The following is a 57,671-nucleotide window of genomic DNA, read 5'->3' as shown; positions in this document are numbered from 1 at the left end:
TCTTCATCAATTTTATTTCTCCTCTCAATCTGTTTTAATACAGTTTATTTAAGTTACTGCTATTATATAACAGAATCTTTAGAAAGTTCCACCTATTTTATTGTTTTTTTCAAAAGAACTTTTCGACAAAACAAGCCCACCTAAGGGGGGGCTTGTTTTATTTTATAGTCGTAAAAACTCAGGCTCCGTCGTACCGGCACCATCGATGTAATAAATTGTGTCGGGATTGATTTTTATCAATACGTAATTAGGGTCTTCAGGACCGAGTAACCAACGTTTTAAGCTATTATTCCAAAACTTGTTTTTTAATGTCGAGTCTTCCTCGATTGAAGCTAACCCTTCAACTTCAATATAATCTTCATCTAATTTTTTTCCTTCTCGTCCGAGTAATACATGGACATTAGGATTGTTTTCAATATCTGTTATCTTTTTTGATTGTCGATCTGTTGCAACGTACAGTACAAAATCTTCATGGAAAAACATCATAAAGGCGCTATGAGGTTTCTCATTTCGTACTGTAGATAATACACCGGTACGTTGACCTTGAATAATAGTTGCGATTTTTTCTTTTAAGTGCATAATTTTAACCCCTTTTCACAATTTATAATTCTGTCTGTTTAAACAAGATAATTTAAATATCTTTCATACTGTTTTCTTCAATCCGATTTTTTAAACGTAATTGTGATGAAATCGGACAAGTTAGGAGAAGAATAATAATAATATTGTGGAGAAATACATACGATGGAAGGGTGAAAAGCATGTTTAATAAAATATTTCTTATAGTAGCACTTATAGGTGTACCACTATCTGTACTTGGAAAAACACTTCATTGGCCAGAAACAATTATGTTCGCTGTGTATTGTATTACGATTATCGCGTTAGCTGGTTTTATGGGGAGAGCAACAGAGAGTTTAGCAATTGTATCTGGTCCTAGAATAGGCGGATTATTAAATGCTACTTTCGGTAATGCTGTTGAACTTATCATTTCAATTTTTGCACTTCAAGCAGGGTTAATTGAAGTGGTGTTAGCTTCTTTAACGGGTTCTGTACTTGGAAATTTATTATTAGTAGGAGGACTATCCTTCTTTGTAGGTGGACTTAAATATAAAAGGCAAAGCTTTAACGTTTACGATGCAAGGCATAATTCAGCTTTATTAATATTTGCTGTTGTCGTGGCCTTTGTTATTCCAGAGATCTTTTCAATGAAGATGGACGTTGGCAAGACGTATCAATTAAGTATAGGTGTTTCTATTATTATGATTATCATGTACATTGCTGCATTACTATTTAAGTTAGTTACGCACCGTGGTGTATATCAACATAAAAGTGACGAAGTAGCGCATGAAGAAGAGCCAGAGTGGTCAAAAGGGAAGGCACTCCTTATTTTAGCGATAGCAACACTGGCGGTAGCTTATGTATCAGAGGCGCTCGTGCATACTTTTGAAACTGTTGCAAAATCATTTGGTTGGTCAGAATTATTTATAGGGGTTATTATCGTTGCAATTGTTGGAAATGCAGCGGAACATGCATCTGCAATTATTATGGCTTATAAAAATAAAGTAAATATTGCAGTCGAAATTGCAATAGGTTCTACATTACAAATCGCCATGTTTGTTGCTCCTGTACTAGTATTGCTATCTATGTTCTTCGCGCAGAGGATGCCTTTAGTATTTACCATACCAGAACTTGTATCTATGATTACAGCCGTTTTCTTAACGATTGCGATTTCAAATGATGGAGATACAAACTGGTTTGAAGGCGGCACTTTACTAGCGGCGTATGTCATTATGGGAATTGGTTTTTATTTATTATGAAAAATAGGCATAACAATTGTGCTCAGAGAAAACAATAAACAAAGTAGTATATATACCTTTACATAGGAAGGAGCCAGACAGGTGAAACGAGTATACAGCATATGTCTTTCAACTATGGTCTCGTTTATTTTATTATTTCCTAACATGAGTTTTGCAAAGACAACAGTAGGAACAAAAATGCCTTCATCTGTTTTAAATATTTCAAAAGACAATACATTTCCAAATGATGCGCAAGATTTGCCACGTTTACAGCCAAGTAAGTTTGCTCAAGAACTATTGAAAACAGCTAATATTAAAATTGAAAATCCAGACTTAATTCGGATGTTTAATGAAACGACAATTTCAAATGCGCCGCTTGCAGTAGGGTACCGGGCAAAAATTTATTTAGGTCAATGGGCTTTACATTATGAATCAGTAGACACATCGATTAATTGGGAATATAAACAAGTGAATCGAAATGTGTATGATAATCGCGGAGGAGACCGTTTATATCCACTTCGCTATAAGCAAGAAACACAAAAGACGGTTGAAGGCGATTTAACAGCAGATATGAAAGATGCTGCAGATGTGAAAAAAATGATGCTTCTCAAAGCGCTTGAAAAAGTACAATTGCCCCTTTCGTTTAAAACAACTATTGGTTATGGTACTGGACATGAGCGTGTGTATAATATTAGTCCGAGTCAACTCGGATATTTATACGCTTATACACCAGCAGTAAATGAAAAGGGAAAAGTAACATTTGGAGAAGTGTATCTTGTATTAAAGGGAAATCAAAAAAGACTTGTTGTGAAAAATATTACTTCTCAAGGAATTGGAGCGGCGATTCCAATTCATGATCATTTATTTTTTAAATTCATTTCTTCCTCCCACTCGCAATAACATAAAAAAACGTCAGCTTATAAGCTGACGTTTTTTATAATGTAATGTTTGCTGTTTTTGATAAGAAATCTTCTGTCGGATAGTAGCTGTTTTTTACAAGAACATTTGGTCCAAGACATTTTACTGCAGGACAGTGACAGCTTAATGATTTTGCTGTTTTTGAAGCACTCCATTTGTCATATGCTTCTTGTAATGTGTTTGTTTGTATGTTTCCTAGAAGTGGAACATCACCAAAGTCCGTCACAATAATATTTCCATCGAAAATATTTACATTTAAACGAGAACGGCCATCTGGATCATTACGAACAGTGACATTTTTGCTCTCTTGTAATTTTTTAAATGTGGCAATGTCTCGCTCGTCATCGCTACAAGCATAGAAAGGTAACGTTCCAAATAACATCCATACATTTTCATCACGAATTTCTAGTAAATGCTCAATAGCATCACGAATTTCAGCTTTTGTTAAAATCTCTAGATTACTCGCGAAGTCACTTGGATACATTGGGTGAACTTCATGACGTTTACAGCCCATCTCTTCGACGATTTGACGGTGAATATGTTCAATATGTGGTAGAGTTCTTTTGTTTAACATTGTTTCGGCCGATACAAGTACACCTGCATCTGATAGAGCCTTACTATTTGTAATCATTCTTTCGAATAATTTTGCACGTTGTTCGTAAGTAGGTTTACGCTCCATCATTGCAAATCCGCCTTCAACGAAGTCATCAATTGTTCCCCAGTTATGAGAGATATGCAACACGTCTAAATAAGGAATAATTTGTTCGTAACGTGCTAAATCTATAGTTAAGTTAGAGTTGATTTGAGTGCGAACGCCTCGTTCATGGGCGTATTTTAAGAGTGGTGTTACATAGTTGTCGACGGATTTTTTTGAAAGCATAGGTTCTCCGCCAGTAATACTTAAAGAACGTAAATGAGGAATCTCATCTAATCGTTTTAATAAAAGATCCATCGGAAGCGGATTTGGGTCTTTCGGCTGTAACGTGTAACCAACAGCGCAATGCTCACAGCGCATATTGCATAACGTCGTCGTTGTAAATTCAACATTTGTTAATAGTAGTTTGCCGTACTCTTCAAGGTCCATATACGCTTCCCATGGATCGTAAGAAGGAGTAATCGGCTTCATTTTTTGTGATATCGTCATATGAAATACTCCTTTGACTATTGAAATAACAATTTGTCCATTCTCTATAATAGAAGAATATGTGCTTTTTATAAAGTGAAACTTTTTAGCGTGAAAAGAGAGAGGGCTTACATTATAGTGGATGACTGTGACAAAATTGATGAAATTTCATGCCCATAGCAATCATTTTTGCGGTATAATAAAAGCAACTCGAATTAAAAGGAGAGTGCCTTCATGGGAAAAGCAATTCAAGATAAAGATACACAATTAGTATATTTAAAAGAGCGTTTAAATATGTTCATTGAAGTAATTGATACAATTGAACCTGAAGAAGTAGAATTAGAAGATGTAGATCGTCTTCTTGCAATGTTAGATGAATTAGAATTAAAATGTGAGCAATTTAAAAAAGACGAATAATATATTAAAAAGGCTGCCAATTCCAATTTGGTAGCCTTTTTCTGTGCGGATAATAGAAGGACGATAGAAAAAGAGGTATAATCAAGTTGTGAAAAATTTCATTTATGCTTTAATAGCGTGAAACAAATAAAAAGCTAAAGAGCATAACAATGGAATTTTCAGCTCATAACGTTTTGGTAGCGTTCACAATTGAGGGGGAAGTAACAATGGAAAAGCTTCAAGAAAGCATGTATCAACTAATTGTTGAAACGTCAACGAACTTACCGAAAGATGTTCGTCGTGCGATTCAACAAGCGAAAGAGCGAGAAAATGCAGGGACTCGTTCTGCGATGGCACTTGGCACAATTACAAATAATATTAAAATGGCTGATGATAACATCTCACCGATTTGCCAAGATACAGGGATGCCAACGTTTAAAATTTATACACCAGTTGGTGTGAATCAATTAAAGTTGAAGGAAGCTATCTATAATGCGCTTGAGCGGGCGACAAAAGATGGTAAACTTCGTCCAAATTCTGTTGACTCTCTTTTTGGAGACAATAGTGGAAATAATTTAGGACCAGGTACACCGGTTATTAAGTTTGAACAATGGGAAAAAGATTATATTGATGCACGTTTAATCCTAAAAGGTGGTGGCTGTGAGAATAAAAATATTCAATATAGCTTACCGTGTGAACTAGAAGGACTTGGACGAGCTGGCCGTGATTTAGAAGGAATTCGTAAATGCCTTCTTCATGCAGTATACCAGGCACAAGGTCAAGGATGTAGTGCTGGTGTAATTGGTGTTGGTATCGGGGGAGACCGCACATCAGGTTATGAATTAGCAAAAAATCAATTATTCCGTACATTAGATGATGTCAATCCAGTACCAGAGTTACAACAACTTGAAGAGTACGTATTAGAAAATGCGAATAAGCTTGGCATTGGTACAATGGGATTTGGTGGAGAAACAACTTTACTGGGCTGTAAAATTGGCGTGTATAACCGCCTGCCGGCTAGCTTCTACGTATCTGTGGCGTATAATTGCTGGGCATATCGCCGCCTAGGTGTAACAATCCATCCTGAAACAGGTGAAATTATGGATTGGTTATATCAAGAAGGTGAAGATACACTTCAGCATGAAGCACAAGAAAAAACAGAGCAACGTGAGATTGTATTACAAGCACCAATTACAGAAGAGCAAATTCGTGGACTTCGCGTTGGTGATGTTGTAACAATTAATGGCATGATGTATACAGGTCGTGACGCAATCCATAAGCATTTAATGGATAATGATTGTCCAGTAGATTTAAATGGACAAATTATTTACCACTGTGGTCCAGTTGTTGTGAAAGATGAAAATGACAATTGGCAAATTAAAGCGGCAGGTCCAACGACAAGTATTCGTGAAGAACCGTACCAAGGCGATATTATGAAGAAATTCGGTATTCGCGCTGTCATTGGAAAAGGCGGTATGGGTGCGAAAACATTAGCGGCTTTAGAAGAACACGGCGGTGTATATTTAAACGCAATCGGTGGTGCAGCGCAATATTATGCTGAATGTATTAAAGAAGTGAAAGATGTTGATTTCTTACAATTTGGTATTCCAGAAGCAATGTGGCATTTACGTATCGACGGGTTTAAAGCAGTTGTAACGATGGACTCTCATGGTAATAGCTTACATGCAGATGTTGATAAAACATCACTTGAAAAATTAGCTAGCTTTAAAGAGCCGGTATTTAAGTAAATAAAAAATGCATCTCGAATGATTCGAGATGCATTTTTTTGGTATATATAGAAAAACATGTTCAGCATGAAAGAATGCGTAGCAACAGAAACTACAAGTACGATTATATATGGAAAGGAGACTATTTATGAAATATAAATGGTTATATATCGGTCTCATTTTTTCAATTATGATGGCACTTGTTCCAGTTTCAACACTGGCTTATACAAATACTCCACATAACTGGGGAATCCCGCGTCCTAAAAATGAAACAGTACCAGATGCAGGAAAGTTATATACAGATTTACTACAAAAAAATGGCGGGTTTTATTTAGGAGATACGAAGAAAAAAGATATTTATTTAACATTTGATAATGGATATGAGAATGGATACACAGGGAAAATATTAGATGTATTAAAAGAGAAAAAAGTACCAGCAACTTTCTTTGTAACGGGGCATTACATTAAAACGCAAAAAGATTTATTGTTAAGAATGAAGGATGAAGGACATATTATTGGAAACCATTCTTGGAGTCATCCTGATTTTACAGCGGTAAATGATGAGAAACTTCGTGAAGAATTAACGAGTGTAACGGAAGAAATTAAAAAAGTAACTGGGCAAAAAGAAGTGAAATATGTACGTCCTCCGCGCGGTGTATTTAGTGAAAGAACGTTAGCTCTTACGAAAGAAATGGGCTATTATAATGTATTTTGGTCACTTGCATTTTTGGATTGGAAAGTGGATCAGCAAAGAGGATGGCAATATGCGCATAATAATGTAATGACGATGATTCATCCAGGATCTATTTTATTACTTCATGCAATATCAAAAGATAATGCAGAAGCACTTGCGAAAATCATTGATGATTTGCGCGAGAAAGGGTATCATTTTAAAAGTCTAGATGACTTAGTAAAAGGCAATCAACCGTAAGCATGTATGCTTACGGTTTTCTCATGCTATAATGATGTGTAAAAAGGATGGGGAAACGTATGTGGAGCGAACATGTTACGTTAGAGTATCCGTATCATTTTGAAGAAGTATTAAAACGTTTATCTTTTGATCCTCTTAACGTCATTCAATTAGATGAGAAAGTTATTTATATCCCGCTTTGTATAGACGAGGAACAGGTTGTTGTTCGCTTACAAGGGATTGGTACTGTTCAAAATCCACAGTTTTGGATTTCTAGTCAGACAGGAGATCCAGAGAAAGTCATGAAACGAATGAGGGCCATTTTTCATTGGAATGAACCGTTTCAAGATATACAAAATCATTTTTTAAACACATCATTACGTCCACTATTTGAAACATATGCTTATACTCCAATTATTTTAGAATTTGATTATTTTGCTTGTCTGCTTCGCTGTATCATTCACCAACAAATAAATTTGAAATTTGCTACTGTGTTAACAGAACAATTTGTGAAACGTTATGGAACAGAGAAGAACGGTGTATTCTTTTTCCCCACTCCGGAAATAGTAGCAAATATTTCAATAGAAGAATTGAGAGAGCAGAAGTTTAGTCAGCGAAAGGCTGAATATATAGTAGGATTAGGTCGAAGTATTGTCAGTGGTACATTAAATTTAGCGAGTATAGAAAATGGGACGGAAGAAGACATTTCAGCACAATTGTTGCCAATTAGGGGAATTGGTGCATGGACAGTGCAAAACTTTTTAATGTTTGGGCTTGGACGGAAAAATATGTTCCCGAAAGCGGACATTGGGATTCAGCGTGCAGTGCAAGGTATATTTCAATTAGATGATAAACCTGATGATGCATTTTTAGAAAAAGTGAAACAAGAGTGTGAACCATACTGCAGTTATGCAGCGTTATATTTATGGAAAAGTATAGAGTAGAGGTGTAATAATGATACAAAAGCAACATGAGAGTAAGTTGGAAGTTGGTCAAACGTTTCCTGTGACAATTAAACGTCTTGGGATTAACGGAGAAGGCGTTGGTTATTTTAAGAGACAAGTTGTTTTTATTCCAGGGGCATTACCAGGAGAAGAAGTTGTTGCAGAAACAACGAAAATTCAGCGTGGCTTCGCTGAAGCGAAAGTGAAAAAAGTTCGTAAAGCTTCACCGCATCGTGTGAAAGCACCGTGTCCAGTATATGAGGAGTGTGGTGGTTGTCAGCTGCAACATTTAGATTATAAAGAACAATTGAATCAAAAGCGTGATATCGTTGTACAAGCATTTGAGAAGTACATGAAAAATAGTATGGAAGAGAAAATTCGCCCAACGCTTGGCATGGAAAATCCATGGCATTATCGTAATAAGAGTCAATTACAAGTGGGGCGTAAAGACGAAAAGGTTATTACAGGGCTATATAAACAAAACTCACATCAGTTAATTGATATCGCTCACTGTATGATTCAACATAAAGCAACGAATGAAGCGACAAAAGTTGTAAGACGTATTTTAGAAAAATTAAATGTTTCTATTTACAATGAGAAAAAACAAAAAGGTTTAGTACGCACAATTGTAACACGTACTGCAGTTCAAACAGGGGAAGTACAAGTTACACTTATTACAACAAAAGAAGAATTACCAAATAAAGAACAATTTATTGCAGAAGTACAAAAACAGATGCCAGCGGTTAAATCAATTATGCAAAATGTAAACTGGCGTAAAACATCTGTTATTTTTGGCGACAAAACATTTAAATTAGCTGGAAAAGAAGTCATTCAAGAAACACTTGGCGATTTATCATTTGAATTATCAGCACGTGCATTCTTCCAGTTGAATCCAGAGCAAACAGTTGTTTTGTATAATGAAGCGAAAAAAGCAGCTGCGTTAACAGGAAACGAGAAGATTGTGGATGCGTACTGTGGTGTTGGTACAATCGGTCTTTGGCTTGCAAATGATGCAGCGGAAGTACGTGGTATGGATGTAATTCCAGAAGCAATTGCAGATGCAAGAAAAAATGCAAAGCGTCACGGATTTACAAATACGAAATATGAAGCAGGTAAAGCTGAACAATGGTTACCGAAATGGGTAAAAGAAGGATGGCGTCCAGATGTAATTGTTGTCGACCCACCACGTACAGGTTGCGATGATAAATTACTGGAAACAATTTTAAAAGTGAAGCCGAAACAAGTTGTGTACGTGTCTTGTAATCCTTCTTCATTAGCACGTGATGTACAAGCATTAATGAAGAGCTATGAAGTGGAGTATGTGCAACCAGTTGATATGTTCCCGCATACTGCGCATGTTGAGAATGTAGTGAAGCTTGTTAGAAAGTAAAGTTTATTAATATTCCCTCATGGTATGAGGGAATATTTTCTATGAAGGAGAATATTATGCATAATTATAAATTAACGATTCAGTACGACGGCGCACGTTTTAAAGGATGGCAACGTCTCGGTAATAACGATAATACAATTCAAGGAAAAATCGAAAGTGTCATATCTGAAATGGTCGGAAAAGAAATTGAAATTATCGGTTGTAGTAGAACAGACGCTGGTGTACATGCTTTGAATCAAGTTGCTAACTTTCAAAGTGATGAGAAGTTAGTGGAACATAAAGTGAAAAAATATTTAAATCAATATTTACCTAACGATATTAGCATTACGAATGTGGAAGAAGTACATGATCGTTTCCATGCTCGTTACAATTCTAAAGCAAAAACATATCTGTATAAAATTTGGAATGAAGAGCATACAAATCCATTTATGCGTAAATACAGCATGCATGTGAATAAAAAATTAAATGTGAAAAGCATGAAAGCAGCTGCAAAACATTTAGTTGGTTCACATGACTTTACTGCTTTTTCAAATGCGAAATCAAAGAAAAAATCCATGGTTCGAGAAGTATATACACTTGATGTGATGGAAGAGGCAGGGTTTGTACAAATTAGAGTAAGTGGTAACGGCTTCCTTCATAATATGGTAAGAAAAATTGTCGGGGCATTAATTGAAGTTGGATTAGGACAATTAGATGTTGAAGCAATTCCAAACATTTTAGAGGAAAAGCAGCGCAATCAAATTAATTGTCTTGCTGAGGCAAGTGGGTTGTATTTAGAGAATGTTGAGTTTTAATGGCAAATAAAAAAATCGGGCTAAGTAGCTCGATTTTTTTAGTATTAAGAAGATTTTTCGTTTTTTATACGTATCTTCAAATTCCAAAAAGCAGCAAGCATAATAGCTGCAAAGGAGCCAAAAATTGTTCCTAATAGCTTTGCATAAGGAGAGCTGCTTACATCGGCATTAATGAATAACATCATACAGAGCATGGCAGGGAAAAAGTATAAGTATTGTAATAACTTTAATTTTTTATCATTACTCATATATATAGCCCCTTTCTAGCATGTTATATGTTTATTATAACATATTTTACCAAGTTATTTTTGCACTTGGAGACATGTTTATTTCATATGTGTAAATGCAGTTTTTTAATTCGATATTGTAAGTTTTGCCTACTTAATCCTAAAAATTTTGCAGCTTGTGAGATGTTGCCATGATTCTCTTTAAGAATTTGGTTAATGTAGTTCTTTTCCATTTTTTCTATTGTGTGTTTTAAAGTTTTAGGTGCATCAGTATTGTGATTAGTTAGTGCATGTTGCATATTGAATTCTGTTTTTATTCGTTCGCGAAAGCGAGTAGGAAGATGAAACGCTGTAATGATGGTTTCATCTTCTATCAAGTTCATGGAACCTTCAATTATATGTTCCAACTCCCGTACGTTTCCAGGCCAATCGTATGCATAGAAAAATTCTCTTACATTTACATCTACATCGGTTACGTTGAGCCCGAATTGAGTATTATATTTTTCAATAAAGTGCTGAACAAGAGCTGGAATATCTTCTTTTCTTTCACGTAAAGGCGGAAGACATAAAGTAACGACGCTTAATCGGTAATATAAGTCTTCTCTTAATCGATTATGTGCGATGGCTTCAAAGGGATCTTCATTGATAGTTGCTATAATGCGAACATCAATTTCTTTTTCGTGTGTACCTCCGATTCTTCGTATTGTTTTTTCTTGTATAGCCCGCAGCAACTTAGCTTGAAGTATTGGGCTTAATGAATTGATTTCATCTAATAACAAAGTTCCTCCGTTTGCTTCTTCGAATAAGCCTGATTTATCTATTGCTCCTGTAAAGGCACCTCGATTTGTGCCAAATAGTAGGCTTTCCATTAAGGTATCAGGTATAGCGGCACAGTTTTGTGAAATAAAGGGTTTTGTTGAACGCTGACTTTCATTATGGATGCTTTGTGCAAATAGTTCTTTACCAGTGCCTGTTTCTCCTACTAGAAGTATGGAGGAAGATGTACGAATTACTCTTTTTCCTTCTGTAATGATTGATTGAATGGCTTCAGAATCACCAATTATGTGATCAAAGGTAAATTTAGTGCTTTGTTTTCGAGAAGGCCCTATTTTTATCGTTTGCTTTAAGTTACTAATTTCTTTTGATATTTCAATAGCGCCTTTAATTTTTCCATTTTCTATTATAGGGAAAGTATCGTTAATCGTTGTAATTTCTTGTCCTTTATTGTTAAAATACGTTTGTTTTATATTTTTCTTTGTTTTTCCAAATTTTAATGCCTCTATAAGAGTACTATTTTTATTTTCCTCAAATGCGAATACTTCTAAAGGACTTTTATATAGCACATCTGAGCGCTCCATTGATTCAATTTCCATCATTTTGCGGTTATAGATAATCGTCTTACTTTCCTCATTAATAATATGAATTCCGATGTCGAGTTCATTGAGTAAAGTTTCATATAGCATATTCATTTCAATGATCTGTTTTAAATTAATTTCTTCTGTACGCATAGATTATCTTCTCCTCATTCCACCCTATGAAGACTGACTTTTTATAATTTTATTAAAATTCTTATAAAATCGCAAAAATTTTTTGCTATTTTCCTTTTAAAATCTCTGAAATGATAGAAAAATTTTGCGGTTATGAAGTTTTTTTTTTGAGAAACCTTCATTTTAAATAGGAATTGGAGATTGGTACGCATTTTGCATAAATAATAATTGATATATCTAAAGGAGGGATATGCAACGTTTCAGTACCAACTAATAAGAAGGAGGAGTGTATAAAGTGAAGACGGTTATAGAATGCGTGTATAGTCCTTGTTACGGGAAAGTAGAGAAGTTATTTGTTACGGAAAGTTCTTACGTATACGAGTGGGAGAAATTAGCATTAATTGAAACAATAGATAAACAGAAAGTAGAAATTAAGATAGGGATCAGTGGTTATATTGAATCATTAGAAGTAGTAGAAGGACAAGCTATTGCTGATCAAAAGTTATTAATAACAGTAAGGGATGACCTTTTAGTAACAGGCAGTGATTAATGTAAGTGACGTGTATTTTTGCTCTTTTAAATCATTATTTTTACGGTGAATAATTTTAAAAACGCTTACATTAAATGGGTTTACAAAGTGAAAAGGGGGGATTTATATGATGAATCAAAATCAAGGATTAAAAAGAGAATTGAAAAGCAGGCACATATTTATGATTGCACTTGGAGGCGTTATTGGTACCGGTCTTTTTTTAGGATCTGGGTATACAATTCATGAAGCTGGGCCTGGAGGAGCGATTGTAGCATATCTTGTTGGAGGATTTGTTATGTATTTAACGATGCTCTGTCTTGGAGAGTTAGCTGTTGCAATGCCTGACGCAGGATCTTATCAAACGTATGCTACGAAGCATATTTCCCCTGCAGCGGGTTATGTAGTTGGATGGATGTCATGGTTAAACTGGTCAGCTACGATAGGGATTGAACTAATTGCAGTTAGTATTTTAATGAAGCGATGGTTTCCAGATGTACCTTCATGGATTTGGTGCGTAGTGTTTGCGTTACTCCTCTTTGCTATTAATGCGTTATCTTCAAGAAGTTTTGCGGAAGTTGAATTTTGGTTTGCAAGTATTAAAGTAATTACGATCATTGCATTTATTATTTTGGGCGGGGCAGCAATGTTTGGTTTTCTAGATATGAAAGGAAATGAACCAGCACCGATGTTCTCTAGTTTTACTGATTATGGTGGATTGTTCCCAAATGGATTATCAGCTATTTTAATTACGATGATTGCAGTTAATTTTTCTTTCCAAGGAACGGAACTAGTCGGTATTGCAGCAGGTGAGAGTGAAAATCCAGAGAAAACAATCCCGAAGGCAATTAACAATACAGTTTGGCGTATACTTGTTTTCTTTGTACTATCTATTTTTATTCTTGCTGGACTATTCCCTTGGCAACAAGCAGGAGTAATAGAAAGTCCATTTGTAGTTGTATTTGATAAAATTGGTATTCCTTATGCAGCAGATATTATAAATTTTGTTATCATTACAGCGGTTCTATCCGTTGCGAATTCAGGATTATATGCAACTTCTCGTATGCTATGGTCTATGTCTAATCAAGGAATGATTAGTCCGATTTTTGGTAAGTTATCTAAAAACGGTGTTCCTATTTATGCATTGATTGTAAGTACAATTGTAGGTTGCCTTTCATTACTATCAGGTATTTATGCGGAAGATACAGTTTATTTATGGCTACTTTCTATTGCTGGGTTCGGGGCGATATTAGTTTGGGCATCTATTGCTCTATCTAACTTATTAGCTAGGAGGTCATACATAAAGCAGGGCGGGGATGTGAAAGAATTGAAATTTAAAACACCTCTGTATCCATTCGTACCACTGCTTGCACTAGTATTAAATGTAACAGTAATTATTGGTATGGCCTTTATTCCAGAGCAAAGAATGGCATTGTATTGCGGAATTCCATTTATGATTGTTTGTTTACTGTTTTACCGTGCGACAAGAAATAAGGCACGTAAAGTAGAACATATTGAAAAGACAAATACGACGGAAGTAGAGAGCTTCTAATATGAATTAATTTGGAGACTGTAAGATTTGTAAACAGTCTCTTTTTTTGTGAAAATAAAGTTGGAAACATACTACGTATGTAAAGGGGAATTAGCGATGAATAAAAAAGTTTCACAGCTATTAGAGCAGATTGATTTACGAAAAGATGAGTTACTAGAGCTTACAAAGAATTTAATTCGTTTTGAAACACCAGCACCGCCGGCGAGAAATACAAATGAGGCACAACAATTTGTTGCAGAGTTTCTAAGAGAACAAAATTTTAGTGTTGATAAATGGGATGTATATCCTAATGATCCGAACGTTGTTGGTGTGAAAAAAGGGGCAAAAAGTGACTCATATAAAAGTCTTATTATTAATGGACATATGGATGTAGCTGAAGTATCGGCAGATGAGGCGTGGGAAACAAATCCGTTTGAGCCATTTATAAAAGATGGTTGGTTAGTTGGACGTGGTGCAGCTGATATGAAAGGGGGACTAGCTGGAGCGCTATTTGCTATTCAGCTATTACAAGAAGCTGGTATTGAATTACCTGGAGATTTAATCTTTCAATCCGTAATTGGAGAAGAAGTTGGAGAAGCTGGTACACTTCAATGCTGCAAAAGAGGTTATGATGCTGATTTTGCAGTCGTAGTGGATACGAGTAATTTACATATGCAAGGACAGGGCGGCGTAATTACTGGCTGGATTACTGTGAAAAGCCCTCAAACGTTTCATGATGCAACGCGTAGGCAAATGATTCATGCTGGAGGACGTTTATTTGGAGCGAGTGCAATTGAAAAAATGATGAAAATTGTGCAAAGTTTACAAGAATTAGAGCGTCATTGGGCAGTTATGAAAACATATGAAGGCTATCCGTCTGGAACAACAACAATTAATCCAGCTGTTATTGAGGGTGGAAGACATGCAGCTTTTATTGCGGATGAGTGCCGGTTATGGATAACAGTGCACTTTTATCCGAATGAAACACATGAACAAATAATAAAAGAAATTGAAGAGTATATCGGTAAAGTAGCAGCTGCCGATCCATGGCTAAGTGAAAATCCACCACAATTTAAGTGGGGCGGAGAATCAATGATTGTGGATCGTGGCGAAATTTTCCCTTCTTTAGAAATAGATAGTGAACATACAGCTGTAAAAACGCTTAGCTCAGTACATGAATCAATTCTTTCTAAAAACGCAATTTTAGATATGTCTGCAACGGTAACGGATGGTGGTTGGTTTAGTGAATTTCATATTCCGGCTGTTATTTACGGACCAGGCACATTAGAGGAAGCTCATTCAATAAATGAGAAAGTAGAAGTAGAGCAGTTAATTGAATTTACAAAAGTAATAACAGCATTTATATATGAATGGTGTCATATGAAAAAATAGATTAGTATGTTGAAATCGTACAGGTATGTATACTTGTACGATTTTTTAGTGAACTATTTCAGAGTTAAATAGAAACAACTGAAATAGTTCTTTATTTTTCTATGTCTTTCGTTTTAGTTCCATTAATTTCTCTTTTGCTAATTCAACAGCAATCGCATCATCTAAATAGCCAATTGGAAAGAGATAGTCGGGAATAATATCTGTCGATAAAATGAAATACAGTAATGCGCCACCAAGAACTGCACGCTCTTCTTTTGGAATCGTTTCATTGCAAAATTGTTGATACATATCTGTTAATTGTTCAATGAAAGGGCCAGCACTATCAATTTGTTCTAACTTGCTCGCGAAACTTTCATGAATGCGCTTTTCACCTTCTGTTGTTTGAGCATATCGTTCATAGTTTTCAAGTTCTTGTTTTACGCGGGTTGTTGTGTAGTCGAAATCGAATAAGTTAGAGGATTGCAGAGTTTGCTGAATTGTATCAAGAGATGTGTACATATCCGTCTTTTCTTTATTAATGTGAGGAGAATCAGGATACATTTCATCAAATAACAATTGGGGTGGAACTTGCAGACATTCTGCGAATTTTTGTAGGTGTTTTTGTTTTGGCGGTTGTTTACCATTCATAATTCTTGAGATTGTTGCGGGATCAATATTTGTAAGCATTCCGAGTTGGCGCATAGATAAGGCACGTTCTTTTAAAAGTTTTTTTATTAATCTACTAAGCCGCTCATTTGGATTTTCTTTAGGCATAGCGAAGGCACTCCTTTTTATTGTTGAAAAAATGTTGAGCATTTATTACATGTATATGAAACAGACAGGCACAGTTGCTCAACATTTTCATAAGATGCATGGAAAAGTGAGGAAAAGGGGTGGCTATTTATGAGTACGGCAGGTCTATTTTCAATTTTTTTAATCGGGATTGCTTCTAATTTAGATAATGCAGGTGTTGGGATTGCATATGGCATTCGTAAAATTAGAATTTCGTGGTTCAACAATTTTATCATCGCATTTTTTGGGTTTTTATTTACTTTATTAGCTGGATTTTTTGGGAACTGGATCGCGTTATTTATTTCAGAGTTTACAGCAAACCTGATTGGAGCAATCGTTTTAGGGATAATCGGGGTGTTTATTTTGTGCCAGCCTTTCTTGGGGCAAAGAAATACCGTAGGCTCTAAAGATGGTAATGTACTTATAGGAATTTTACGTGATCCAGAAAAAGCAGATTTTGATGGTTCTAAAACAATTAGTTTTTCAGAAGCAATTGTATTAGGGATTGCGTTGTCTATTAATAATATTGCAGGTGGATTTGATGCTGGGATAACAAATTTGAACCTTTGGCTTACAGCAACTATTTCAGGGGTGTTTAGTTTTATTTGTATTAGTGGCTTTGCGTATGTAGGGAAACGATTTTTAGCAGAATACTTAGGAAAGTGGGCGACAGTTATCGCAGGAGTGTTATTAATTCTTATTGGGATTGATCAGTTGTTGTAAGGAGAGTAGAAAACAAGGTTCGAGTATTTCCTTGGAAATACAGCAAGGGATTGCATATATCGACGTACTTTTCTCCATACTAATACGGATTTCTTTTAAGAAAGGGGGATTTGTATGGGACGCGGGAAAGCATTTGATCATAAGAAAAAAGGGCATGATCATCAACCACCTAAAGGTGCGTTCATTCATAAAGATGTAAATGAACATACTTTGGAAGAGGAAGAGCTACCAGTAAATATTGAGGCGTATAAAAATAGTTAAAAAAAACATTAAAAGCACCTACATAGGTGCTTTTTTACCGTATATCTTCAATTAATTGTTCCGATTCTTCATGCATACTGTACTCACTTAATACTTGAATGCAAAGCCATTTTAATTCCTCAATCGTATGCTCAAGTTCTTCAGGAAGCACGTGATAAATGTCTTCAAGTCCCATCCCGAAATGAATAAGTTCAAGTACTTGATCATCGATGTTCCGATCCATTAATAATTCAAGTACTTCTAAATTGAATATGTATCGGTGAGCTTCGTCGAGTGAAACAACTTTTAACTTCAAGCTTTCTACAATACTCAATATAAAAAGAAGGATTGTTTTTTCAAGAACAGGTTGTTTTCCCATTTGAAATATTAGTTTCATCTTTCACACCTCCACATATAGCGCTAGGTTGTACTATATTATTCAGGAGGGGGGAACAAATATGCATGATATAGAGAAACTTTCAGCACTGTTTTTATAAGAAGATTGATAACTGACAAAATTGAGGTTTTGGCGAAATAAAAAATCCTGCTAGTATAGCAGGATAACTCGCGATTAAAAAATGCTCCAACCTTCTTGAGCAGAAAGAAGTTCAAGAATTTTAAAACCAGCAATACTATTTCCGTTTGCATCTAAAGCTGGTCCGAAAATACCGATTCCCATGTCTCCTTTTACGCAGCCAAAAATACCACCGGCTACACCGCTTTTTGCAGGAATACCAACACGAATTGCAAATTCACCAGATTCGTTATACATACCACATGTGACCATAAATGTTTTGCAAATTTTTGTAATATGTTTAGGGATGATTTGTTTCTTTTTATATGGATCATATCCATCCATTGCAAAAATTAAGCCGATACGTGCTAAATCGATGCAGTTTACTTCAACTGCGCATTGACGAGTATATAAATCCATAAGTTCTTCAATATCACAATCGATAATTCCGTTTTGTTTCATATAATAACAAAGTGAACGGTTTAGATAAGCTGTCTCTAGTTCTGAATCGGCAACTTTAGAGGAATAATTAATAGTAGGATTATCTGTTATTTCACGTACAAAGTGAAGAATACGTTCCATTTTTTCCTCGTTATCTTTTCCTGCTAACATGCTTGTAATAGCTAATGCTCCTGCATTTATCATTGGATTAAGGGGTTTGGACGGACTTGTCGTTTCTAACTTAATAATAGAATTAAATGGGTCACCCGTTGGTTCCATTCCAACTTTAGAAAATACATATTCTTCACCACGGTCTAAAAGGGCAAGGGCAAGTGTAATTACTTTGGAAATACTTTGAAGAGTAAATAGTGTTTGTGAGTTGCCTGCATGGATATATTCTGTTTCTTTATGGAAAATGGCAATCCCTAAATCGTCTGGATTTGCATTTCCTAGTTCGGGGATATAAGTAGCAAGTTTGCCTTTTTTCGTATATGGTTTTACTTGTTCTAACAACTGTTGTAAGTTGTTTGTTTCAATGCACTGCATAGTACCAACGCTCCTATTTTGAATTAACTAAGTTTACTTTTCCCGATATGCTCGGAAATAAATAATAACATGAAAAAGTGGAATGATAAAACGAAAGTTCAATGTGATATAATAGGTCTTTCGTTTCGAGTATTCTGTATTTTAAAAAGGAGAATTTTCCTTTTATATAACAGTTTGGAAATAGGAGATTTATCCATAAAAAGTTCAGAAATAAAAACTACACATCTATACAACTATATGTTATTATGGTTATGTAATAGAAAGCGTTTTCTAAAGCGTACTTATAATGATAACGATTTCATAAATTTAATTAGGGGGAATTAAAATGTTGCAGTTTTTACAACGTATTGGTAAAGCGTTAATGCTTCCGATCGCAGTACTACCAGCAGCAGGATTATTGCTTCGTTTAGGGCAACCAGATGTATTTGATATTCCTGTTATGGCACAGGCCGGCGCAGCAGTTTTTGATAACTTAGCACTTATTTTTGCAATTGGTATTGCAATCGGTCTTTCAGTGGATGGTAGTGGTGCAGCAGGTCTTGCAGGTGCAATTGGTTATCTTGTTATGAAAAATAGTATTGATGCACTTAGCAAAGGGTATTCAACTGCTGAATTACAAGGTAAATTAGGTAAAGTCCAAGATTTAATAGGTAATAGCGCAAATGTAGATCCATCTAAGCTTGCAGATACAATGACACAAGTATCTAAGGCTGCTGAATTATCGACTAAAGTAGATATGAAAGTTTTAGGTGGTATTATTGTTGGTGTTATAGCAGGACTTCTTTATAATAAATTCCATAAGATTAAACTTCCAGAATGGTTAGGTTTCTTTGCTGGAAAACGTTTCGTTCCAATTGTTACATCAGTTGTGATGCTGATATTAGGAATTCTATTTGCACAAATTTGGCCAACAATTCAAAATGGTATTGATGCATTAGCTCATGGAATTGTTAATTTAGGTGCAATTGGTTCAGGATTATTTGGTTTATTAAACCGTTTATTAATCCCAATTGGTTTACACCACGTAATGAACACATACTTCTGGTTTGTATTTGGGGACTTTACAAATGCAGCAGGTAATGTTGTTAATGGTGATATTGCTCGTTTCCTTGCAGGTGACAAAACAGCAGGTATGTTTATGACTGGTTTCTTCCCAGTTATGATGTTCGGTTTACCAGCAGCATGTTTCGCAATGATTGCAGCTGCTAAACCAGAAAAGCGTAAAGCAGTTACTGGTATGTTAGCTGGTCTAGCATTAACTTCATTCTTAACTGGTATTACAGAGCCTATTGAATTCTCATTCATGTTCTTATCACCAGTATTATATGGTATTCATGCTGTACTAACAGGTCTTTCTTTATTCATTACAACATCACTTGGCATTCATGATGGTTTCTCATTTAGTGCCGGTGCAATCGATTATGCTTTAAACTTCGGTATTGCAACAAAACCAGTCTTACTAGCAGGTATCGGTTTAATTTACGCAGCAATTTATTTCATAGTATTCTACTTCTTAATTAAGAAGTTCGATTTAAAAACTCCTGGTCGTGAAGATGACGATGAGTTAGTTGAAGATGGTGATGCACCAGTTGCAGGTTCAATTGGTGAAACTTACGTAGCAGCTTTAGGCGGAAAAGAAAACTTAACAGTTATTGATAACTGTGCAACACGTCTACGCTTACAAGTAAAAGATGCTGGTCAAGTAAATGAAGCAGCATTAAAACGTGCTGGTGCAAAAGGTGTTATGAAATTAAGTAATACAAGTGTACAAGTTATCGTAGGTACAAATGTTGAATCTGTTGCCGATGATATGAAAAAACACGTATAAATAATGAGATAAGAGGATGTCCAAAAAGATTGATAACATCAATTTTTTAGAGGATATCCTCTTTTTTTTTGTTAATAATTTAACGGGAATCTTACTTTTGTAAATTTTCTTTTTCTTTTTTGTACATATAGGTTGGTAATATGTGCAGTGCGTGATAAAGTAGGGATGATATAGAATGGATTATCCATAATCTACTAAAACGAATCTTTAGTAGAGGAATTAAATTATTGGTGAGTAAGGGGAAAAAAGCAATTATGGATCAGGAAAAAAATAATGCGAATGGGAAAGCACATCGGCCGATTGTATACATAAAAAGAACAATCATTCTCGTCTTACTATTATCACTTGTATATTTCATGTATACAAAAATTGTTGCGCATAATAAGAAAGAAGAAACTTTAAAAGCGGCAGCAGAAATGAAGAAACAAGAAGAGTTAAAAAAGAAAGAAGAAAAAAAGAAACAAGAAGTACAGAAGCAAAAACAAAAAGAGCAGGAAGAACAAATGAAGCAAGCGCAAGCAGCGGAGAAACCTGCTGAAGGACCACCTCAAGAAATTAATGAAAACGCTCAATTGGACCAGTATTTACAAAACGCAGGATTTAGCGGGACAGCTGTTATTGTGAAGAACGGAAAAGTTCTTCTGAATAAAGGGTATGGTATGGCAAATAAAGAGCAGCAAGTACCGAATAATTCAGAGACGACTTTTTATATTGGTTCTATTTCAAAGGCGTTTGTAGCAACTGCTATTATGCAATTGAAAGATCAAAATAAATTACAAGTAGAAGATACTGTTGCGAAGTATATTCCAGATTTTCCACAAGGTAATAATATTCAGCTAAAACATCTATTAACACATACATCAGGGATTCCCGAATATGAGCAGGGAAAAGAAGATATTTCTCATGAAGAACTGATAAAGCGGATAGGAAATCAAAAGCGTATTGGTGGTCCAGGAGAGAAGTGGAAGTATTCTGATTCGAACTACTCTATACTTGCTTATATTGCAGAGAAGGTAAGTGGGCAGTCACTCGAAGAATATATTAAACAACATATTTTTGCCACTGCCGGTATGAAACATTCTGGCTTTGGCACAGCGTTAGAACAAACAAGATTCCCATCAACGGGTTATAAAATAGTAAATAATAATATGACAACACCTAATATTCCAAGCATGTCACAACTATATGGTTGTGGTGATATATACACAAGTGCGCATGATTTATATTTATTTAACGAAGCACTATTCTCTGGAAAATTAATTTCAAAAGAGAGTTACGATCAAATGTTTACGGGTGGAAAAAAGGATTACGGGTTTGGATGGTACGTAGACCCAGGAAGCTATTCGAATCATGGTGTAATGCCAGGTTGGAATTGCTTAAACGGATTTAGTAAAAATGGTAGTGTATATGTTGTTTTATTATCTAACATTCAAAATAATATTAAATCATTTGGTAAAGTGAATAATGACATTTATTCGATATTGCGGAATATTGAAGTGTAAGAAACTATCCTGTTGGATAGTTTTTTTTATGCTCTGAAACAAATATTTCTTTTAGAAAATGTATGTCTTACCTATCACAAAAATATCCATTTTGTATACATTAAGATGTATGGATGTAAAATTTTATAATCTAAAAATAATAGGAGGAGAAGTGTATGTGTCTGTTCAGAAAATATTGGCATAAATTATCAAGATTGTTTAATAGACAATTAGATTATTTTTTAGATAATAAGTTATTGCCTGCTGTGGAAAGACTTTTATTTTCACAAAACTTCGCGAGATTTATTCAAAGAAACTCTAAGCAAGCTACGGAAGAAGTTATTGAATCAAGTAGATTTCAATCTATTATTTGTAACATTTTAAAAGAATGCAATACATCACCTTTTAAAGAAATTGCAAAGCAGTATTTAGGTAAAAACGTAGAAATTACGGTGACAGTTGGACAATTAACAGGTGTTATTGTAGCAGTTGGTGATGACTTCTTAACATTGCAAGAAGGAATAGGAACTGAAGTTTTATTACCATTTACAAGTATTATATCAATTAAAGAAGCGTAAGAAAGGAGAGTTATATATGTTATTTACTGATGAATTACGTAACCATGTTGGAGAACTAGTGCAAGTTGTGACAGCTGTAGAAATCATTGTAGGCGTTCTTTTATCTGTGACGGATGGGGCAGTAATTGTTCGTACTTCTCCTTCTTATGGACCACCAGAAGATGTAGTTGTGCGTATTCCTATTATTGCTTATGTTCGCTTGGAAGGGTAAGAGTGATACAAGTATGAGAGTGTCAGTTGTTATTCCAGTGCATAATGAAGCAAGTACTTTATCAAAAGTTTTAGTAGAGGTAAGCAAGCTCGAACCATATGAAGTTATCATAGTAGATAATGGATCGACAGATGGGACGAAGGAAATAGCATTACAGCATAATTGCCGTGTGATTTATTATAGATATTCTCTTGGTAATGATGTGGGACGGGCAATTGGTGCTAGAGAAGCAAAAGGCGAGATTGTTTTGTTTTTAGATGGTGATATCGTCATGAAAAGTGAAGAATTATACAATTTTATTAAAGGAATACGACAAGGACATGAGATTGTTTTAAATAATTTAACATGGTCCGTTTACTTGAAGATGAGACCGCATTATACGACGGTTGGAAAATATATGTTAAATCGTTATTTGAACAAGAAAGAGTTTGTTGTAGGATCTTTAATTGCAATACCACATGCGATAAGTCGTAAAGTGATTGAAAAACTGGGGTGGTGGAATTTAGCAGATCCAGCATTATTTCAAGCGATGGCGATGTCTAGAGGAGTAGATATTTCTGATATGGCTTCAGTTGATGTCATCTACACAAATAAAGTTCGTCCTGTGCATACTGGTACATCACCTGGCTCTCCTTATCCGAAAGCGACTAGTCGTATTATGGGTGATCATTTGCGAGCTTTACAATACGTAATCGAAACATATGGTAAACGCGGTGGTTTTTCAGAGGACAATAGAGATAGAGAGTTTGTAGGAAAGTATAAACCAGTTTTATTACAAAAGAATAAAGCGAAATATAGTGCCATTATCCCAGTATCAGAAGAGAAAATGACCATAAGGTCTGTTATAAAAGAAGTGAAAGAAGCAGGTGTAGATGAAATTATAGTTGTCGCGAATGGAGCAGATGTTGAGACTGTTAAACAGGCAAAGCTAGAGAATGTTATTGTTGTTGAATTTACGAAGGCGCTTGGACATAATGTAGCACGAGCAATAGGTGCCATGCATGCTACGGCAGATATTTGTTTATTCGTTGATAGTGATCTTGTTATTCCAGCAAAAAAACTCACTCTATTTTTACATGCTGTTGAAGATGGAAATGACGTGGTGTTAAATGATTTACAATGCTTATTAGATATGTTTCATCCAGCAGATCCAATTAGTATGGGAAAATACTTTGTGAATTTGATAGCGAAACGACCAGATTTATGGAATAACTCACTAACTGCTGTACCACATGCCATTCATAAGAAGGTAATAGAGAAAATAGGATATGATTCCCTTATCATTCCGCCATTAGCACAAGTGAAAGCTATTTTAGAAGGATTCTCTATTACAACAGTAGAGTTAGTAGATGTTATAAAAACAAATCGAGTACGTCCAGAGCAACACGAATTTGTAAATGGGCGTATTTCAGCGTTTGATCGTATTTTCGGTGATCAACTTGAAGCGGTTGCGTATTTATTACAATGTACGGACGAACGTGGTGGTTTTACAGATGGAGATAGAGATAGAGATGTAATTCAACAATTGAGAAGGGAAGAAGAGAATACAAATGAATAGTAGTAAAGTAGCTATTATTGGGCTAGGGTATGTTGGCCTTCCTTTAGCGGTACATTTTGCAGAAAGAGGGCATACAGTACTTGGATTAGATAAAGATATTAGAAAAATAGACTCAATTATAAAAGGAGAAAGTTATATTCCGGATGTTTCTTCTAAAGAGTTACAAAGTTTATTGACGAAAAAAAAATTAACAGTAAATACACCGGATCAAGGCATTGCTGATTTTCAAAATAGTGATTATGTTATTGTCACTGTCCCGACTCCAATTAATGAACAAAGAGAACCAGACTTAAGTGCCCTCATTTCAGCTTCGCATTATATACAACAAAACCTTCAAAAAGGACAAACCTTCATTTTTGAAAGCTCCACATATCCAGGCACACTTGAAGAAGTCATCCTACCTATTATTTCTCAAAATGGTAAAAAGGTAGGGGAAGATTTCTATATCGGATATTCCCCTGAGAGAATTGATCCAGCAAATAGTCAATATTCAGTTCAAGCTATTCCAAAAGTTATTAGTGGACAAACAGAAAAGTGTAAACAAAAGTTACAGGATTTATATAGTACCATTTTTGACGAAGTTGTACCTGTTAGCTCTCCGAAAGTAGCAGAGATGTGCAAGCTATTTGAAAATATTCAGCGCTTAGTTAACATTTCTTTAGTAAATGAACTAAACACACTATGTGAAAGTTTAGGCATTGATTTTTATGAGGCCATTGAAGCGGCATCTACAAAACCATTTGGGTTTACTCCGTATTGGCCAGGGCCAGGGATAGGGGGACACTGTATTCCCGTAGACCCTTTATATTTTCAATGGAGAATAAAAAAGAATGGAGCAATTAGTCAATTAATTGAGGCTGCACATATAATTAATGAAGAAATGCCAGAGAAAATGGTCCGGAAAGTAAAAAGTGTGGTGCAATTACCTGCAACGGTGTTAATTGTAGGGATTGCGTATAAAAAAGATGTAAATGATTTGAGAGAATCACCAGCGTTACCGATTATTCAATTATTAAGAAATCAAGGATACGAGATAGAATATCATGATCCTTATATTTCTTCCGCGGAAATTGGAGATAAGGTGTACCAATCTGTTTCTTTAGATGAAGAAAAAGTTAAAAAAGCGGATTGTATTTTAATTTTAACGGATCATTCTAATATTGATTGGAAGCTTTTTAAAGGAATAGACCGAGTAATAGATACACGCGGGATTGTAAAGAAGGTGAGTAAATGAGTAAGAAATGTTTAATTACAGGTGGAGCCGGATTTATCGGGTCACATTTAGCTGAAGAGTTGATGAGAAGAGGTTATGAGGTCACTGTTGTGGATAACTTTTATAAAGGTAAAAATAAGTACCATAAAGAGTTAATGAAAGAAATCCGTGTTATTCCAATAAGTGTTTTAGATAAAAATTCTATTTATGAATTAGTAGATCAGCATGATGTCGTGTTTCATTTAGCAGCAATTTTAGGTGTGAAAACAACAATGGAAAAAAGTATAGAGCTCATAGAAACGAATTTTGATGGGACGAGAAATATTTTACAAGCAGCGCTAAAAGGAAAGAAGAAAGTAGTTTTTGCTTCTACTTCAGAAGTATATGGTAAGGCCAAGCCGCCTTTCTCTGAAGAGGGAGATCGATTGTACGGGGCAACTTCTAAAATTCGTTGGAGTTATGCGGTTTGTAAAACGTTAGAAGAAACATTATGTTTAGGATACGCATTAGAAGGCTTACCGGTAACGATTGTTCGATATTTTAATATTTATGGTCCAAGAGCGAAAGATGGTCCGTATGCAGGAGTAATTCCGCGATTTATCCGTGCGGCATTGCAAGGAGAAGACATTCTCGTATATGGAGATGGAAAGCAGACACGTTGTTTTACGTATGTGAGTGATGCGGTAGAAGCAACAATTCGGGCAATGGATGAGAAGGTAAATGGTGAGATTATTAATATAGGTTCTGAGAATGAACAGAGTATAAAAGAAGTAGCAGAAGTAATTAAAAAATTAACGAATTCTTCTTCGAAGATTGTACAAGTGCCTTTTGAAGAAGTATATCCTCATGGTTTTGAAGAAATTCCAAATAGAAGACCAGATGTAACAAAATTAAAAGAGCTTGTTCAATTTCAGGCGAAAGTAACGTGGGAAAACGGATTGAAGGAAACAATTAAGTGGTTTCGTGAACAAAACAATGGCTAAGTCATTATCTGTTATTATTCCTGCATGTAATGAGGTCGATACGATTTCAGACGTTATTCAATCGGTAAGACCATTAAATCCAGTAGAAATCATTGTAGTAGCAAACGGTTGTAATGATGGAACAGAAGATGTTGCAGATCGTTTAGGGTGTAAAGTAATCAAGCATACAGAGCTACTAGGGAACGATGTTGGACGTGCAGTCGGCGCAAAACATGCGATAGGTGATGTATTACTATTTATAGATGGTGATTTTGCTATTCCAACTTCAAAATTAAAATTATTCCTTAATCCGATTTTATACGATCAGGCAGATGTAGTTTTAAATAATTTGGATGCATTATTTTTAAAAAGGCAAAAAACCACTTCTATTACAGTATGGCGCCAAATATTAAATGCAATGTTAGAGCGTGAAGAATTAAAAATGAATTCTTTATTAGATGTACCTCATGCGCTGACGAAAGAAGTCGTTCAAAGCATCGGATATGAATGTTTTGTTAATCCTATTGTGGCTCATTTACGCCTAGTTCAAAGTAAATGGAGAATTAGTCGTCATTGTGCTATTGACGTTATTACGCCGAATAAATTTCGTCCATTCCAGCATGCTGCATATGGGACAAATCTTTCCCAATCTGAAAAAAGAATGATAGGTGATCATATAGAAGCAGTAGCAGAACGGATATTAAGCAGTGATGAGCGCGGAGGATATTATGATGGAAATAGGAAAAGGGATAGTGTCTATCATACTTTAAGTTTTGAAGAGTTTTATCAAGGGTGGGGTGTTACATCTGATTTCTATAAAGGAAAGCAACTATCGGTTGTTATTCCCGTACAAGATGAAGAGAAAACAATTGGAAACGTTATAGAAGAGCTTCGCAAAATTGAACCCTTCGAAATTATCGTTGTCGTAAATGGTTCGTCAGATAAAACGAAAAAAATTGCAAAAGACAAAGGGGCAACGACAATTGTATATAAAGAAGCACTCGGAAATGATGTGGGGCGCTCACTTGGAACGTATTTTGCAAAAGGAGAAATTGTGTTATTTATAGATGGCGATTTTGTTATTCCAGCGAGTGAGCTATATCCTTTTGCGAAAGCTATTGCAGATGGAACAGATGTTGCATTAAATGATCTAAATCATTATTTAGATTTAAGAGTACCGCTTCATCTTGTAACTGCATTTAAATATGCATTAAATTTAGCTTGTGATAGAAAAGATCTAGGCGTAGGCTCTCTTATCGCTGTACCGAATGCGTTTAGCCGTAAGTGTTTGAAAGAAATTGGGTATAGATCTTTACTGGCGCCGTGTGTAGCCCAAGTGAAAGCTATTCTTTCAGGATTTGAAGTTGCATGTGTAAGTCGTGTTGAGGTCGATAAGATGAACCGTATTCGTCCCAGTGAACATTTTGCTAAAATAGGTCATCCACCAGCTGTACTTCGAATTATAGGTGATCATATAGAAGGACTAGATCAAATAATTGCATTAACAGACAATCGTGGCGGATTCTATGATGGCAATAGAAAAAGAGATGTTTTATAGAAGTAACAAAAAAAGTGTACAACATGTGTACACTTTTTTGTTCTGTTATAAAAACTATAACAGATTAGGAGATAAGAGTATTACAGCTCTACAATGGGTATTGTTCTTATATTACAAAATAGGACTCGTATATAAGGATACCAAAAAAATACAATTAAGGAAAGGGTTAATTTTAAAGACTTTTAAATGAAGTTAACACTATATATATAGTAGTTTGCTCAACATTTCACAAACATGTCACAACTATTTCGTTCACTTTCGTAAAAAAGTAGTATTCTAAGTGTGTAAGCTGTTATATAAAAAATCTTAGTCCTGTACTAATCAAAAATGGAGGAGATTAGGATGACTCAAGTATTAGAAAATGTTAAAAACGCATGGGAAAACTTTAAAGGTGAAAAATGGAAAGCAGAGATTGATGTTCGCGATTTCATTTTAAATAATGTAAACGTTTTCGAAGGGGACGAATCTTTCTTAGCAGAAGCAACTGAAGCAACGAAACAACTTTGGGATCAAGTAATGGATTTAACAACGAAAGAACGTGAAAACGGTGGCGTTCTTGATATGGATACAAAAATTGTTTCTTCTATTACATCACATGACCCAGGATACTTAAATAAAGATATTGAAAAAGTAGTTGGTTTCCAAACTGATAAACCATTTAAACGTTCTTTACAACCATATGGTGGTATTCGTATGGCAGAACAAGCTTGTGAATCTTATGGATACGAAATGGATAAAGAACTTAGTCGTATTTTTAGAGAGTGGAGAAAAACTCATAACCAAGGTGTATTTGATGCATACACACCAGAAATGAGAAATGCACGTAAATCAGGTGTTATTACTGGTCTTCCAGATGCATACGGACGTGGACGTATTATCGGTGACTATCGCCGAGTAGCGTTATATGGTATTGATCATTTAATTGAAGCGAAAAAAGCTGATTTGAATTTAACTGGTGGTGTAATGAGCGAAGATACAATGCGTTTACGCGAAGAGTTATCTGAGCAAATGCGTGCACTTCAAGAGTTAAAAGAAATGGCTGCTTCTCATGGCTTCGATATTTCTAAGCCAGCAACAAATGCACAAGAAGCATTCCAATGGTTATACTTCGCATACCTTGCAGCGATTAAAGAGCAAAACGGAGCTGCAATGAGTCTTGGACGTACTTCTACATTCTTAGATATTTACATTGAAAGAGATTTAGCAAATGGTACTTTAACAGAAGAAGAAGTACAAGAAATTGTAGATCACTTCATTATGAAATTACGTCTTGTGAAATTCGCAAGAACACCTGATTATAATGAATTATTCTCTGGTGACCCAACTTGGGTAACTGAATCTATCGGTGGTATGGCATTAGATGGTCGTCCATTAGTAACAAAGAACTCATTCCGTTTCTTGCATACATTAGATAATTTAGGACCAGCTCCAGAACCAAACTTAACTGTTCTTTGGTCTAAACAATTACCAGAGAACTTTAAAAACTACTGTGCGAAAATGTCTATTAAAACATCAGCAATTCAATATGAAAATGATGACATTATGCGTCCTGAATACGGCGATGATTACGGTATTGCATGTTGCGTATCTGCAATGAGAATCGGTAAACAAATGCAGTTCTTCGGAGCTCGTGCAAACTTAGCGAAAGCATTATTATATGCGATTAACGGTGGTAAAGATGAAAAGTCAAAAGCACAAGTTGGTCCTGAGTACGCACCAATTACTTCTGAAGTATTAAATTATGAAGAAGTTATGCATAAGTTTGATATGACAATGGAATGGTTAGCGGGTCTATATTTAAACACATTAAATGTTATCCATTACATGCATGATAAATATAGCTATGAACGTATTGAAATGGCACTTCATGATACAAACGTTCTTCGTACAATGGCAACAGGTATCGCTGGTCTATCTGTAGTAGCAGATTCATTAAGTGCAATTAAGTACGCAAAAGTAAAACCAATTCGTGATGAAAATGGTATTGCAGTTGACTTCGAGATTGAAGGAGATTTCCCTAAATACGGTAACAATGATGATCGTGTAGATGAGATTGCTGTAAATCTTGTAAAAACATTTATGAATAAACTTCGTAAACATAAAACATACAGAAACTCTGTTCATACAATGTCAATCTTAACAATCACATCTAACGTTGTTTACGGTAAGAAAACTGGTAATACTCCAGATGGCCGCCGTACTGGAGAACCATTTGCACCAGGTGCGAACCCAATGCATGGACGCGATACAAAAGGTGCATTAGCTTCATTATTATCTGTGGCTAAATTACCATATGAAGATGCACAAGATGGTATTTCTAATACATTCTCTATTATTCCGAAAGCACTTGGTAAAGAAGATGATGTACAAGTACGTAACTTAGTATCAATGCTTGATGGCTATGCAGTAAAAGAAGGGCACCACTTAAATATTAACGTATTTAACCGTGAAACATTAATGGATGCAATGGAACATCCTGAGAAGTATCCACAATTAACAATTCGTGTATCTGGTTATGCTGTAAACTTTATTAAATTAACTCGTGAACAACAAATTGATGTAATTAACCGTACAATGCATGAAAGCATGTAAATGAAAAAGGTTTCCCTTCGCTCTTAATATATAGCGAAGGGAGGCTGTTTCAATAAAGGAGGAAGTAACATGGTAAAAGGAAGAATACATTCTGTAGAGTCTTGTGGTACTGTTGATGGCCCGGGGATTCGTTATGTCATATTTACACAAGGGTGTTTATTACGTTGTCAATATTGTCATAATGCTGATACGTGGGAAATCGGTAAAGGTAAAGAAATAACAGTTGAAGAAGTGATGCAGGATGTGACATGTTACCTTCCATTTATTGAAGCTTCCGGAGGCGGTATAACAGTTAGCGGTGGAGAGCCATTATTACAGCTAGACTTTTTAATTGAGTTGTTTAAAAAGTGTAAAGCGGCTGGTATCCATACAACAATCGACTCTTCTGGTGGTTGTTATTCTGAGGAACCAGAATTCCAAAATAAGCTAGATATTTTAATGGATTATACAGATTTAGTTTTATTGGATCTGAAACATATCGATTCCAAAAAGCATCGTAAATTAACAGGGAAATCAAATGAACATATTTTACAATTTGCTCGTTATTTATCGGATAAGAATAAACCGATTTGGGTACGACACGTATTAGTTCCTGGTGTTACGGATAATGAAGAGGATCTACAAAAACTATCTAGCTTTATTCAAAGTCTGTCTAATGTTCAAAAAGTTGAAGTGTTACCATATCATAAGCTTGGTGTATATAAATGGGAGGCGCTTGGACACAAGTATCCACTCGCAAATGTAGAACCACCTACTGAGAAAAATGTAGAACATGCTAAATATATTTTACAAGCGGTCTAATCCAAATATTGGATTAGGCTTTTTGCTTTCTTTACAATAAAATCTAGAGTATATATTGATAAAAGAGTATACTGAAAGTAGAATATCCATAATTTTGTACGGAATAAATGGAGAAATTTACATAATTGTAAAGGGAAATCAAAATAGTAAAAAGAATTAAGAAGTAAAAGAGTGAGTATCATGGAATAGAGAACATTTGTAAGTTATTGCGAAAGCTCTTATAGGAAAGTATAATGTAAAGATATGAGCACAGATAGGATTAAGGGGTCAATCTTATATGCTTTGCATATCCACGACAAGTACATAGCTGAAAGGGAATTATTAGAATCTGTTTATGTAATTTTTAAGGAAAATGTTTTTCCTATTGTCGTATATGCAATATGGAGAAACAAAAAGCTAGGAGTGGATTTGTTTGATAAAAAACCCCAAGGTTTTAATATTAACTGCACATTACGGTAATGGTCATGTGCAAGTAGCAAAAACATTAGAACAAACATTTCGCCAAAAAGGAATTGAAGATGTTATTGTATGCGACTTGTTTGGAGAATCACATCCATTTATAACTGACATTACAAAATATCTATATTTAAAAAGTTATACAATAGGAAAAGAATTATATCGTTTGTTTTATTACGGGGTAGAAAAAATTTATGATAAGAAAATAGCATCTTGGTATGCGAACTTTGGAAGAAAACGTTTGAAAACACTATTACAGGTGGAGAAACCAGATATTGTAATTAATACATTTCCAATTATCGCTGTACCAGAATTGAAGAAACAAACAGGTATTTCAATTCCTGTCTATAACGTATTAACGGATTTTTGCGTGCACAAAATATGGATTCATCGAGAAGTAGATCGTTATTTTGTTGCAACGGATCATGTGAAAGAATTGATGGTTGATATCGGTGTACCTGCGGAACAAATTGTTGAAACAGGAATTCCAATTCGGAGTAGTTTTGAGTTAAAGGTAAATCCAGAAATCATATATACTAAATATCAGTTATGTAAGAATAAAAAGATTTTACTAATTGTAGCAGGTGCTCATGGGGTATTAGGAAATGTAAAAGAACTATGCCAATCATTTATGTCAGTGCCTAATTTACAAGTAGTTGTCGTTTGTGGGAAAAATGAAGCTTTAAAACAGGATTTATTAAGTTTACAGAAGCAAAATTCCGATGTATTAAAAGTGTTTGGGTATGTTGAAAATATTGATGAATTATTCCGTGTTACTTCTTGTATGATTACGAAGCCAGGCGGAATAACATTAAGTGAAGCAGCAGCGTTGCAAGTACCTGTCATTTTATATAAGCCTGTTCCAGGACAAGAAAATGAAAATGCGATGTACTTTGAAAGAAAGGGAGCAGCAGTTGTCATTCGCGATGATAGTGAGGTTTTTGCAAAAACAGAGGCATTATTACAAGATGATGTGAAGCTTCTTCAAATGAAAGAAGCAATGAAAAGCATCTATCTTCCAGAGCCAGCTGGTCATATTGTAGATGCAATTTTGGCAGAAAATCATGCAGAACCGCGTCATATACCTATTAAATCACCTGCTCTTGCACAATCTTTTACTTAATATGAAACCCTCTTTGTATATGTAAAGAGGGTTCTTTATTATTTTCAAAGAAAATTCAGCCAGTTATCCACAAAAGGATTGCGCTTTCATTAAACAGTAAAGTCGGAATATTAACAACTATATCCACATTGTCCACAATTTTTAGAAAAATATCCACAATTAAAACAGCTGATATATGCTTTAATATAGAAAAAAATTAAATGTTTTTGAAAATTACTAACAATTCTGTTGGTTTTGTGGATAAAGTTGTCCACAGCAAAAAAAGCCCCTTATGTATAAGGGGCTTTTTTGCTTACTTCTATCAATAGAGAAAATTATGTAATGAAAATGAATAATTAGGGGGGAAACTTCTAATTATTCATTTTCACTTTAAATGCTTTTCGAGCGATATCCTGCTGCACGATCTGCTTTTTGAAATTCGCGTTGATAGAGAACTTCTTGTGTACTAGATAATGTGTTTTTTGCTTTATCACGTTTCTTTTTATCCATTACAAATCACCTCGTGTCTTAAAGTTACTATTTATCGTTTCCAAAGACATGAGGGGATATACGCATATGGAAAATGTTAATGATTGATTATCATTTCAGAAAATTTAGATTATGCTTCTTTTAATTGATGAGCATCTTGGAAGGTTGTATCTCGCATTGTAGCAAGTGTGTATTGATCTTTTGGAATTTCATATAAGTTATATACTTCTTCGTTTGCGTTAATTTCATCATATACGGCTTTTCTTGTTTCGTTTGCTAGATTCACATATTGCAGTTTTTCTGCAGCTTTAATAGAACGAATATTTATTTTACGAATACGCATGAAAATTGTTTCAATATCTAATTCATAGAAAAGTTCACTAAAAAATGAATCTTTTGCCAATTTATTATAGCCTTTTCCATGATATGGTTTGCCAAGCCATGTCCCGAGAAATCCAGCTTTTTCTTGCACATCAAATAAAGTAATTGTTCCGATAGGGTTACCCCATTCATCTAAAATTGTGCGTGAAATTAATTCACCACGCTCTTCAGCTTCAATCGTTTGTTTTGTTAAGAATAAATATTCTTCATAAGAATAAGCCTTTTGACGCACAAAAGGGAAGACAGCTGGATCCACCATTAACTCGTATAGAACGTGGCTGTCGTGTAAGTCGCGTTTTTTCAACATACTAACTCCTCCTCACACGAGGGTAGCATGACGAAAAAACACCCCACCCTCGAAATTTTTATATCAATCTTTAAAAAATTTCGGGGTGGGAATCGAACCCACTAGAACCAGTTTCTAACGCTGGTGGCGCACCATTTGCCTTCCCCATTCATCAATTTGAAAATGATAATCACGACACAAATTGATTATGGTTTCATTCAGTTTATAATCGTATAATACTTTATCTAGTCAAAAAAATAAACTAGTTTTTTTTATTTTTTTTGTAAATTATTTTTCCATCAATCATAGTTAGTACAGGCTTGGCTAAATAATGGAAAGGATGATGAGTCCATAACACGAGATCGGCGTCTTTTCCAACCTCGATGCTTCCAATTCTATCCTCTAAACGCAAATTTCGCGCTGGGAATATGGTAATTCCTTCTAGTGCTGTTTTCTCGTCTAATCCTTCTCTTACTGCGACAGCGGCACAAATATTTAAATATTGAATGGGTGTATAAGGATGATCTGTTGTTATAGAAACTTCCACACCATTTTTAGATAATATATGGTAAGTATCCCATGTCTTGTTTTTTAGTTCGATTTTAGAACGACGTGTCAGAGTGGGACCAACTGAAACCTTCAAATTATGTTTCGAAAGCTCTTCAACAAGAAAGTGTCCTTCTGTACAATGTTCAATACGTAGATCGAGGTTGAATTCCGTTGCAAAGCGTAGCGCAGAACTAATATCATCTGCTCGGTGAGCGTGGATACGTACGGGTATTTCACGACGTAATGCTTTTAAAATAGGAAGCATTCGAAAATCAGCTTCGTGCCCGTAGTGTTGTGCTTCATAGAATGATTCCCGAAGTAACCCCATAATCCCCATACGTGTAATGGATTCTTTTGTTCCATTACTATGGACTTTTTTAGGATTTTCTCCAAAGGCAATCTTTAAACCAGCAGGTTCTTGAATAATCATATGATCAATACAAGTTCCAGCTGTTTTTATTACACAAGTAGTCCCCCCGATAATATTTTGACTGCCAGGCATAACGTGGACGGTTGTAATTCCGTTTTGTACAGCGTCTTGAAAGGCGATATCCAAAGGGTGGATTCCATCTAAAGAACGAATATGTGGTGTTGAAACTTCAGATGTTTCATTGGCATCATTTCCAGCCCAACCAGTGCCTTCATCATAGAGACCAAGGTGAGTATGGACATCAATAAAGCCAGGTAAGAGATGGAGTGCTCGTGCATCTATAACGGTCATATCTTGAGTAGGTTGAATAAAAGGTTTGACCTCGGTAATTCGCTCTCCTGTAACGAGTACATCGCCTTGAAACTTTTGAGATGTAATAGGGTATACAATGGCTTGTTTGAGCAATATTTTCATAGGTACCTCATTTCTGTTACTTTATAATGCTAATGGAAGTTAAGGGAAAGTAACTGAAAGGTTATTTGTATGGTAATGCTTCGGATCCTAGAAAATGAAAGTTTTGAAAGAGCCCATGTAAAATTGTGTTTTAGAAGTACTACATTGTATGCGAAAGTATATTTTGTAATGCATGGTCTATTGCCGGAAATGTGTATTGGTATCCATGTTCAATTGCCTTAATGGGTAATACACGTTGCCCTTCTAGTACAAGTATGCTCATTTCACCTAATAAAGTTTGAATGATAAATGAAGGTACAGGCAACCAATGAGGCTTGTTCATTATAGTTGCAATGTTTTCTCCAAATTCCTTCATTCTTATGGGTGTTGGTGCTGTCATATTAAGAGGACCATCAATTTCTTTTTTGTGTATGATGAAATCCATCATACGAACGACGTCGTCTATATGAATCCATGATAACCATTGCTTCCCAGAACCAATGGTGCCGCCGATATAGAATTGATAGGGAAGTAGCATTTTTGAAAGAGCTCCTCCATTTGCACCTAATACGACTCCAAATCTTGCGTAGATTGTTCGTATTCCGAGAGAACGTGCTTTAGATGCTTCTTGTTCCCATGAATATACTGTATTTGCTAAAAAGTCATTTCCAGGAGTCTCATGCTGTTCTGTAAAAGACTCTATTTCAGATGTTCCGTAGTATCCAATAGCACTTGCGTTAATAAATGTGTGTGGCTTTGTATGGAGTCCCTGCAATTGTTTAATGAGTCCTTTTGTTGTTTGAATTCTACTGTTTAAAATGGCTTTCTTTTGTTGCTTTGTCCATCTACTATTAATAGACTCTCCGGCTAGATTAATAACTACATCAATAGAAGAGAGGGGGAAGGTTTGTAAATCTGGTGTCCATTGAACATACTGAAGGTTAGGGTCGGAAGTTTCAGTAGTTTTTTTTCGTGTGAGAATGTAAACAGTATATCCTTTTTGAATAAAAAAAGTAGAAAGGGATTTACCGATAAAGCCTGTACCACCAGAAATTGCGATTTTCACAAGTATTTCCTCCTCATTATATATATTCTTGAAAAGAAAAAATGTTCCTCGACTATGTTAAAATAATAGAGAGGTGAGAGTATGGCTGTCATTACAAAAATAGAAGTACAAAAACGATCGAAAGAACGATTTAATATTTATATTGATAAAGGTCAAGGCGAAGAGTACGGATTTAGTGTGGATCAAGTAATCTTAATAAAACATGGATTACAAAAGGGCTTAGAAATTGATGAAATCGAGCTAGGGAATATTTTGTACAATGAAGAAGTACAAAAAGCATATTTACAAGCAATCTCCTATTTATCCTATCAAATGAGAACAAAACAAGAAATAGAAGATTTTTTACGAAAAAAAGAAGTGGGACAGGCCATCATCTCTGAAGTCGTTTCGAAATTATTACATGACCGATATATTAATGATAAAGAGTATGCTGTTTTATATACGCGAACGCAAAGTAATGTGAATCGAAAAGGTCCAACTGTTATTAAAAGAGAGTTATTAAATAAAGGTGTTCAGGATTTAATTATTACACATAGTTTACAAGAATATCCGAAGGAAAAGCAAATTGAGAATGCCTTGTTTCTCATAGAGAAGAAGAAAAAATCTTATCAAAAACATTCTTTTTTACAAATGAAACTAAAGTTAGATGAGATGCTTGTTCGAAAAGGATATTCTAGAGAAGTAATTCAAATTTGTTTGGAAGAATTGAAAGACGAAAAAGATGACGAAAAGCAACAAGAAGCGTTACACTATCATGGGAATAAATATTATGAGAAATATAAGAAGCATGATGGATGGACATTTGAAAACAAGATGAAACAAGCGTTATATCGAAAAGGATTCTCTATTGATGAAATCGAGATATTTTTGCAAATGAAACGCGAAGAGGAATGAGGAGAATAAGATGAATATGCCAAAACGCTACAGTGAAATGACACCGCATGAGCTAAGGGAAGAAATTGGCGCTTTGAAGGAGCAAGCAGTAAAAGCTGAGCAGCTTGGGATTGTCAATGAATTTGATGTATTAATGAGAAAAATGGCAATGGCTCGTGCTTATATGACGGATATAAACAAGTTCCATATTGGTGAAACATATGAATTAGTAGAAGAACCTGGTGTATTATTTAAAATTACGTATTTCAATGGGGTATTTGCTTGGGGATATAAGCAAAATGATAATGAAGAGATTGGCATACCAATTTCCTTATTGCAAGAAAAATAAAAACCAGAGAGCACATATCTCTCTGGTTTTCATCTTTGGTAGGCGTTAAAGGAGATAGGAGATTCTAAAATTGGCGTTTTTTACATTCATTTGCCAATATAATGAGAGACTGGGTTTGTTGCGTCTGTCCGTTAACTTGCGCTTTCGCATGTTTTGGACGAGTCCACGTATGGTTAAATAATTCAGAACGACTATCTAAGCGATCACGGTAGCTCATCTTTATCACCTCGTGTAGGAAGTTAATTTAATTTGTACTACTCTTCCTGCTGATTTGCAGCACGCATACGTTCTTGTGGGTGCGTGTTAATTGTGCCGTTAGGTCGTTTCGAAGCGAAGCGTGATTTCGCTTTCGGTTGACCGTCGATTTTGCTGTTGTTTTTTGACTCAGACCAAAATTCGGCTTGTTTACCCATTGCGAACGCCCTCCTCATTATCGGTTGATACCTTTTTAAGAAGTATCAATTATAGAATGTGCAAAATTGAAGAAACTATCCTTTAGAAATGAAGGGATAAATAGGTAAAAGGAGATTATAATATGAATGATATTTATGAAACATTAACGAAAGAATTATTAGACAAGAATGACAAGCTTTCTTACGCACAAGCTCGTGCGTGGGTTGAGTTACTATGGGAAGATTTTCAAACAACTTATGCAAAATCAGGTCGTTATCAAGGCGATGAAATGACGGAACAAGTGGTACGATCATGGATTAATAATCATGGTGTACGCCTTCATGAAATGCGGACAAATAATCCGAAGTATAGTCATTTAATTAATCAAGAAGATCATTTGAAACATTAAAAAAAGCGACTTAAGTCGCTTTTTTTAATGTGGAAGTAATTCCAGTTTTTTTCGAAGCTTTTCTTCACTAAAGATCCATCCTGTATAGGAATTAATAATATTTAAATTGTGGTCGAGCTGAACGATTGCAACAAATGGATAATAATCTTTACTTCGATATCGTAAATCAATGAATCGTACTTCATAATAATGGTCATGATCAAAAATATCCCAGCGATATACAGGAGAGAAAGATAGGAAGGCTGAGATGTTTTCATCTTGTTTAGCTGCTCGCATAATATTGTTGTCTGGGAACGGTACCCGATCGAACTTGTCATATATCATGATGTTACCACGGTGCCATCTCGCAACGTAGTAATAATCAGCCGTAACGACTGCTAAATGGTAATGATAAAATCGGTAAGAAGGAGAAATGATAATCTTTTCGACATTTTTGAAACGTTTGTGTACAACGCTTCTTATATTTCTGTGCATCATAATCCGTCCGATATAGTAAACAATCATTAATATATATGCCGCTAAAGCTGTATATCCCTTATGAGAACCGACGAGCATGCAAGCAATTGCAAGTATATGGATAAAGAAAATTACGGTATCGAATGTATTAATTATGCCAAGTGCGACCCATTTTTTTGTGAAAGGTCGTAATGCTTGTGTACCATAGGCGTTGAAAATATCTACAAAGACGTGAAGAAAGACGGCAATAAATGACCAAAGTAGTAGATGAAGATATGGAGCTTCTGAAAAGAAGGCGAAAGAGATGCCACTTATAAGGAATGACCAAAGAATTACCGCGGGAATAGAATGAGTAATCCCACGATGATTTCTTATATATTTAGCGTTATTACGCAATTTTAGAACTGTGTCAATGTCAGGAATGTTGGAACCAGCAATTGTAGCAAGCATAACAGCTTGGGGGCCAATATCACTTTGTGCTATGGCTGGATCTAATGTTGCTAAGCTACCTAAAGTGATACCCATAACAAGGTGAGTGGCTGTGTCCATAGAAATCCACCTCCGTTTTTTATTAATGTAACTCTTTTTATTCGATACCTCAAGTCCTTTGCCTTCTATTTCCTATGTCATCTTACTTAAATTTTTTCCTAAAATCTTTATAATAGTACTTATATGCAAAAAAATGAGGGGGATCAAGTTTGACACTTGAAATACTAAACAATTTTAATATAGAGCAGTTTCAAAATGATTTAATTGGTTGGTTTGAAGAAGAACAGCGTGACTTACCGTGGAGAAAGAATAAAGATCCATACCGTGTTTGGGTTTCTGAAATTATGTTGCAGCAAACAAGAGTAGAAGCTGTAAAACCATATTACGCAAATTTTATGGGGAAGTTTCCTACACTTGAAGCGTTAGCGAACGCAGATGATGAAGAAGTATTAAAAGCATGGGAAGGTTTAGGATATTATTCTAGAGCACGTAATTTACATGCGGCAGTAAAAGAGGTAAAAGAAGTATACGGCGGGGTTGTACCAAGTGATGTAAAGAAAATTGAAAAGTTAAAAGGAGTAGGACCATATACAAAAGGTGCTATTTTAAGTATCGCATATGGTATACCAGAGCCGGCAGTTGATGGAAATGTTATGCGTGTATTATCTCGTATTTTATCAGTATGGGATGATATTGCAAAACCAAAGACTCGAAAAGTTTTTGAAGAGATTGTGCGTGAAATTATTTCAGTAGAAAACCCATCTTATTTTAATCAAGGATTGATGGAATTAGGTGCATTGATTTGTATTCCTAAAAATCCATCGTGCTTACTTTGTCCTGTGCGTGAGCATTGCAGAGGATATGCTGAAGGTGTTCAAAAAGAATTACCAGTAAAAAGTAAAGCGAAAGCTCCTAAAATGGTACCTATTGTTGCAGGCGTACTTCAAACTGAAGACGGTCGTTACGTTATTAATAAACGTCCAAGTACAGGTTTGTTAGCTAACATGTGGGAGTTTCCTAATGCTGAACTTGGAGAAGGTATTCGAAATCAGAAGGAACAGCTTATAGATTATATGAAAGAAAAATTTGAGCTCGAGGTTTCTATTGATGAATACGCAATGAATGTACAACATACGTTTACACATCGTACTTGGGATATATTTGTATTTTACGGAAAAGTAACCGGTAATATTGTTGATACAGATACATTAAAATTTGTATCGAAAGAGGTATTTGAGCAATTACCTTTCTCAAAATCACACCGTACTATTTATGAAAATTGTGTGGAGAAAATTACAATGCAATAAATAAAAAAGTGTTCCCAATCTAGGGAACACTTTTTTAATCGTAAGAAATTTTTGTCCCATGAGTCCAACTAGCTTCACCTTCTTGTAAGCCGCCTCTTGATTCAATTTCTACTACAATTTCTTTGTAAATACTCTGCCCTTCTACATTTAAATAAGGCAGAACCTGTTGTAGTGAGTGATGAAAATAAGCTAATTCATCTTCTTTCCATTCATTTTTTGAAATCATCGTTAGTTCAGTCATATCGCGTCCTATATACATATTTCCACCTCCATTTCTTATAGTTTGAATAAGTAACAAAAGATATATGCGGAAATTATTCAAAAGAAAATTACGGATAGCTTCTAAGTGAATTGGTTACATTATTGATTGTGGAGGTGAGAAAGATGAGTAAAAAACAACAAGGTTATAACAAGGCAACTTCTGGTGCTAGCATTCAAAGTACAAATGCTAGTTATGGTACAGAATTTGCAACTGAAACAAATGTACAAGCAGTAAAACAAGCAAACGCACAATCAGAAGCAAAGAAAGCACAAGCTTCTGGTGCACAAAGTGCAAACGCTAGTTATGGTACAGAATTTGCAACTGAAACAGACGTGCATGCTGTGAAAAAACAAAATGCTAAGTCAGCTGCAAAACAATCACAATCTTCTAGCTCAAATCAGTAATGAAAGAAAAACACTTCTCTAATTCGGGAGAAGTGTTTTCTTTTTGCGTGGATCGTTGTAATGAAAAGAAAGCGAACGACATAACTTCTAATAAGTCAACAAATGTAGTCAAAGGAGAAGGAAGTTAACAATTAGAATTATGTAATTAGGAATAATAACTGATGAATAAGTCCAAAAGGGGGTAAGTAATGAACGATTTTGATAAGTTGGTAGGGGAGCAATTAGAAACGATGGATGAATTGTTAAAGTTACAAGCACATCTAGAGAAGTATCAACAAATTGAAATGAATGAAAAAGATACGTGCGATAAAAAAGAACTGCATTTTATCCGCCAGGAAATATATAGAACAGAAGTAGCGTTGAAGATGTTACATGAGAAATTTGAAGAGCAAACGAATAGTGTAATTCAATCTTTTGCAACTGAAAAAATGATTTCAAATTTAGGATAAGATATATTGTTATCTTTAGGTGAAAAGTCCTTCTTTGTATGGAAATAGAGAAGGGCTTTTTCTATTACATGTCCTCGCTTATAAATAATACAGTACAATCCTTTTATCTCCTAAGAAGCGGTGGGGCATAGTATTCAACGATAAACCTCCTACATATTCAGTTTGAAAAATAGAGTCTTATCCCTTTAGTTTTAAAATTTCGACAAAAAAGTTATAATAGAAAAAAAGTGAATGCCGTTCAAAGAGCATTTGCAGTTGAAAGAAGGGAGCATATATGGGATTTCCCAAAGAAGGAGAAAAAGTACAAATACATAGTTATAAACATAATGGCTCCATTCATAGAATGTGGGAAGAAACAACAATTTTAAAAGGGACACAGAGTCTTGTAATCGGAGCGAATGATCGTACAGTAGTTACAGAATCGGATGGCCGAACATGGATTACTCGTGAACCAGCAATTTGCTATTTTCATGCCAACTATTGGTTTAATGTGATTGGGATGCTTAGGGAAGATGGCGTATATTATTATTGTAATTTAAGCTCACCTTTTGCGTATGATCCTGAAGCATTAAAGTATATTGATTATGATTTAGATATTAAAGTATATCCAGATATGACATATACGCTTCTAGATGAAGATGAGTATGAAAAACATAGTGAAATTATGCAGTATCCACCTGTTATTGATACAATTTTAAAACGAAATGTAGCACATTTAACACAGTGGATTCATCAAAGAAAAGGTCCATTTGCACCAGATTTCGTAGATATGTGGTATGAACGATATTTAATGTACAGAAATTAAAACAAACCTGCAGGGGGCTTCCCGGCAGGTTTGTCCTATTAGAGGGGGGATTATGTGCAAGGCATAAAAAGATATTTACAATTTGTTAAACCATATCGGTGGCTTATTGCTATTACAATTATTATTGGACTAGTTAAGTTCGGTATCCCACTTATTATGCCGTGGTTATTAAAGTATATTATCGATGATGTAATTCAAGGCGCTGGCTCACTTCAAGATAAAACATCTCAATTAATAACAGCGATTGGAATTGCTTTCTTTATTTTTGCGGTATTAAGACCACCGATTGAATATTATCGTCAATATTTCGCCCAACGTATCGCAAATACAATACTGTATGATTTGCGGAAGCATATTTTCGGTCACTTACAAAAGTTAAGTTTACGTTATTACTCCAATACAAAAACAGGGGAGATTATTTCGCGTGTCATCCATGATGTAGAACAAACGAAAGATTTTGTAATTACTGGTTTGATGAACGTCTGGTTAGATACTGCAACAATTGCTATTGCTATCATTGTTATGTTTTCTATGAATATAAAATTAACATTTGTTGCGTTATTGATTTTACCTATTTATGTAATTGCAGTGAAATATTTTTTCGGGCGTCTTCGGAAATTGACGAAAGAGCGTTCACAAGCGTTAGCGACGATGCAAGGGTATTTGCATGAACGTATTCAAGGAATGCAAGTGACACGTAGCTTTGCGTTAGAAGAGTATGAGGGGAAGCAGTTTGAAAAAAGAAATAATGAATTTTTAACGAAAGCATTAACCCATACAAGTTGGACGGCAAGAACATTTTCGGCAGTAAATACGTTAACCGATTTAGGTCCGTTACTTGTGATTGGTTTTGCAGCATATGAAGTAATTCAAGGACAGTTAACGCTAGGAACGATGGTAGCTTTTGTTGGATATATGGATAGTTTATATAGTCCGCTTCGCCGCCTTGTTAATTCATCTACAACATTAACACAATCTTTTGCATCGATGGACCGTGTGTTTGAACTGTTAGATGAAAAATACGATATTGTTAATGTGCCAAATGCGGTACAAACGAAAAAATTAAATGGAGAAATTGTATTTGACAATGTTTCTTTTCGTTATAATGTAGATGAAAAAGAGATATTACACAACTTGTCATTAACTATGCAGCCTGGAGAGAAAGTAGCGCTTGTAGGAGCAAGTGGGGGAGGAAAGTCATCTCTTGCTAGTTTGATCCCGCGTTTCTATGATGTTTCTGAAGGCACGGTTTATGTAGATGGCATAGATGTAAGAAAGTATAATATGAGAAATTTGCGTAGTCATATTGGAATTGTACTGCAAGATAATTTATTGTTTAGCGATACAATTGGAGCTAATATTTTATATGGAAATCCGAAGGCTACAGAGAAAGAGGTGATTGCAGCTGCTAAAGCTGCGCAAATTCATGATTTTATTATAGACTTACCAGATGGTTATAATACTGTCGTTGGAGAACGTGGTGTGAAGCTATCGGGCGGGCAAAGACAACGCGTGGCAATTGCACGAGTGTTTCTAAAGAATCCTTCGGTACTTATATTAGATGAAGCAACTTCAGCATTAGATTTAGAAAATGAAAGGTATATTCAAGAGGCGCTTCAGACGTTAGCTGCTGACCGGACAACGATTATAATTGCACATCGATTAGCGACGATTACGCATGTTGATACGATTATTTACATTGAAGACGGTGAGATTAAAGAGACTGGTTCTCATGAAGAGTTAATGCAAAAAAGAGGATTTTATTACAATTTATATCAACTTCAACATATAACAGAAACAGCTCCTTTAGCATAAAAGGAGCTGTTTTTTTATTCGTCTTCTTTTTTATCATCGATTTGGAGTTCTTTTTCTGGTTTATGGTATGTGTAGAAGCTATCTACAAGCAAATCTAAATGCTCTACTTCTTCACTATAGTTAATGATGGAAGAAATAAGAGGGAAGAGATGTAACCATGTTTTATATGCTTCTTCATCGTCTTTATTTTGATATTCCATAAAGATATCAATTAATTCTTGTTTACCTGTTTCAACTTCATCAAGCATTTCGACTGATTGTTGTTTTTTTGCTTTACCAATAAATTTTAATAAAACTTGTTCATGATAATGCGTTAATGAGTCAAGTTCGTTTTGGATAGATTCCTGAAATTCTTCCGGCATATAGCGCAGTTCATTTTCAGTACGGTGTAATGATTTTAACGTACTTAAAGCACGGCTTGTTGTCGCTAACATTTGTCTGAATAAAACGAGCTTACGAATTTTTGCGAACTTTACTTTTTTCGTGTAGCTTCTTTCTTCTTTATACAGCAAATAGTAATGGTTTAGTTTGATCATTTTTTCTTTCATACGATCAATATCAGTTTTTAGCGTTGTAAAATCAGAAGCCTGCCTGCTATTCATTCGAATCCATTTTACAATTTCTTCTGTATTATCAACGATACGATGATAAAGTTTTGTTTCATATTTTGGCGGCATAAATACTAAATTTACAAGTGAAGCCGCAATAATACCAATCATAATCGTCGCAAATCGAAGTAAGGCAAAACTAAAGAAATCTTCGCCTTGATACTCCATAATGGCGATAACTGTTACTAAAGCAATTGATATTGTGTTTTCTAATCGTAATTGTAATGTAAGAGCAATTACTAATATACATGTTAATCCAATAATAAAAGGATTATGTCCAAAAGCAGTAGCAAATGCGATAGCAAATATCGCACCAATTACATTTGCTTGAATTTGTTCAAGTGCTGTTAAATAAGAACGGTATACAGACGGTTGAACAGCAAAGATAGCTGAAATTCCCGCAAATACCGGACTCGGTAATTGAAGTAAAATACAAGCAAATAAAGCTAACGTGATGGCAATACCCGTTTTTAAAATGCGAGCACCAAGTTTCATACCCTTAATAAGATCCTTTCTCTTGTCATAATGAATGTACAACATGATACTATACATTCATTACAATATGTTAGCAAGTGATATTTTAGTGACGTTAAAAGAAATTAGTGTTCATTTTATCCCGCTAATTGTGAGTAGTAAGATTCGCGCCTCAAAATTCAGAAGCTGGATGCCGGTAAACGTCCGATTGGTGTAGGCTAATTAAAGTTTCACTTTATAATTTTTCCTAATTCCTTTTAAACATCAGTTTTTAGTAAAAAAACCTGCTGAATTTCAGCAGGTCTCAAATTGTTACTATAGATTACTATGAGAAGCGTACTTCGTCAATTTTTTCTTAATAATGAAAATTACTCATTTTACTCTGTTGAGATAGATGGATCTGCCTGTTCTTTTTTCGGGATAATCTCAAAAAACTTGTTCTGTATATCATCTAATAATGGTGTTAACAAAGCAACTTCCTCATATTGCTCGTGCTCGTTTAGTACACGAATATAGTCTAGCAATAATTCAGTTACATCTTTCAAACCATTTTTACTAATTGGTTGTAATGTAACATTTGCGCCTTTTGCGATTCTTCTTTTTAAGGCCTGTTCTGTTAAGCCTAAGTTTGAATCACGACGCAAATAAACAACACCGCCAGTCATGCCAGCGCAAATCCATGGACCAGGGTCACCTAAAACAAGCGCTCGCCCGTTTGTCATATATTCAAAAGCAAAACCTTTAATATTGGAGTATGCACCTATATTTCCTTGCTCTTTTTCACGGAGTGGTTTTGTTATTCTACCTCCAATTATCATGTCTGCCCCAGAAAGGCGAATGCCAGCGCGAGCATCAGCGTTCCCTTGTACGTATAGTGCCCCTTTTTGTGCACCATATCCAAATCCTTTTCCGACAGAACCGTTATAATATACTCCGTCTTTTCCTTTTGATTTCGTTATATAAATCCCACCACCAAAGGAAGTTTTACCAATGCCATCTTGTGCGCCGCCATTTACGTGTATAAATAAATTTTCACTATTGTAAGCACCTAACCCATTTCCGGGAATAGAACCATTCGTATACTTTAATGTAAGTGGTTCAAGTTGAGTAGCTTCATATAGTTTACTGCGAACGCGATAACATGATTCTAGACCACCCATAACGCGTTGCTCTACACCAACGCCTACTAATTCTTTTGAGTCAGCGGAATGAACTGTCTTAAATTGTTTTTCCGATACGCCTTCTGTTGTTGTAACAGATGGATGTTCTATTATTTGTAGTAAATTACGTAAGTTTAATAAATTTTCGCCTCGAACTTGCTCTAATAAATCAGAACGCCCAACAATTGCTTGTAAATTTGTATAACCAAGCTGTCCTGTTAATCGTTTTAGTTCTACACCGAAAGAGGTGAATAAATTTAGCAGGCCAGCAACTGCGCTTTCTAATTCGCGTGGGACGAAGCGGCGTAACCCGTGTTCTTTTGCTTGTGCTTCAGACTCGATTTGTGTCGCAATTCCAACATGGCAAGTATCTAGATGGCACCCACGGCAAGTAGTACAGCCGATTGCAATCATTGATAGTGTGCCAAATCCAATACGGTTTGCTCCGAGGAGCATGATTTTCAAGGCATCATTTACACTTCGAATACCACCATCTGCCCAAATCTCTACTTTATGTCTCATGCTTGCTTCTAATAAAGCGTTGTGAGCGGCTTTAACACCAATTTCTACAGGGAGACCTACATGCTGCAATGCGTGAATACGTGCAGCGCCTGTTCCGCCATCGAATCCGCTAATGTTAATAAAATCAGCGCCAGCTTTGGCGATACCGACAGCAATTGTTCCGATATTAGGAACAACAGGGACTTTCACGGCTACTTTGGCAAGTTGATTAGCTGTTTTAATTTCTGTAATCATTTGAGCTAAATCTTCAATTGAATAAATATCATGGTTATTAGAAGGCGAAATTAAATCTGAGCCGATTGTCGCATTACGTGCTTCAGCGATTTTGGCTGTCACTTTTGAACCAGGTAAATGCCCACCTTCCCCAGGCTTTGCGCCTTGACCGATTTTGATTTCAATTAAGTTTGATGAGTTTAGTAGTTCGGCATTTACTCCAAATCGCCCAGATGCTACTTGTTGTCCACGTGTATGTGGATATTTTCCAATCATATCTTTAATTTCGCCGCCTTCACCGTTCAAGCTAATCATATTTAGCTGATCGGCTGCTTCTGCATATGCGCGAAAGGCAATTTCGTTTTGAGAACCAAATGACATAGAACTAATAATAAATGGTAAATTATGATTTTTGATGCCGATAGATACTTCTTCAGTTGGAACGACATGTTTTGTTTGTTTCGTTTGAACAAGGTGTCTGATTGCGATTGGATTATTCTCTTCTAGTTCACTTAACTTGTCACGGTAATCATCATAAGAATTTCCTTTTGCAACATCGCCGATTGCTTTCCAAATTCGCGGGAATATATGAAATGATTTTCGCATTCTAATTTTAGGATTTTTATAATCCTCTGCTCGTATTTTTGCATCTTCAACAAGTGATTCAAGTGAAAAGGCTAAATCATTTGAACCGAAGAAATTTGTAATCTGTAATATATTTGCGATTTCTTCATGTAATCCAATAGATGAATAGAGACGTCCGTAACCACGTAACTCATGAATTCCAATTGTTGAAATGACTTTTTCTAATCCTTTATTAAGTGCAGTATATAGATTCGTAATTGGTGTTTTTGTTCCATCATTTACAGTCGCGAATAATAAATATGGATTAATACCATCTGCTCCTAATCCATATAGCGTGACAATGTCATGTAAGGAGCGAAGAGCACCAGAACGTATAACGAGAGAACAATTGCGGCGTAATTTATTTTCACTTAATGCTTGATGTACTTTAGCGGTAACTAAATGTGGATCAATCCACAATCGTTCATTTAGATGGGCTTTTGCGTCATCTAATATTAGTAGGGAAGCGCCATTGTTAACAGCAGCTATCGCTTCAGAACTAATGCGGCTTAATGCGCATTGCAGAGTTTCTGACGAGCTGAATGTAGCAGAGATTGTGGCGATAGAGTTATGAGTCTTAAATAGCTCTATGAGTTGTTCGTACGTAATTGTGTGTAATTCCTCTGCAATAGGTTGTGCCACGCTGCCTTCTAAAATAATTGGTGAAAGCATTTCAACTACAAATGGCCGTTTTGCGCCGCTTAATAAACTTGGACGCTCTCCAAGTACAGTACGTGTAGAGAAGTGTTCAATTTCACGGTCACGGTCAATTGCAGGGTTTGTAACAACAGCTACACTTTCTTTAATAAAGTCAGCGATATTTCGTCTATCAGTATCGAGTGCGGCAAGTGGTGAGTCATGCCCAAGTGAGCGTATTGGCTCAACGCCTTTTGTTGCCATCTGTTCAAGAAGTTGAATATGTTCTCGGTCCCATCCGAAAGCGACGTATTCTTTCGTTTCAACTTGAACAGAATCACATAGCCCTTGGATTTTTTTCGTTTCAGGGATAGATAAATTTAAATGGTAATTGGTAGTATCAATTCGCTTTTTAAAACGGTTATATACTTGGATTTGATATTTGTCATATTCATAAAGAACAAGTTCATCTTGTTCATTCCATTTTAATCCGACTTTTTCTCCAGGAGCGAGTGGTTTTGGTTCTGCTACATATTTAGTTGGTGATACAACTCCAGGTTCAGAAGAGAAAATATAAGAGCTCTCTGTCTCTACTTTCCATACTGGGCGTAATCCAAGGGAATCAACGCTGAAAACAGCTTCATCTTTAAAACGGGAAATGATGCCAGCTGGTCCTTGTGCAAAATGTCCCCATGCTTCACGTATATACGTATATAAATCTTGTAAAGGTGTTTCATAAAGTTTAATTTCATTAATAATTGGTGGGAATAGAATTTCCATTGCTTCAAATAAGCTGTAGCCGTATTGAACAAGTAGGGTTTCTAAGGTGCGGTTTAAATCTTGAGAGTCACTGCCTCCTGCAGTAAGTGGTACATCAATCATTTCAGCTTGATCGCGTAATTTCGCAATTGTGTTAATTTCACCATTATGTCCGAGAATGCTAAATGGTTGTACACGAAAAAAATTAGATAATGTATTAGTAGAGTAGCGGTTATGTCCTAATGTCATAGTTGAAGCGATAAGCGGATGTTGTAAATCATTATAGTAGGCAACAAGCGTATCACCAGCACCTAGAACTTTATATACAACATGATCATGACTTAATGAAGCAACATGAATTGCTTCGTTTTCCTCTATTTTTATTGTGACAGAAAATAATGTTTGCTCAATATTTATAATTTCGTTTTCTGCGATAAGGGCAACTTGCCAAAATAAAGGTTCTTCTTGTTTACCAAGTGGACCGAGCGCATCTGAGTTTGTTGCATCGTCACTTTCGAAAATAATAGTAAAGTTTTTGTTGTTTAATTGCGTACGAATATAATCTTTTAAGGCAGTAATGTTTTCTTTTTTATTTAGAAAAAAATGTCCAACGATAAAGTGGGGATGATCCACAATCGTTGGATTATATCCGCTACTTTTTAGTTTTTCATTCCAAAGTGTTTTTGGTATATCAATGTGAATGCCGATGCCATCGCCCTCGCCATTAATGAAACCAGCTCTATGATTCATTTTGACGAGTGATTGTATGCAAAGGTCAATGTTTTCTTTTGTAGCAATTTTTCGTTTCTCCATAACGGAAACGATTCCACACGCATCATGTTCTGCATTTCTATAATCTCGAAATAAAGACGGTGTCCATGTATTTTTTTTATTGAGCATCCGTCAATCCCCCCTCTTGTAAAAGTTAGAATAATCTTACTATTTAAGGCGCAAATCACCTTGTACACAGAGATAGTAATGCTGTAAAAGAATATAAAACAGATAATTATGAATAATTATACTATTAACACGTAATTTATGAAATAGAAAAAAGGAAAAAAGAAAGGTGAGCTTTCTTTTTTCCTTTTAATGACGGGATTATTTATTGTCTGCTAGGGCAGCAAATGCTCTGCCGACAGCTTCGATTGTATATTCAATATCTTCTTTTGTATGTTCTGTAGTTAAGAACCATGCCTCGTATTTAGAAGGTGCTAAGTTAACTCCTTCTTGAAGCATAAGCTTGAAGAATTTACCGAACATTTCACCGTCTGTATCTTGTGCGGCATCGTAATCTTCAATTGTATTAGTTGTGAAGTATACAGTTAAAGCCCCTTTTAGACGATTTAATGTAATGTCGATATTATGTTTCGCTGCTTGCTCTAAAATTCCTTTTTCAAGCATTGCACCAAGTTCATCTAATTTCTCATAAAGCCCTTCTTGTTGAAGTACTTCTAGACAAGCGATACCTGATGCCATAGAAGCAGGGTTTCCTGCCATTGTACCAGCTTGGTATGCAGGTCCAAGCGGAGCAACTTGTTCCATAATTTCTTTCTTACCACCGTAAGCACCGATTGGTAAGCCACCGCCAATAACTTTACCAAGCGCTGTTAAGTCAGGTGTAACACCAAGTAAGTCTTGAGCACCGCCGTACATAAAGCGGAAAGCAGTAATAACTTCATCATAAATTACTAGTGCGCCAGCTTCGTGAACAAGTTCATTCACTTTTTCAAGGAATCCAGGTTTAGGCTCTACAATACCGAAGTTTCCAACGATCGGTTCTACAAGGATAGCTGCTACTTCATGACCCCATTTATCTAAAGCTTCTTTTAAAGTTTCTACATTGTTAAATGGAACGGTAATAACTTCTTGTGCAATACTTTGTGGTACGCCAGCTGAGTCAGGAGTTCCTAAAGTAGAAGGGCCAGATCCAGCTGCCACAAGTACTAAATCAGAATGACCGTGGTAACAACCAGCAAATTTCATGATTTTTGTGCGACCTGTATAAGCACGAGCAACACGAATCGTTGTCATCACTGCTTCTGTACCAGAGTTTACGAAACGGACTTTATCTAATGCAGGCATTGCTTCTTTTAACATTTTTGCGAATTTTACCTCTAGCGCTGTTGGTGTTCCATAAAGTACCCCATTTTCAGCAGCTGTTGTAATTGCTTTTGTTATATGCGGATGAGCATGTCCAGTAATAATAGGACCGTATGCTGCTAAATAATCGATATATTTATTTCCGTCTACATCCCAGAAATAAGCGCCTTTCCCACGTTCCATAGCAACAGGAGCGCCGCCGCCAACTGCTTTAAAAGAACGAGAAGGACTGTTAACACCGCCAACGATATGCTCTAAAGCTTCTTTATGTAATGCTTCTGACTTTGTGAAATTCACTACAATTCATCTCCTTACAAAAATCTATGTATTATTCTAACATGTTTTTCGAAAAGACGTATTGTTTGTGATAGCGAAGGCAGTTGGGTAAACTATTCGTTGTGACATTTAGGAGGGGGGTCCGATTATGAAATCGGTAATTGAGGTACAAGGGTTACGTAAAGAGTTTACAGCCTATTCAAGTCGTCCGGGCTTAAAGGGTGCATTTCGCGATTTATTAAATCGTAATTATAAAATAGTACCAGCAGTAAATGATGTATCTTTTACTGTAAAGCAAGGTGAAATGGTTGGTTATATCGGTGAGAACGGTGCTGGTAAATCAACAACAATTAAAATGCTTACGGGGATTTTAACTCCGACATCAGGGCAAATCACAGTAAATGGAATGAACCCACATAAACAAAGAGAAGAATTTGTAAGAACAATTGGTGTTGTTTTTGGACAGCGTTCGCAACTTTGGTGGGATATTGCAGTACAAGAATCGTTTCGTTTATTAAAGAAAGTGTATGGTGTATCAGACGCTCAGTATAAGGAGCATATGGAACACGTAATTGAAACGTTAGATATAGGGCCCTTATTAGATAAACCAGTTCGAAAATTATCTCTTGGTCAAAGGATGCGTTGTGAATTAGCGGCAGCCTTAATTCATAATCCACCGTTATTATTTTTAGATGAGCCAACAATTGGGTTAGATGTACTTGTGAAATTGAAAATACGTGAATTTTTAAAAGAAATGAATGAACGTTATAAAACAACAATTTTATTAACAACACACGATATTACTGATATTGAAGCTTTATGTGAGCGCGTTATCATGCTGGATGAAGGAAATATTATGTATGACGGTTCTTTAAATAATCTTCGTACGCAGTGGGGAGCGGAGAAGGAAATTCACTTTCAGTTTGTTGCACCAGTTTCCTATCAGGCTTTATCAATGGTTATGCCAGATAATCATGTCGTTTGGTCGAAAGCAAAAGAGGAAAATGCATGGGTTGCAAAAATTCCGAATGAAGAAGTTATTATTTCAATGCTTATTTCTAAAGTAGTACAAGCCTTTCAAATTAAAGATTTAAAAATTAACGAAGTGTCTACAGAGGAAATTATTCGTAACATTTATGAAGAAGGTATTACGCATGGGTAAGTATATTGAAATGATTCGAATTCGCTTTTTAATGATGCTTGCGTATCGTACAAATTACTATAGCGGGATTTTAATTTATACGATTAATATCGGTGCTTACTATTTTTTATGGCAAGCAATTTATAGCGGAAAAGAGAATATTGAAAGTTTATCTATTTCGCAAATGACCACGTATATCGCAATCGCGTGGATGGCACGTGCCTTCTATTTTAATAATATAGATAGGGAAATTGCGATGGAGATTCAAGAAGGACGTGTGGCTGTAGAATTAATTCGTCCGTATAACTATTTGGGAATGAAAGTTATGCAAGGTCTTGGCGAGGGAATATTCCGTTTTGCCTTCTTTTCCATTCCAGGCATGGTTATCGTTACGTTATTATTTTCGTTGCAAATTAAAACAAATTTTCAAACTTGGTTATATTTCTTCTTATCTTTAATATTTAGTTTTATTATTAATACACAAATTAATTTAATGACGGGAATGCTTACGTTTTTCCTATTTAATAATAGTGGGATTATGTATGCAAAACGCGTTGTTATTGATTTATTTTCAGGTCTATTATTACCAATTAGTTTTTATCCGCTATGGGCCCAAAAAGCAATGATGTTTTTACCGTTTCAGGCTATTAGTTATATTCCAAGTATGATTTTTTCTGAAGGTATACAGGGGAGTAAGTTGTATGAGGCTTTAGTATTTCAAGTGATTTGGGCGATTGTACTTATTATTCCAATTGTACTCATGTGGAGAACGGCGAGAAAACGTCTAATTGTACAAGGGGGATGATGAGATGCTATATATAAACTTATTTTTACAATATGCAAGTCAATATATAAAAACAAAATTGGAGTATCGAGGCGATTTTATCGTTGGTTTACTTTCTGATTTATCGCTTCAAGCAGTTAATTTAATATTTATTCTCGTTGTATTTGGGCATACACAAGCATTGAAGGGATGGAGTCGAGAAGAAGTAATCTTTATTTATGGTTTCTTTTTAGTACCATTTGCCATCTTTTCAGCTTTCTTTAATATATGGGATTTTAATGATCGATACATTATTAAAGGGGAGATGGATCGTGTATTAACGCGGCCGATCCATAGCCTATTTCAAATTATATTAGAAAGAATGGAACTTGAATCTTTAATTGGAGCTATTACAGGGATTGTTGTAATGGGATATGCAGCTGTGGAGTTACAATTATCTTTTTACTGGTATGATTTCTTCTTATTTATATTGATGGTAGGAGGAGGAGCACTTGTATATGGAGGGATATTTGTTACGCTGGCGAGCCTTGGTTTTTGGTCGGATGCGAAAAGTTCAATTATGCCTCTTATGTATAACATAGGTAATTACGGGCGCTATCCTGTTAATATTTATAATCGTGTAATTCGTTTCATTTTAACGTTTGTTTTACCGTTTGCGTTTGTTGGAGTATATCCAGCGGCATACTTTTTAAGAAAAACAGAATGGAATAGTTATGCATTTGCGACGCCAATTGTTGGTGTTATCTGTTTTACGATTGCAATCACCCTCTGGAACCAAGGGGTAAAAAGGTATCGTGGCGCGGGTAATTAATTATAGAAGCTTGTTCGTTTCTAAGGGATAAATCAGTTCTCCACCTCATACATATAAAATGAGGTGGAGGACATGTTATGGGGATTTATTCTATTAATTGCAGCAATCGCTATTTTGAAAAGTGTCCAATTATTATGGAGTTCCTATTCGGATTCAACGCGTTTTTTTTCGCTCTATAATTTGGCCACATTATTTTTAATCTATACAACAGTACTAATCGCATTTGGATTAAGTTACGTTGTATTAGAGGAAATGGGTTTCGCAGTTTTGAAAGAGGACGGAGAAAGTTTGAACGCTCATTCTTTTCAACTCGTCGAAGTTTGTTTATATTTTAGCGCAGTTACTCTATTGTCTGTTGGATATGGTGACATATCTCCGATTGGAATTGGGCGATGGATTGCAATCGCAGAAGCGCTAATTGGATATACACTCCCTTTTGCTTTTGTGATGAGGTCTGTAATAGACAATGAAAAATAAGGAAGCATTTGTTATAGTAAAGGAAAAGAGTAGGAGTGATAACTATGATTACAGTAGGAGAAATGGCACCAGAATTCACATTAGAGGGAAGTAACGGAGAAGAAGTTCGCCTAGCTGATTTCCGCGGTAAAAATGTAGTTCTCTATTTTTATCCGAAAGATATGACGCCAGGATGTACAACTGAAGCATGTGATTTTCGTGATGCGTATGGAGTATTTCAAGAGAAGGATACGGTTATTCTTGGAGTAAGTCCTGATTCAGCGAATAGACATTTGAAATTCATTGAGAAACATGAATTGCCATTTACACTTTTAGTAGATGAAGATCATAAAGTAGCAGAGTTATACGATGTTTGGAAGTTAAAAAAGAACTTTGGGAAAGAGTATATGGGAATCGAGCGTTCTACATTCCTTATTAATAAAGACGGTGAACTTGTAAAAGAGTGGCGTAAAGTGAAAGTGAAAGGACATATTGAGGATGTTCTTTCTTATATAAAATAAATCTACATTGGAGATAAAATATGCAGAAACAAGGCAAGTGTCTATACATATTTTACTGCCTTACATAAAGTGGAAGTGTAGGGCATACCTCCTCAGATGATAGTATTCCAAGTGCGATTATGTCGCACTTTTTTCTATGGAATATATGAAGAAAAAAGGGAAAGATACATAAAAACAAGTCCTGAATATAAAAATAAACTACATACTTATAGTAGAAATATTGACGATTTATAAGAAAAGGAGTACACTCTTTATAAGAATTATAAAATAATAATCCGTATAGAATCGGGGTGCATGACGGTGGTCAAAGAAGAATTAAAAGAAGCGCTAGAAATGCTGAAAAATACGGGTGTACGCATTACTCCACAGCGTCATGCTATTTTAGAGTACCTTGTGGAATCAATGACGCACCCAACAGCGGATGATATTTATAAAGCATTAGAAGGTAAGTTTCCAAATATGAGTGTTGCAACTGTCTATAATAACTTACGTGTGTTTAAAGAGGTTGGACTTGTAAAGGAATTAACTTATGGAGACGCTTCAAGTAGATTTGATTATGTTACAAGTCAACATTATCATGTGATTTGCGAAAAATGTGGTAAGATTGTTGATTTTCCTTATGGAGGCTTGGAAAAGCTGGAAGAGGAAGCTGCGAAAACGACAGGCTTCGTTATCAATAGTCATCGCTTAGAAATTTATGGCGTTTGTCCAGAGTGTCATAAGGCGTAATATATAATAAAGAAAGAGGCTGACGGCTATACGTCAGCCTCTTTCTTTATTATATAAGGATTAGCGTGAGGTTAATCGGGATTTACAGTGCTAAGTTAGTAAGAAGGGTTAGATAAAAGTTTGTCGAATTTACTTTGTATTGGTGGAAATGAATTCTTGGAGGGGACATTTTGAAGAAATATGAGATTAAAAATAACATTCCAACATTGGAAGAATATAAATATTTATGTGATTCTGTGGGATGGACTAACTATATGAACTTTGAGGTGGCGGAAATATCACTTCAAAATTCGATTTACTGTATAACAGTCAAGGATAATAATCAAATCATCGGCATGGGGAGAATTGTTGGTGATGGGGCTATCTATTTCTATATTCAAGATATAGTGGTTCATCCAGATTATCAAAAGAATGGTATTGGAAAGAAAATAATGAATACTTTAGTAGAATACTTAAATGGGAATACTCCAGATAAAGCATTCATTGGTTTGTTTGCGTCGCAAGGTAAAACATCATTCTACGAAAAATATGATTTTAAAGATTATTCGCCTAATATGACAGGGATGTTTACTGTTATTTCGAAAAAATAGGTGTAATAAATTTAATAAAACAATTAAAAAGTTGATTTTTTAAGAAATCAACTTTTTAATGAGTTGAAACGTTTGTAGTGTTGCAAATTCGTATTTCCCTTGATACTTATGATTTATAACTCTTCTTATTATACTTTTCATCAAATTCTTTTCCTTCTAGATCTCGATCTAGTGTTAAAGGTTGATTGCAGTGCATACATGCATCGACACGGCCGAGCATTTTGGTTGGCTTATCACAGCTTGGACAAATAATTTGGATAGTCTTAGTAGATAACATACCAATCCAAAAGTAAACGACAGTGCTAGCGATAACAGCTAAAAAGCCAACCATCATAAACGTTGTCATAATAATAATGTTTTCGCGGAAAAAGACACCTAAGTATGCAATGAAGAGGCCGATAAATACTAAACTTAATGCAAAGGTCCGGATTTTATTGATTTTGTTTGAATACTTAATGCTCATTCTCACCACGCTCCTATACTAATAATATAACATAAAATTTAGAATTTTCACTCTCGTGTAAATTGATAAAGAGGTAAGATATGAAATGAATAGGAGGAAAGCCAAGAATGAATGGATGCTATAATGATTTTTACAGCGGTTTTTAAGTTTTTAACGGGATGTGAAATTTTTTTATAAAAAGTATTGACCCTGTATATACTGCATGATATATTAATAACCGTCGCTGATGCGGAAACGTAGAAAACGACAAAAAAGAAATTAAAAAACTTAGTTGACATTGAAAAATGAAGATGTTAACATAAGGAAGTCGCAAATGAGCGACTAAGTAGTTCTTTGAAAACTGAACGAAACAAACAACGTGAAACGTCAATTTTTATTTTAGATGCTAGACAAACTAACTTTATTGGAGAGTTTGATCCTGGCTCAGGATGAACGCTGGCGGCGTGCCTAATACATGCAAGTCGAG

At 35.4% G+C, this 57,671-nt stretch carries 60 protein-coding genes, 1 rRNA gene and 1 pseudogene (1 of these 62 running past the window's edge); 42 read left to right on the top strand and 20 right to left on the bottom strand.

Annotated features, from left to right (window positions below; genetic code table 11):
* Both ACTFRM_RS23615 and ACTFRM_RS23610 read right to left on the bottom strand, forming a co-directional pair.
* Positions 1-7, bottom strand: partial view of a BH0509 family protein gene (locus ACTFRM_RS23615; RefSeq protein WP_000817786.1) — the beginning only. 140 nt of this gene lie to the left of the window's left edge; only the first 7 of its 147 coding nucleotides appear in the window; the start codon lies at positions 5-7; its stop codon lies beyond the left edge, outside the window.
* A 155-nt stretch (positions 8-162) separates the two neighbouring features.
* Entirely contained in the window at positions 163-579 is a 417-nt protein-coding gene (locus ACTFRM_RS23610; RefSeq protein ID WP_000550219.1) for a pyridoxamine 5'-phosphate oxidase family protein, read from the bottom strand.
* Between the two features lie 179 nt (positions 580-758).
* Between ACTFRM_RS23610 and cax the strand changes: the two genes are divergently transcribed.
* Positions 759-1,814: a calcium/proton exchanger gene (cax, locus tag ACTFRM_RS23605; protein WP_000482136.1), complete on the top strand. Its 1,056-nt coding sequence runs from the start codon at positions 759-761 to the stop codon at positions 1,812-1,814.
* A gap of 81 nt (positions 1,815-1,895) precedes the next feature.
* Positions 1,896-2,693: a YfkD famly protein gene (locus ACTFRM_RS23600; protein ID WP_002083605.1), complete on the top strand. Its 798-nt coding sequence runs from the start codon at positions 1,896-1,898 to the stop codon at positions 2,691-2,693.
* Between the two features lie 34 nt (positions 2,694-2,727).
* Here ACTFRM_RS23600 and yfkAB read toward each other — a convergent pair whose 3' ends face one another.
* Positions 2,728-3,855, bottom strand: a complete 1,128-nt coding sequence (yfkAB, locus tag ACTFRM_RS23595) for a radical SAM/CxCxxxxC motif protein YfkAB (RefSeq protein ID WP_000156022.1) — start codon at positions 3,853-3,855, stop codon at positions 2,728-2,730.
* Positions 3,856-4,068: 213 nt separating this feature from the next.
* Between yfkAB and ACTFRM_RS23590 the strand changes: the two genes are divergently transcribed.
* The 6 genes from ACTFRM_RS23590 to truA all read left to right on the top strand — a co-directional run bounded on the left by ACTFRM_RS23590 (position 4,069) and on the right by truA (position 9,995).
* Entirely contained in the window at positions 4,069-4,251 is a 183-nt protein-coding gene (locus ACTFRM_RS23590) for an SE1561 family protein (RefSeq protein ID WP_000513558.1), read from the top strand.
* A 206-nt stretch (positions 4,252-4,457) separates the two neighbouring features.
* Positions 4,458-5,978: a class I fumarate hydratase gene (fumA, locus tag ACTFRM_RS23585; RefSeq protein ID WP_102956408.1), complete on the top strand. Its 1,521-nt coding sequence runs from the start codon at positions 4,458-4,460 to the stop codon at positions 5,976-5,978.
* A gap of 127 nt (positions 5,979-6,105) precedes the next feature.
* Positions 6,106-6,888 carry a delta-lactam-biosynthetic de-N-acetylase gene (gene pdaA, locus ACTFRM_RS23580; RefSeq protein ID WP_000875969.1) on the top strand — a complete coding sequence of 261 codons (783 nt, stop codon included), beginning with the start codon at positions 6,106-6,108 and terminating at the stop codon, positions 6,886-6,888.
* 59 nt (positions 6,889-6,947) lie between these two features.
* Entirely contained in the window at positions 6,948-7,811 is an 864-nt protein-coding gene (locus tag ACTFRM_RS23575; protein ID WP_000269422.1) for a DNA-3-methyladenine glycosylase family protein, read from the top strand.
* Between the two features lie 10 nt (positions 7,812-7,821).
* Positions 7,822-9,201, top strand: a complete 1,380-nt coding sequence (gene rlmD / locus ACTFRM_RS23570; protein ID WP_000615206.1) for a 23S rRNA (uracil(1939)-C(5))-methyltransferase RlmD — start codon at positions 7,822-7,824, stop codon at positions 9,199-9,201.
* A gap of 56 nt (positions 9,202-9,257) precedes the next feature.
* Positions 9,258-9,995 (top strand): tRNA pseudouridine(38-40) synthase TruA, encoded by a 738-nt coding sequence (gene truA, locus ACTFRM_RS23565; RefSeq protein WP_000553119.1) that lies wholly within the window; start codon positions 9,258-9,260, stop codon positions 9,993-9,995.
* Positions 9,996-10,039: 44 nt separating this feature from the next.
* On the opposite strand, the gene ACTFRM_RS23560 is transcribed toward truA, so the two are convergent.
* On the bottom strand, positions 10,040-10,243 hold the full coding sequence (locus ACTFRM_RS23560) for a hypothetical protein (RefSeq protein ID WP_000063860.1): 204 nt from the start codon (positions 10,241-10,243) through the stop codon (positions 10,040-10,042).
* 83 nt (positions 10,244-10,326) lie between these two features.
* Complete coding sequence (locus tag ACTFRM_RS23555; protein ID WP_061456735.1) at positions 10,327-11,730, bottom strand: sigma-54 interaction domain-containing protein; 1,404 nt, start codon at positions 11,728-11,730, stop codon at positions 10,327-10,329.
* 274 nt (positions 11,731-12,004) lie between these two features.
* Here ACTFRM_RS23555 and ACTFRM_RS23550 point away from each other — a divergent pair, with 274 nt between their 5' ends.
* From ACTFRM_RS23550 to ACTFRM_RS23540, 3 genes are all read left to right on the top strand, one after another.
* Positions 12,005-12,259 carry a biotin/lipoyl-containing protein gene (locus ACTFRM_RS23550; protein ID WP_000859480.1) on the top strand — a complete coding sequence of 85 codons (255 nt, stop codon included), beginning with the start codon at positions 12,005-12,007 and terminating at the stop codon, positions 12,257-12,259.
* Positions 12,260-12,365: 106 nt separating this feature from the next.
* Entirely contained in the window at positions 12,366-13,787 is a 1,422-nt protein-coding gene (locus ACTFRM_RS23545; RefSeq protein WP_000981860.1) for an amino acid permease, read from the top strand.
* Positions 13,788-13,835: 48 nt separating this feature from the next.
* The gene (locus tag ACTFRM_RS23540; RefSeq protein ID WP_100617805.1) at positions 13,836-15,158 is read left to right on the top strand and encodes an acetylornithine deacetylase; all 1,323 of its coding nucleotides are present in this window, start codon (positions 13,836-13,838) and stop codon (positions 15,156-15,158) included.
* A gap of 99 nt (positions 15,159-15,257) precedes the next feature.
* Here the strand turns inward: ACTFRM_RS23540 and ACTFRM_RS23535 are convergent, their stop codons facing one another.
* Positions 15,258-15,911, bottom strand: coding sequence for a helix-turn-helix domain-containing protein (locus ACTFRM_RS23535; RefSeq protein ID WP_001123718.1), 654 nt, complete (start codon positions 15,909-15,911; stop codon positions 15,258-15,260).
* Positions 15,912-16,040: 129 nt separating this feature from the next.
* Here ACTFRM_RS23535 and ytaF point away from each other — a divergent pair, with 129 nt between their 5' ends.
* Together ytaF and ACTFRM_RS23525 are read left to right on the top strand one after the other, a co-directional pair.
* Positions 16,041-16,652 (top strand): sporulation membrane protein YtaF, encoded by a 612-nt coding sequence (gene ytaF / locus ACTFRM_RS23530; protein ID WP_440043620.1) that lies wholly within the window; start codon positions 16,041-16,043, stop codon positions 16,650-16,652.
* Between the two features lie 114 nt (positions 16,653-16,766).
* The gene (locus ACTFRM_RS23525) at positions 16,767-16,913 is read left to right on the top strand and encodes a hypothetical protein (RefSeq protein ID WP_440043619.1); all 147 of its coding nucleotides are present in this window, start codon (positions 16,767-16,769) and stop codon (positions 16,911-16,913) included.
* Between the two features lie 34 nt (positions 16,914-16,947).
* Here the strand turns inward: ACTFRM_RS23525 and ACTFRM_RS23520 are convergent, their stop codons facing one another.
* Both ACTFRM_RS23520 and glsA read right to left on the bottom strand, forming a co-directional pair.
* Entirely contained in the window at positions 16,948-17,289 is a 342-nt protein-coding gene (locus ACTFRM_RS23520; RefSeq protein ID WP_000766604.1) for a DUF3969 family protein, read from the bottom strand.
* Between the two features lie 174 nt (positions 17,290-17,463).
* On the bottom strand, positions 17,464-18,393 hold the full coding sequence (glsA, locus tag ACTFRM_RS23515; protein ID WP_001149850.1) for a glutaminase A: 930 nt from the start codon (positions 18,391-18,393) through the stop codon (positions 17,464-17,466).
* A 69-nt stretch (positions 18,394-18,462) separates the two neighbouring features.
* Between glsA and ACTFRM_RS23510 the strand changes: the two are divergent.
* The 13 genes and pseudogenes from ACTFRM_RS23510 to ACTFRM_RS23450 all read left to right on the top strand — a co-directional run bounded on the left by ACTFRM_RS23510 (position 18,463) and on the right by ACTFRM_RS23450 (position 32,754).
* Positions 18,463-18,577 (top strand): annotated as a pseudogene (locus ACTFRM_RS23510) (transcriptional regulator).
* Positions 18,578-18,718: 141 nt separating this feature from the next.
* A complete protein-coding gene (gene nagE / locus ACTFRM_RS23505; protein WP_000938900.1) occupies positions 18,719-20,221 on the top strand; it encodes an N-acetylglucosamine-specific PTS transporter subunit IIBC in 1,503 nt (500 codons plus the stop codon).
* Positions 20,222-20,475: 254 nt separating this feature from the next.
* Entirely contained in the window at positions 20,476-21,723 is a 1,248-nt protein-coding gene (locus ACTFRM_RS23500) for a serine hydrolase domain-containing protein (RefSeq protein WP_033691709.1), read from the top strand.
* A gap of 155 nt (positions 21,724-21,878) precedes the next feature.
* Entirely contained in the window at positions 21,879-22,280 is a 402-nt protein-coding gene (locus ACTFRM_RS23495) for a hypothetical protein (protein ID WP_000335531.1), read from the top strand.
* 16 nt (positions 22,281-22,296) lie between these two features.
* Positions 22,297-22,491, top strand: coding sequence for a hypothetical protein (locus ACTFRM_RS23490; RefSeq protein WP_000899470.1), 195 nt, complete (start codon positions 22,297-22,299; stop codon positions 22,489-22,491).
* 13 nt (positions 22,492-22,504) lie between these two features.
* Positions 22,505-24,049, top strand: coding sequence for a glycosyltransferase family 2 protein (locus tag ACTFRM_RS23485; protein ID WP_440043637.1), 1,545 nt, complete (start codon positions 22,505-22,507; stop codon positions 24,047-24,049).
* Positions 24,042-25,283, top strand: coding sequence for a nucleotide sugar dehydrogenase (locus ACTFRM_RS23480; RefSeq protein ID WP_440043618.1), 1,242 nt, complete (start codon positions 24,042-24,044; stop codon positions 25,281-25,283). The genes ACTFRM_RS23485 and ACTFRM_RS23480 overlap by 8 nt, the downstream gene beginning before the upstream one ends.
* Positions 25,280-26,245 (top strand): NAD-dependent epimerase/dehydratase family protein, encoded by a 966-nt coding sequence (locus ACTFRM_RS23475; RefSeq protein ID WP_000037018.1) that lies wholly within the window; start codon positions 25,280-25,282, stop codon positions 26,243-26,245. The genes ACTFRM_RS23480 and ACTFRM_RS23475 overlap by 4 nt, the downstream gene beginning before the upstream one ends.
* The gene (locus ACTFRM_RS23470) at positions 26,238-27,782 is read left to right on the top strand and encodes a glycosyltransferase family 2 protein (RefSeq protein ID WP_013141734.1); all 1,545 of its coding nucleotides are present in this window, start codon (positions 26,238-26,240) and stop codon (positions 27,780-27,782) included. The genes ACTFRM_RS23475 and ACTFRM_RS23470 overlap by 8 nt, the downstream gene beginning before the upstream one ends.
* Positions 27,751-27,972: a hypothetical protein gene (locus ACTFRM_RS23465; RefSeq protein ID WP_002094217.1), complete on the top strand. Its 222-nt coding sequence runs from the start codon at positions 27,751-27,753 to the stop codon at positions 27,970-27,972. Before ACTFRM_RS23470 ends, ACTFRM_RS23465 begins: the two co-directional genes overlap by 32 nt.
* 152 nt (positions 27,973-28,124) lie before the next feature.
* Positions 28,125-30,374, top strand: coding sequence for a formate C-acetyltransferase (gene pflB / locus ACTFRM_RS23460; protein ID WP_000195471.1), 2,250 nt, complete (start codon positions 28,125-28,127; stop codon positions 30,372-30,374).
* A 69-nt stretch (positions 30,375-30,443) separates the two neighbouring features.
* Entirely contained in the window at positions 30,444-31,175 is a 732-nt protein-coding gene (gene pflA / locus ACTFRM_RS23455) for a pyruvate formate-lyase-activating protein (RefSeq protein WP_000238459.1), read from the top strand.
* Positions 31,176-31,587: 412 nt separating this feature from the next.
* Positions 31,588-32,754 carry a diglucosyl diacylglycerol synthase gene (locus ACTFRM_RS23450; protein WP_000594693.1) on the top strand — a complete coding sequence of 389 codons (1,167 nt, stop codon included), beginning with the start codon at positions 31,588-31,590 and terminating at the stop codon, positions 32,752-32,754.
* 369 nt (positions 32,755-33,123) lie between these two features.
* Here the strand turns inward: ACTFRM_RS23450 and ACTFRM_RS23445 are convergent, their stop codons facing one another.
* The 4 genes from ACTFRM_RS23445 to ACTFRM_RS23430 all read right to left on the bottom strand — a co-directional run bounded on the left by ACTFRM_RS23445 (position 33,124) and on the right by ACTFRM_RS23430 (position 36,327).
* Complete coding sequence (locus ACTFRM_RS23445; RefSeq protein WP_000358482.1) at positions 33,124-33,243, bottom strand: YfhE family protein; 120 nt, start codon at positions 33,241-33,243, stop codon at positions 33,124-33,126.
* A gap of 109 nt (positions 33,244-33,352) precedes the next feature.
* The gene (locus ACTFRM_RS23440) at positions 33,353-33,910 is read right to left on the bottom strand and encodes a GNAT family N-acetyltransferase (RefSeq protein ID WP_000914737.1); all 558 of its coding nucleotides are present in this window, start codon (positions 33,908-33,910) and stop codon (positions 33,353-33,355) included.
* Between the two features lie 241 nt (positions 33,911-34,151).
* On the bottom strand, positions 34,152-35,282 hold the full coding sequence (locus ACTFRM_RS23435) for an amidohydrolase (protein WP_000698319.1): 1,131 nt from the start codon (positions 35,280-35,282) through the stop codon (positions 34,152-34,154).
* A 139-nt stretch (positions 35,283-35,421) separates the two neighbouring features.
* Positions 35,422-36,327, bottom strand: coding sequence for a TIGR01777 family oxidoreductase (locus tag ACTFRM_RS23430; protein ID WP_071739373.1), 906 nt, complete (start codon positions 36,325-36,327; stop codon positions 35,422-35,424).
* Between the two features lie 81 nt (positions 36,328-36,408).
* Between ACTFRM_RS23430 and recX the strand changes: the two genes are divergently transcribed.
* Both recX and ACTFRM_RS23420 read left to right on the top strand, forming a co-directional pair.
* Positions 36,409-37,221: a recombination regulator RecX gene (gene recX / locus ACTFRM_RS23425; RefSeq protein WP_000268502.1), complete on the top strand. Its 813-nt coding sequence runs from the start codon at positions 36,409-36,411 to the stop codon at positions 37,219-37,221.
* 10 nt (positions 37,222-37,231) lie between these two features.
* Positions 37,232-37,549, top strand: a complete 318-nt coding sequence (locus ACTFRM_RS23420; RefSeq protein ID WP_001057020.1) for a YfhH family protein — start codon at positions 37,232-37,234, stop codon at positions 37,547-37,549.
* A gap of 64 nt (positions 37,550-37,613) precedes the next feature.
* Here ACTFRM_RS23420 and ACTFRM_RS23415 read toward each other — a convergent pair whose 3' ends face one another.
* Entirely contained in the window at positions 37,614-37,766 is a 153-nt protein-coding gene (locus ACTFRM_RS23415; protein ID WP_000122093.1) for a YpzG family protein, read from the bottom strand.
* 37 nt (positions 37,767-37,803) lie between these two features.
* The gene (locus ACTFRM_RS23410; RefSeq protein WP_000517891.1) at positions 37,804-37,962 is read right to left on the bottom strand and encodes a small, acid-soluble spore protein K; all 159 of its coding nucleotides are present in this window, start codon (positions 37,960-37,962) and stop codon (positions 37,804-37,806) included.
* A gap of 122 nt (positions 37,963-38,084) precedes the next feature.
* Here ACTFRM_RS23410 and ACTFRM_RS23405 point away from each other — a divergent pair, with 122 nt between their 5' ends.
* Positions 38,085-38,351, top strand: coding sequence for a YfhJ family protein (locus ACTFRM_RS23405; RefSeq protein WP_000998166.1), 267 nt, complete (start codon positions 38,085-38,087; stop codon positions 38,349-38,351).
* A gap of 24 nt (positions 38,352-38,375) precedes the next feature.
* Here the strand turns inward: ACTFRM_RS23405 and ACTFRM_RS23400 are convergent, their stop codons facing one another.
* Positions 38,376-39,356 (bottom strand): metal-dependent hydrolase, encoded by a 981-nt coding sequence (locus ACTFRM_RS23400; protein ID WP_000379111.1) that lies wholly within the window; start codon positions 39,354-39,356, stop codon positions 38,376-38,378.
* A 149-nt stretch (positions 39,357-39,505) separates the two neighbouring features.
* Here ACTFRM_RS23400 and mutY point away from each other — a divergent pair, with 149 nt between their 5' ends.
* Positions 39,506-40,603: an A/G-specific adenine glycosylase gene (gene mutY / locus ACTFRM_RS23395; protein ID WP_000171397.1), complete on the top strand. Its 1,098-nt coding sequence runs from the start codon at positions 39,506-39,508 to the stop codon at positions 40,601-40,603.
* Positions 40,604-40,637: 34 nt separating this feature from the next.
* On the opposite strand, the gene ACTFRM_RS23390 is transcribed toward mutY, so the two are convergent.
* The gene (locus ACTFRM_RS23390) at positions 40,638-40,862 is read right to left on the bottom strand and encodes a hypothetical protein (RefSeq protein WP_000275436.1); all 225 of its coding nucleotides are present in this window, start codon (positions 40,860-40,862) and stop codon (positions 40,638-40,640) included.
* Between the two features lie 125 nt (positions 40,863-40,987).
* On the opposite strand from ACTFRM_RS23390, the gene ACTFRM_RS23385 reads away from it, so the two are divergent.
* From ACTFRM_RS23385 to ACTFRM_RS23370, 4 genes are all read left to right on the top strand, one after another.
* Positions 40,988-41,269 (top strand): gamma-type small acid-soluble spore protein, encoded by a 282-nt coding sequence (locus ACTFRM_RS23385; RefSeq protein WP_000039035.1) that lies wholly within the window; start codon positions 40,988-40,990, stop codon positions 41,267-41,269.
* A 188-nt stretch (positions 41,270-41,457) separates the two neighbouring features.
* Complete coding sequence (locus ACTFRM_RS23380) at positions 41,458-41,718, top strand: YgaB family protein (protein ID WP_000997575.1); 261 nt, start codon at positions 41,458-41,460, stop codon at positions 41,716-41,718.
* A gap of 274 nt (positions 41,719-41,992) precedes the next feature.
* Positions 41,993-42,523 (top strand): nucleoside tri-diphosphate phosphatase, encoded by a 531-nt coding sequence (gene ntdP, locus ACTFRM_RS23375; protein WP_000506622.1) that lies wholly within the window; start codon positions 41,993-41,995, stop codon positions 42,521-42,523.
* Positions 42,524-42,577: 54 nt separating this feature from the next.
* Positions 42,578-44,338 carry an ABC transporter ATP-binding protein gene (locus ACTFRM_RS23370; RefSeq protein ID WP_001161599.1) on the top strand — a complete coding sequence of 587 codons (1,761 nt, stop codon included), beginning with the start codon at positions 42,578-42,580 and terminating at the stop codon, positions 44,336-44,338.
* A gap of 14 nt (positions 44,339-44,352) precedes the next feature.
* Here ACTFRM_RS23370 and ACTFRM_RS23365 read toward each other — a convergent pair whose 3' ends face one another.
* The 3 genes from ACTFRM_RS23365 to hemL form a co-directional block, all read right to left on the bottom strand.
* Positions 44,353-45,441 carry an aromatic acid exporter family protein gene (locus ACTFRM_RS23365; protein WP_000765787.1) on the bottom strand — a complete coding sequence of 363 codons (1,089 nt, stop codon included), beginning with the start codon at positions 45,439-45,441 and terminating at the stop codon, positions 44,353-44,355.
* Positions 45,442-45,797: 356 nt separating this feature from the next.
* Complete coding sequence (locus ACTFRM_RS23360) at positions 45,798-50,234, bottom strand: glutamate synthase-related protein (RefSeq protein WP_440043617.1); 4,437 nt, start codon at positions 50,232-50,234, stop codon at positions 45,798-45,800.
* A gap of 198 nt (positions 50,235-50,432) precedes the next feature.
* Entirely contained in the window at positions 50,433-51,731 is a 1,299-nt protein-coding gene (gene hemL / locus ACTFRM_RS23355; RefSeq protein WP_001011863.1) for a glutamate-1-semialdehyde-2,1-aminomutase, read from the bottom strand.
* Between the two features lie 127 nt (positions 51,732-51,858).
* On the opposite strand from hemL, the gene ACTFRM_RS23350 reads away from it, so the two are divergent.
* The 7 genes from ACTFRM_RS23350 (at position 51,859) to ACTFRM_RS23320 (ending at position 56,742) form a co-directional block, all read left to right on the top strand.
* Complete coding sequence (locus tag ACTFRM_RS23350) at positions 51,859-52,872, top strand: ABC transporter ATP-binding protein (RefSeq protein ID WP_000843655.1); 1,014 nt, start codon at positions 51,859-51,861, stop codon at positions 52,870-52,872.
* Positions 52,865-53,656, top strand: a complete 792-nt coding sequence (locus tag ACTFRM_RS23345; protein WP_086412457.1) for an ABC transporter permease — start codon at positions 52,865-52,867, stop codon at positions 53,654-53,656. Before ACTFRM_RS23350 ends, ACTFRM_RS23345 begins: the two co-directional genes overlap by 8 nt.
* A 4-nt stretch (positions 53,657-53,660) precedes the next feature.
* Positions 53,661-54,446, top strand: coding sequence for an ABC transporter permease (locus ACTFRM_RS23340; RefSeq protein ID WP_000965773.1), 786 nt, complete (start codon positions 53,661-53,663; stop codon positions 54,444-54,446).
* A 72-nt stretch (positions 54,447-54,518) separates the two neighbouring features.
* Positions 54,519-54,923: a potassium channel family protein gene (locus ACTFRM_RS23335; RefSeq protein ID WP_000964343.1), complete on the top strand. Its 405-nt coding sequence runs from the start codon at positions 54,519-54,521 to the stop codon at positions 54,921-54,923.
* A 44-nt stretch (positions 54,924-54,967) separates the two neighbouring features.
* The gene (gene bcp, locus ACTFRM_RS23330) at positions 54,968-55,423 is read left to right on the top strand and encodes a thioredoxin-dependent thiol peroxidase (protein WP_000633710.1); all 456 of its coding nucleotides are present in this window, start codon (positions 54,968-54,970) and stop codon (positions 55,421-55,423) included.
* Between the two features lie 300 nt (positions 55,424-55,723).
* The gene (perR, locus tag ACTFRM_RS23325; RefSeq protein ID WP_000237829.1) at positions 55,724-56,152 is read left to right on the top strand and encodes a peroxide-responsive transcriptional repressor PerR; all 429 of its coding nucleotides are present in this window, start codon (positions 55,724-55,726) and stop codon (positions 56,150-56,152) included.
* Positions 56,153-56,322: 170 nt separating this feature from the next.
* Positions 56,323-56,742 (top strand): GNAT family N-acetyltransferase, encoded by a 420-nt coding sequence (locus ACTFRM_RS23320; protein WP_000759735.1) that lies wholly within the window; start codon positions 56,323-56,325, stop codon positions 56,740-56,742.
* A gap of 106 nt (positions 56,743-56,848) precedes the next feature.
* Here the strand turns inward: ACTFRM_RS23320 and ACTFRM_RS23315 are convergent, their stop codons facing one another.
* Positions 56,849-57,205 carry a YgzB family protein gene (locus ACTFRM_RS23315; RefSeq protein ID WP_000025058.1) on the bottom strand — a complete coding sequence of 119 codons (357 nt, stop codon included), beginning with the start codon at positions 57,203-57,205 and terminating at the stop codon, positions 56,849-56,851.
* Positions 57,206-57,605: 400 nt separating this feature from the next.
* Between ACTFRM_RS23315 and ACTFRM_RS23310 the strand changes: the two genes are divergently transcribed.
* A 16S ribosomal RNA gene (locus ACTFRM_RS23310) occupies positions 57,606-57,671 on the top strand; the annotation flags it as partial.

It is taken from the genome of Bacillus cereus group sp. MYBK227-1 (assembly GCF_051916325.1).
Classification (GTDB): Bacteria; Bacillota; Bacilli; order Bacillales; family Bacillaceae_G; genus Bacillus_A; species Bacillus_A cereus.
Note: the sequence above shows the minus strand (reverse complement) of the source record. Positions and strands in the feature narration are given on the sequence as shown.

Bases quoted from the DNA above. Each gene is read 5' to 3' on its own strand.
- ACTFRM_RS23390 (WP_000275436.1), bottom strand. From the start codon at position 40,862: ATGTATATAGGACGCGATATGACTGAACTAACGATGATTTCAAAAAAT.
- cax (WP_000482136.1), top strand. From the start codon at position 759: ATGTTTAATAAAATATTTCTTATAGTAGCACTTATAGGTGTACCACTA.
- pflB (WP_000195471.1), top strand. From the start codon at position 28,125: ATGACTCAAGTATTAGAAAATGTTAAAAACGCATGGGAAAACTTTAAA.
- ACTFRM_RS23410 (WP_000517891.1), bottom strand. From the start codon at position 37,962: ATGGGTAAACAAGCCGAATTTTGGTCTGAGTCAAAAAACAACAGCAAA.
- ACTFRM_RS23525 (WP_440043619.1), top strand. From the start codon at position 16,767: ATGGGACGCGGGAAAGCATTTGATCATAAGAAAAAAGGGCATGATCAT.
- ACTFRM_RS23365 (WP_000765787.1), bottom strand. From the start codon at position 45,441: ATGAAACTTGGTGCTCGCATTTTAAAAACGGGTATTGCCATCACGTTA.
- ACTFRM_RS23590 (WP_000513558.1), top strand. From the start codon at position 4,069: ATGGGAAAAGCAATTCAAGATAAAGATACACAATTAGTATATTTAAAA.
- ACTFRM_RS23345 (WP_086412457.1), top strand. From the start codon at position 52,865: ATGGGTAAGTATATTGAAATGATTCGAATTCGCTTTTTAATGATGCTT.
- ACTFRM_RS23445 (WP_000358482.1), bottom strand. From the start codon at position 33,243: ATGGATAAAAAGAAACGTGATAAAGCAAAAAACACATTATCTAGTACA.
- ACTFRM_RS23360 (WP_440043617.1), bottom strand. From the start codon at position 50,234: ATGCTCAATAAAAAAAATACATGGACACCGTCTTTATTTCGAGATTAT.
- ACTFRM_RS23350 (WP_000843655.1), top strand. From the start codon at position 51,859: ATGAAATCGGTAATTGAGGTACAAGGGTTACGTAAAGAGTTTACAGCC.
- recX (WP_000268502.1), top strand. From the start codon at position 36,409: ATGGCTGTCATTACAAAAATAGAAGTACAAAAACGATCGAAAGAACGA.
- fumA (WP_102956408.1), top strand. From the start codon at position 4,458: ATGGAAAAGCTTCAAGAAAGCATGTATCAACTAATTGTTGAAACGTCA.
- ACTFRM_RS23520 (WP_000766604.1), bottom strand. From the start codon at position 17,289: ATGAAACTAATATTTCAAATGGGAAAACAACCTGTTCTTGAAAAAACA.
- ACTFRM_RS23490 (WP_000899470.1), top strand. From the start codon at position 22,297: ATGTTATTTACTGATGAATTACGTAACCATGTTGGAGAACTAGTGCAA.
- ACTFRM_RS23545 (WP_000981860.1), top strand. From the start codon at position 12,366: ATGATGAATCAAAATCAAGGATTAAAAAGAGAATTGAAAAGCAGGCAC.
- ACTFRM_RS23485 (WP_440043637.1), top strand. From the start codon at position 22,505: ATGAGAGTGTCAGTTGTTATTCCAGTGCATAATGAAGCAAGTACTTTA.
- ACTFRM_RS23400 (WP_000379111.1), bottom strand. From the start codon at position 39,356: ATGGACACAGCCACTCACCTTGTTATGGGTATCACTTTAGGTAGCTTA.
- ACTFRM_RS23380 (WP_000997575.1), top strand. From the start codon at position 41,458: ATGAACGATTTTGATAAGTTGGTAGGGGAGCAATTAGAAACGATGGAT.
- ACTFRM_RS23405 (WP_000998166.1), top strand. From the start codon at position 38,085: ATGAATGATATTTATGAAACATTAACGAAAGAATTATTAGACAAGAAT.
- rlmD (WP_000615206.1), top strand. From the start codon at position 7,822: ATGATACAAAAGCAACATGAGAGTAAGTTGGAAGTTGGTCAAACGTTT.
- ACTFRM_RS23555 (WP_061456735.1), bottom strand. From the start codon at position 11,730: ATGCGTACAGAAGAAATTAATTTAAAACAGATCATTGAAATGAATATG.
- ACTFRM_RS23560 (WP_000063860.1), bottom strand. From the start codon at position 10,243: ATGAGTAATGATAAAAAATTAAAGTTATTACAATACTTATACTTTTTC.
- nagE (WP_000938900.1), top strand. From the start codon at position 18,719: ATGTTGCAGTTTTTACAACGTATTGGTAAAGCGTTAATGCTTCCGATC.
- ACTFRM_RS23475 (WP_000037018.1), top strand. From the start codon at position 25,280: ATGAGTAAGAAATGTTTAATTACAGGTGGAGCCGGATTTATCGGGTCA.
- ACTFRM_RS23465 (WP_002094217.1), top strand. From the start codon at position 27,751: ATGATGGCAATAGAAAAAGAGATGTTTTATAGAAGTAACAAAAAAAGT.
- pdaA (WP_000875969.1), top strand. From the start codon at position 6,106: ATGAAATATAAATGGTTATATATCGGTCTCATTTTTTCAATTATGATG.
- ACTFRM_RS23495 (WP_000335531.1), top strand. From the start codon at position 21,879: ATGTGTCTGTTCAGAAAATATTGGCATAAATTATCAAGATTGTTTAAT.
- ACTFRM_RS23420 (WP_001057020.1), top strand. From the start codon at position 37,232: ATGAATATGCCAAAACGCTACAGTGAAATGACACCGCATGAGCTAAGG.
- pflA (WP_000238459.1), top strand. From the start codon at position 30,444: ATGGTAAAAGGAAGAATACATTCTGTAGAGTCTTGTGGTACTGTTGAT.
- ACTFRM_RS23470 (WP_013141734.1), top strand. From the start codon at position 26,238: ATGGCTAAGTCATTATCTGTTATTATTCCTGCATGTAATGAGGTCGAT.
- ACTFRM_RS23315 (WP_000025058.1), bottom strand. From the start codon at position 57,205: ATGAGCATTAAGTATTCAAACAAAATCAATAAAATCCGGACCTTTGCA.
- ACTFRM_RS23335 (WP_000964343.1), top strand. From the start codon at position 54,519: ATGTTATGGGGATTTATTCTATTAATTGCAGCAATCGCTATTTTGAAA.
- ntdP (WP_000506622.1), top strand. From the start codon at position 41,993: ATGGGATTTCCCAAAGAAGGAGAAAAAGTACAAATACATAGTTATAAA.
- yfkAB (WP_000156022.1), bottom strand. From the start codon at position 3,855: ATGACGATATCACAAAAAATGAAGCCGATTACTCCTTCTTACGATCCA.
- ACTFRM_RS23575 (WP_000269422.1), top strand. From the start codon at position 6,948: ATGTGGAGCGAACATGTTACGTTAGAGTATCCGTATCATTTTGAAGAA.
- glsA (WP_001149850.1), bottom strand. From the start codon at position 18,393: ATGCAGTGCATTGAAACAAACAACTTACAACAGTTGTTAGAACAAGTA.
- ACTFRM_RS23500 (WP_033691709.1), top strand. From the start codon at position 20,476: ATGGATCAGGAAAAAAATAATGCGAATGGGAAAGCACATCGGCCGATT.
- ACTFRM_RS23435 (WP_000698319.1), bottom strand. From the start codon at position 35,282: ATGAAAATATTGCTCAAACAAGCCATTGTATACCCTATTACATCTCAA.
- ACTFRM_RS23385 (WP_000039035.1), top strand. From the start codon at position 40,988: ATGAGTAAAAAACAACAAGGTTATAACAAGGCAACTTCTGGTGCTAGC.
- ACTFRM_RS23480 (WP_440043618.1), top strand. From the start codon at position 24,042: ATGAATAGTAGTAAAGTAGCTATTATTGGGCTAGGGTATGTTGGCCTT.
- ACTFRM_RS23415 (WP_000122093.1), bottom strand. From the start codon at position 37,766: ATGAGCTACCGTGATCGCTTAGATAGTCGTTCTGAATTATTTAACCAT.
- ACTFRM_RS23610 (WP_000550219.1), bottom strand. From the start codon at position 579: ATGCACTTAAAAGAAAAAATCGCAACTATTATTCAAGGTCAACGTACC.
- bcp (WP_000633710.1), top strand. From the start codon at position 54,968: ATGATTACAGTAGGAGAAATGGCACCAGAATTCACATTAGAGGGAAGT.
- ACTFRM_RS23440 (WP_000914737.1), bottom strand. From the start codon at position 33,910: ATGTTGAAAAAACGCGACTTACACGACAGCCACGTTCTATACGAGTTA.
- ytaF (WP_440043620.1), top strand. From the start codon at position 16,041: ATGAGTACGGCAGGTCTATTTTCAATTTTTTTAATCGGGATTGCTTCT.
- ACTFRM_RS23340 (WP_000965773.1), top strand. From the start codon at position 53,661: ATGCTATATATAAACTTATTTTTACAATATGCAAGTCAATATATAAAA.
- ACTFRM_RS23535 (WP_001123718.1), bottom strand. From the start codon at position 15,911: ATGCCTAAAGAAAATCCAAATGAGCGGCTTAGTAGATTAATAAAAAAA.
- truA (WP_000553119.1), top strand. From the start codon at position 9,258: ATGCATAATTATAAATTAACGATTCAGTACGACGGCGCACGTTTTAAA.